At 29.5% G+C, this 57,671-nt stretch carries 53 protein-coding genes (1 of these 53 only partly in view); 46 read left to right on the forward strand and 7 right to left on the reverse strand.

Features of this window, described 5'->3' with window-relative positions; translation table 11 throughout:
• Positions 1 to 451 precede the first annotated feature (451 nt).
• The 3 genes from aroF to AYC61_RS00420 all read left to right on the forward strand — a co-directional run bounded on the left by aroF (position 452) and on the right by AYC61_RS00420 (position 3,031).
• Positions 452 to 1,468, forward strand: coding sequence for a 3-deoxy-7-phosphoheptulonate synthase (aroF, locus tag AYC61_RS00410; protein WP_066495099.1), 1,017 nt, complete (start codon positions 452 to 454; stop codon positions 1,466 to 1,468).
• 62 nt (positions 1,469 to 1,530) lie between these two features.
• The gene (gene pheA / locus AYC61_RS00415) at positions 1,531 to 2,358 is read left to right on the forward strand and encodes a prephenate dehydratase (RefSeq protein WP_066495101.1); all 828 of its coding nucleotides are present in this window, start codon (positions 1,531 to 1,533) and stop codon (positions 2,356 to 2,358) included.
• 118 nt (positions 2,359 to 2,476) lie between these two features.
• Positions 2,477 to 3,031, forward strand: a complete 555-nt coding sequence (locus AYC61_RS00420) for a hypothetical protein (RefSeq protein WP_066495109.1) — start codon at positions 2,477 to 2,479, stop codon at positions 3,029 to 3,031.
• A 481-nt stretch (positions 3,032 to 3,512) separates the two neighbouring features.
• Here the strand turns inward: AYC61_RS00420 and AYC61_RS00425 are convergent, their stop codons facing one another.
• Entirely contained in the window at positions 3,513 to 3,845 is a 333-nt protein-coding gene (locus AYC61_RS00425) for a winged helix-turn-helix transcriptional regulator (protein WP_066495121.1), read from the reverse strand.
• 216 nt (positions 3,846 to 4,061) lie between these two features.
• Here AYC61_RS00425 and lpdA point away from each other — a divergent pair, with 216 nt between their 5' ends.
• From lpdA to AYC61_RS00470, 9 genes are all read left to right on the forward strand, one after another.
• A complete protein-coding gene (lpdA, locus tag AYC61_RS00430; protein WP_066495123.1) occupies positions 4,062 to 5,471 on the forward strand; it encodes a dihydrolipoyl dehydrogenase in 1,410 nt (469 codons plus the stop codon).
• 324 nt (positions 5,472 to 5,795) lie between these two features.
• Positions 5,796 to 7,526 (forward strand): sigma-54 interaction domain-containing protein, encoded by a 1,731-nt coding sequence (locus AYC61_RS00435; protein WP_082759706.1) that lies wholly within the window; start codon positions 5,796 to 5,798, stop codon positions 7,524 to 7,526.
• A gap of 354 nt (positions 7,527 to 7,880) precedes the next feature.
• Positions 7,881 to 8,138: a hypothetical protein gene (locus AYC61_RS00440; protein WP_066495130.1), complete on the forward strand. Its 258-nt coding sequence runs from the start codon at positions 7,881 to 7,883 to the stop codon at positions 8,136 to 8,138.
• Positions 8,139 to 8,183: 45 nt separating this feature from the next.
• Positions 8,184 to 9,767, forward strand: coding sequence for an L-serine ammonia-lyase, iron-sulfur-dependent, subunit alpha (locus AYC61_RS00445; protein ID WP_066495135.1), 1,584 nt, complete (start codon positions 8,184 to 8,186; stop codon positions 9,765 to 9,767).
• 142 nt (positions 9,768 to 9,909) lie between these two features.
• Positions 9,910 to 10,251: a RidA family protein gene (locus AYC61_RS00450; protein ID WP_066495156.1), complete on the forward strand. Its 342-nt coding sequence runs from the start codon at positions 9,910 to 9,912 to the stop codon at positions 10,249 to 10,251.
• Positions 10,252 to 10,418: 167 nt separating this feature from the next.
• Positions 10,419 to 11,672 (forward strand): metal-dependent hydrolase family protein, encoded by a 1,254-nt coding sequence (locus AYC61_RS00455; RefSeq protein ID WP_066495163.1) that lies wholly within the window; start codon positions 10,419 to 10,421, stop codon positions 11,670 to 11,672.
• Between the two features lie 216 nt (positions 11,673 to 11,888).
• Positions 11,889 to 13,067 carry a hypothetical protein gene (locus AYC61_RS00460; protein WP_066495164.1) on the forward strand — a complete coding sequence of 393 codons (1,179 nt, stop codon included), beginning with the start codon at positions 11,889 to 11,891 and terminating at the stop codon, positions 13,065 to 13,067.
• Between the two features lie 38 nt (positions 13,068 to 13,105).
• Entirely contained in the window at positions 13,106 to 14,512 is a 1,407-nt protein-coding gene (locus AYC61_RS00465; RefSeq protein WP_066495165.1) for an MmgE/PrpD family protein, read from the forward strand.
• Between the two features lie 630 nt (positions 14,513 to 15,142).
• Entirely contained in the window at positions 15,143 to 16,114 is a 972-nt protein-coding gene (locus tag AYC61_RS00470) for an aromatic acid exporter family protein (protein WP_066495166.1), read from the forward strand.
• Positions 16,115 to 16,555: 441 nt separating this feature from the next.
• On the opposite strand, the gene pdxT is transcribed toward AYC61_RS00470, so the two are convergent.
• Both pdxT and pdxS read right to left on the reverse strand, forming a co-directional pair.
• Positions 16,556 to 17,125, reverse strand: a complete 570-nt coding sequence (pdxT, locus tag AYC61_RS00475; RefSeq protein ID WP_066495167.1) for a pyridoxal 5'-phosphate synthase glutaminase subunit PdxT — start codon at positions 17,123 to 17,125, stop codon at positions 16,556 to 16,558.
• A gap of 1 nt (position 17,126) precedes the next feature.
• On the reverse strand, positions 17,127 to 18,008 hold the full coding sequence (gene pdxS, locus AYC61_RS00480) for a pyridoxal 5'-phosphate synthase lyase subunit PdxS (RefSeq protein WP_202906773.1): 882 nt from the start codon (positions 18,006 to 18,008) through the stop codon (positions 17,127 to 17,129).
• Positions 18,009 to 18,331: 323 nt separating this feature from the next.
• Between pdxS and AYC61_RS00485 the strand changes: the two genes are divergently transcribed.
• The 16 genes from AYC61_RS00485 (at position 18,332) to AYC61_RS00560 (ending at position 33,979) form a co-directional block, all read left to right on the forward strand.
• Positions 18,332 to 19,153, forward strand: coding sequence for a VanW family protein (locus AYC61_RS00485; protein WP_066495171.1), 822 nt, complete (start codon positions 18,332 to 18,334; stop codon positions 19,151 to 19,153).
• Positions 19,154 to 19,260: 107 nt separating this feature from the next.
• Positions 19,261 to 19,794, forward strand: a complete 534-nt coding sequence (locus AYC61_RS00490) for a GNAT family N-acetyltransferase (RefSeq protein ID WP_066495180.1) — start codon at positions 19,261 to 19,263, stop codon at positions 19,792 to 19,794.
• 1,310 nt (positions 19,795 to 21,104) lie between these two features.
• Positions 21,105 to 22,403 carry an MFS transporter gene (locus tag AYC61_RS00495; protein ID WP_066495189.1) on the forward strand — a complete coding sequence of 433 codons (1,299 nt, stop codon included), beginning with the start codon at positions 21,105 to 21,107 and terminating at the stop codon, positions 22,401 to 22,403.
• Between the two features lie 153 nt (positions 22,404 to 22,556).
• Positions 22,557 to 23,873, forward strand: coding sequence for an alkaline phosphatase family protein (locus tag AYC61_RS00500; protein ID WP_066495190.1), 1,317 nt, complete (start codon positions 22,557 to 22,559; stop codon positions 23,871 to 23,873).
• 190 nt (positions 23,874 to 24,063) lie between these two features.
• Positions 24,064 to 24,828, forward strand: a complete 765-nt coding sequence (locus AYC61_RS00505; RefSeq protein ID WP_066495193.1) for a DeoR/GlpR family DNA-binding transcription regulator — start codon at positions 24,064 to 24,066, stop codon at positions 24,826 to 24,828.
• A gap of 303 nt (positions 24,829 to 25,131) precedes the next feature.
• Complete coding sequence (locus tag AYC61_RS00510; protein ID WP_066495196.1) at positions 25,132 to 26,490, forward strand: alanine/glycine:cation symporter family protein; 1,359 nt, start codon at positions 25,132 to 25,134, stop codon at positions 26,488 to 26,490.
• 68 nt (positions 26,491 to 26,558) lie between these two features.
• Positions 26,559 to 27,230 (forward strand): L-serine ammonia-lyase, iron-sulfur-dependent subunit beta, encoded by a 672-nt coding sequence (gene sdaAB / locus AYC61_RS00515; RefSeq protein ID WP_066495198.1) that lies wholly within the window; start codon positions 26,559 to 26,561, stop codon positions 27,228 to 27,230.
• A 17-nt stretch (positions 27,231 to 27,247) separates the two neighbouring features.
• Entirely contained in the window at positions 27,248 to 28,129 is an 882-nt protein-coding gene (gene sdaAA, locus AYC61_RS00520; protein WP_066495205.1) for an L-serine ammonia-lyase, iron-sulfur-dependent, subunit alpha, read from the forward strand.
• 261 nt (positions 28,130 to 28,390) lie between these two features.
• Entirely contained in the window at positions 28,391 to 28,765 is a 375-nt protein-coding gene (locus AYC61_RS00525) for a GntR family transcriptional regulator (protein ID WP_066495208.1), read from the forward strand.
• Positions 28,766 to 28,785: 20 nt separating this feature from the next.
• Positions 28,786 to 29,643, forward strand: a complete 858-nt coding sequence (locus AYC61_RS00530) for an ABC transporter ATP-binding protein (RefSeq protein ID WP_066495211.1) — start codon at positions 28,786 to 28,788, stop codon at positions 29,641 to 29,643.
• Positions 29,644 to 29,648: 5 nt separating this feature from the next.
• Positions 29,649 to 30,293, forward strand: coding sequence for an ABC-2 transporter permease (locus AYC61_RS00535; RefSeq protein ID WP_066495215.1), 645 nt, complete (start codon positions 29,649 to 29,651; stop codon positions 30,291 to 30,293).
• A 21-nt stretch (positions 30,294 to 30,314) separates the two neighbouring features.
• A complete protein-coding gene (locus tag AYC61_RS00540; RefSeq protein WP_066495218.1) occupies positions 30,315 to 30,986 on the forward strand; it encodes an ABC-2 transporter permease in 672 nt (223 codons plus the stop codon).
• A 246-nt stretch (positions 30,987 to 31,232) separates the two neighbouring features.
• Positions 31,233 to 32,063 (forward strand): 5'-methylthioadenosine/S-adenosylhomocysteine nucleosidase family protein, encoded by an 831-nt coding sequence (locus tag AYC61_RS00545; RefSeq protein ID WP_066495220.1) that lies wholly within the window; start codon positions 31,233 to 31,235, stop codon positions 32,061 to 32,063.
• Positions 32,011 to 33,048: an SPL family radical SAM protein gene (locus tag AYC61_RS00550; protein ID WP_242866717.1), complete on the forward strand. Its 1,038-nt coding sequence runs from the start codon at positions 32,011 to 32,013 to the stop codon at positions 33,046 to 33,048. Before AYC61_RS00545 ends, AYC61_RS00550 begins: the two co-directional genes overlap by 53 nt.
• Position 33,049: 1 nt before the next feature.
• Positions 33,050 to 33,742 carry an SDR family NAD(P)-dependent oxidoreductase gene (locus tag AYC61_RS00555; RefSeq protein ID WP_066495227.1) on the forward strand — a complete coding sequence of 231 codons (693 nt, stop codon included), beginning with the start codon at positions 33,050 to 33,052 and terminating at the stop codon, positions 33,740 to 33,742.
• Positions 33,743 to 33,796: 54 nt separating this feature from the next.
• Positions 33,797 to 33,979 carry a hypothetical protein gene (locus AYC61_RS00560; RefSeq protein ID WP_066495230.1) on the forward strand — a complete coding sequence of 61 codons (183 nt, stop codon included), beginning with the start codon at positions 33,797 to 33,799 and terminating at the stop codon, positions 33,977 to 33,979.
• Positions 33,980 to 34,052: 73 nt separating this feature from the next.
• Here the strand turns inward: AYC61_RS00560 and AYC61_RS00565 are convergent, their stop codons facing one another.
• The 3 genes from AYC61_RS00565 to AYC61_RS00575 all read right to left on the reverse strand — a co-directional run bounded on the left by AYC61_RS00565 (position 34,053) and on the right by AYC61_RS00575 (position 36,721).
• Positions 34,053 to 34,955 (reverse strand): phosphatidylserine decarboxylase, encoded by a 903-nt coding sequence (locus AYC61_RS00565; RefSeq protein ID WP_066495238.1) that lies wholly within the window; start codon positions 34,953 to 34,955, stop codon positions 34,053 to 34,055.
• 14 nt (positions 34,956 to 34,969) lie between these two features.
• On the reverse strand, positions 34,970 to 36,178 hold the full coding sequence (locus tag AYC61_RS00570; protein WP_066495239.1) for an alanyl-tRNA editing protein: 1,209 nt from the start codon (positions 36,176 to 36,178) through the stop codon (positions 34,970 to 34,972).
• A 78-nt stretch (positions 36,179 to 36,256) separates the two neighbouring features.
• A complete protein-coding gene (locus AYC61_RS00575) occupies positions 36,257 to 36,721 on the reverse strand; it encodes a hypothetical protein (protein ID WP_066495240.1) in 465 nt (154 codons plus the stop codon).
• A gap of 205 nt (positions 36,722 to 36,926) precedes the next feature.
• Here AYC61_RS00575 and AYC61_RS00580 point away from each other — a divergent pair, with 205 nt between their 5' ends.
• The 11 genes from AYC61_RS00580 (at position 36,927) to holA (ending at position 49,341) form a co-directional block, all read left to right on the forward strand.
• Entirely contained in the window at positions 36,927 to 37,109 is a 183-nt protein-coding gene (locus AYC61_RS00580; protein ID WP_066495241.1) for a DUF4177 domain-containing protein, read from the forward strand.
• 187 nt (positions 37,110 to 37,296) lie between these two features.
• Positions 37,297 to 38,082, forward strand: coding sequence for an ECF transporter S component (locus AYC61_RS00585; RefSeq protein ID WP_066495250.1), 786 nt, complete (start codon positions 37,297 to 37,299; stop codon positions 38,080 to 38,082).
• A 127-nt stretch (positions 38,083 to 38,209) separates the two neighbouring features.
• On the forward strand, positions 38,210 to 38,941 hold the full coding sequence (locus AYC61_RS00590) for an MBL fold metallo-hydrolase (RefSeq protein WP_066495253.1): 732 nt from the start codon (positions 38,210 to 38,212) through the stop codon (positions 38,939 to 38,941).
• 317 nt (positions 38,942 to 39,258) lie between these two features.
• Complete coding sequence (gene arcA, locus AYC61_RS00595) at positions 39,259 to 40,503, forward strand: arginine deiminase (protein WP_066495259.1); 1,245 nt, start codon at positions 39,259 to 39,261, stop codon at positions 40,501 to 40,503.
• 40 nt (positions 40,504 to 40,543) lie between these two features.
• The gene (gene argF, locus AYC61_RS00600) at positions 40,544 to 41,539 is read left to right on the forward strand and encodes an ornithine carbamoyltransferase (protein ID WP_066495265.1); all 996 of its coding nucleotides are present in this window, start codon (positions 40,544 to 40,546) and stop codon (positions 41,537 to 41,539) included.
• 138 nt (positions 41,540 to 41,677) lie between these two features.
• Entirely contained in the window at positions 41,678 to 42,616 is a 939-nt protein-coding gene (gene arcC, locus AYC61_RS00605; RefSeq protein WP_202906774.1) for a carbamate kinase, read from the forward strand.
• Positions 42,617 to 43,409: 793 nt separating this feature from the next.
• Positions 43,410 to 43,715 carry a hypothetical protein gene (locus tag AYC61_RS00610; RefSeq protein WP_066495274.1) on the forward strand — a complete coding sequence of 102 codons (306 nt, stop codon included), beginning with the start codon at positions 43,410 to 43,412 and terminating at the stop codon, positions 43,713 to 43,715.
• 44 nt (positions 43,716 to 43,759) lie between these two features.
• Entirely contained in the window at positions 43,760 to 44,521 is a 762-nt protein-coding gene (locus AYC61_RS00615) for a class I SAM-dependent methyltransferase (RefSeq protein WP_066495276.1), read from the forward strand.
• Positions 44,522 to 44,737: 216 nt separating this feature from the next.
• Complete coding sequence (locus tag AYC61_RS00620) at positions 44,738 to 45,421, forward strand: HAD family hydrolase (protein WP_066495278.1); 684 nt, start codon at positions 44,738 to 44,740, stop codon at positions 45,419 to 45,421.
• Positions 45,422 to 45,914: 493 nt separating this feature from the next.
• Positions 45,915 to 48,326, forward strand: a complete 2,412-nt coding sequence (locus tag AYC61_RS00625; RefSeq protein ID WP_066495280.1) for a DNA internalization-related competence protein ComEC/Rec2 — start codon at positions 45,915 to 45,917, stop codon at positions 48,324 to 48,326.
• Positions 48,316 to 49,341 carry a DNA polymerase III subunit delta gene (gene holA / locus AYC61_RS00630; protein WP_066495281.1) on the forward strand — a complete coding sequence of 342 codons (1,026 nt, stop codon included), beginning with the start codon at positions 48,316 to 48,318 and terminating at the stop codon, positions 49,339 to 49,341. Before AYC61_RS00625 ends, holA begins: the two co-directional genes overlap by 11 nt.
• Positions 49,342 to 49,514: 173 nt before the next feature.
• On the opposite strand, the gene rpsT is transcribed toward holA, so the two are convergent.
• The gene (gene rpsT / locus AYC61_RS00635; RefSeq protein ID WP_066495283.1) at positions 49,515 to 49,778 is read right to left on the reverse strand and encodes a 30S ribosomal protein S20; all 264 of its coding nucleotides are present in this window, start codon (positions 49,776 to 49,778) and stop codon (positions 49,515 to 49,517) included.
• 202 nt (positions 49,779 to 49,980) lie between these two features.
• On the opposite strand from rpsT, the gene gpr reads away from it, so the two are divergent.
• The 7 genes from gpr to hrcA form a co-directional block, all read left to right on the forward strand.
• On the forward strand, positions 49,981 to 50,955 hold the full coding sequence (gene gpr, locus AYC61_RS00640; RefSeq protein WP_066495285.1) for a GPR endopeptidase: 975 nt from the start codon (positions 49,981 to 49,983) through the stop codon (positions 50,953 to 50,955).
• A 93-nt stretch (positions 50,956 to 51,048) separates the two neighbouring features.
• Positions 51,049 to 52,329: a stage II sporulation protein P gene (gene spoIIP, locus AYC61_RS00645; RefSeq protein ID WP_066495287.1), complete on the forward strand. Its 1,281-nt coding sequence runs from the start codon at positions 51,049 to 51,051 to the stop codon at positions 52,327 to 52,329.
• A gap of 81 nt (positions 52,330 to 52,410) precedes the next feature.
• Entirely contained in the window at positions 52,411 to 52,947 is a 537-nt protein-coding gene (gene lepB / locus AYC61_RS00650) for a signal peptidase I (RefSeq protein WP_066495291.1), read from the forward strand.
• 65 nt (positions 52,948 to 53,012) lie between these two features.
• Positions 53,013 to 53,336 (forward strand): hypothetical protein, encoded by a 324-nt coding sequence (locus AYC61_RS00655; RefSeq protein WP_066495296.1) that lies wholly within the window; start codon positions 53,013 to 53,015, stop codon positions 53,334 to 53,336.
• Positions 53,337 to 53,550: 214 nt separating this feature from the next.
• Positions 53,551 to 55,359, forward strand: coding sequence for a translation elongation factor 4 (gene lepA / locus AYC61_RS00660; RefSeq protein ID WP_066495299.1), 1,809 nt, complete (start codon positions 53,551 to 53,553; stop codon positions 55,357 to 55,359).
• 103 nt (positions 55,360 to 55,462) lie between these two features.
• The gene (gene hemW, locus AYC61_RS00665; protein ID WP_066495302.1) at positions 55,463 to 56,596 is read left to right on the forward strand and encodes a radical SAM family heme chaperone HemW; all 1,134 of its coding nucleotides are present in this window, start codon (positions 55,463 to 55,465) and stop codon (positions 56,594 to 56,596) included.
• A 177-nt stretch (positions 56,597 to 56,773) separates the two neighbouring features.
• Positions 56,774 to 57,671, forward strand: the 5' portion of a protein-coding gene (hrcA, locus tag AYC61_RS00670) for a heat-inducible transcriptional repressor HrcA (protein WP_066495304.1). 146 nt of this gene lie beyond the right edge of the window; only the first 898 of its 1,044 coding nucleotides appear in the window; it begins with the start codon at positions 56,774 to 56,776; its stop codon lies beyond the right edge, outside the window.

The following is a 57,671-nucleotide window of genomic DNA, read 5'->3' on the forward strand; positions in this document are numbered from 1 at the left end:
TCAGACTAATCTATAAAAAATAAAAAAAATCTATTGACTTTAGTAGGGATTTTGTTATAATCATAAACAATATATTTATTAAGCAGGGAACTAAAATATTGATTGAAGTGTTTACTGCTATATATGTACAATAGGAGGAATAAGAATGTTAGACATTAGAAAGACAAATACAAAACAATTTGAATTTAACTTTTTCTTTAACTTTTTCTGGGGCTTTTTTAACTTTTTTAGCGCTAGCTATTTGTTTTGTAAAAAAATCAAACAATTTCTTTCTAATGACATTTATATATATCAATATATTTAATAACATAAAATAAATATATTAAAAATTGATTATATGAAGAAGCTCATTAGAGCTTCTTTTTAAATATCAAAAAACATAAGAAGAAGTACTATAGCAACCAAATTACTTTAACAATATAATGCATTAAAGCATAAGGAGGATGAAAAAATGTTAATAGTTATAAAAAGCGAAGAAAAACAAGAAAATGTGAACAAAATCAAGAGGAAAATGAAAGAATTAGGATGTGAAATATGTGAGTTTAAAGGGCAGACTTATTATTTAATTGGTCTTGTTGGAGATACAAGTAATATTGATCCAGATTTACTTAATGCTAATGAAAATGTGGAAAAAATAATACATGTTCAAGAGCCATACAAAAAGGTTAATAGATTATTTCATCCAGAGGATACAATAATAGATATTTGCGGGCGAAAAATTGGACAAGGTCATTTTACTGTTATGGCAGGTCCATGTTCTGTAGAAAGTGAGGAACAAATTGTTTCCATTGCTAAGGAAGTAAAAAGTGCAGGAGCATCAATATTAAGAGGTGGAGCATTTAAACCTAGAACATCACCTTACAGCTTTCAAGGTATGGAATTAGATGGTCTAGAGCTTCTAAAGCTTGCAAAGAAAGAGACAGGTTTACCGATTGTTACTGAGCTTATGTCTCCAAAATACTTGGATAAATTTATTGATGATGTTGATATTATACAAATAGGTGCTAGAAATATGCAAAATTTTGATTTACTAAAAGAAGTAGGTATGACCAAAAAGGCTATATTACTTAAAAGAGGTATGTCAGCAACAATACAGGAGTTATTAATGGCAGCAGAGTATATTATGTCAGAGGGAAATGAAAATATTATTTTGTGCGAAAGAGGTATAAGAACGTTTGAAAAATATACAAGAAATACTTTAGATTTAAGTGCTATACCAGTTATTAAGAAACATAGTCATTTACCTGTAATAGTTGACCCAAGTCATGCTGGTGGATTATGGTGGTTAGTTGAGCCTCTAGCAAAGGCAGCATTAGCTGTTGGAGCTGATGGTTTGATGGTAGAAGTTCATAATGATCCTGCTAATGCAAAATGTGACGGTCAGCAGTCATTGAAACCTGAAAAATTTAAAACATTAATGAATAAATTGAATAAGATGCTTGAAATTGAGGATAAAAAAATAGGGTAAATAATAAACCAAGATTATTCATGGGGAGTTATATGAATAATCTTGGTTAAAGGAGAAATAACATGAGAGAAGTTTATGATATAGCGTATCAAGGGGTAGCAGGTTCTTTTGGAAATATTGCTGCATTAAAGTATACTCATAATAGTAGTAATGCATTAGCTTGTAAACATTTTTGTGATGTTTTTGATTCCCTTGAACAAGGAAAAGCAATATGTGGTATCTTACCTATTGAAAACTCAACTACTGGTGGTGTAGCTACTGTATATGATTTATTGATAAAGTATGGGTATTATATAATAGATGAAGTTTGTATAAAAATCGAACATAATCTTTTGGGTGTGAAGGGGACTAAGCTTGAAGATATTAGGTATGTTTATTCTCATCCGCAGGCTATAATGCAGAGTGAAGAATATTTGCAATCTAACAATTGGGATTTAATACCATATACAAATACTGCTGCCAGTGCAAAGTATATAAGTGAATGTAATGATAAGACTAAGGCTGCTGTTGCTAGTATAAAAGCTTCTGAGATTTATGATTTGGCAGTACTTTCATCTAATATTAATAGTAATAATTCAAATTATACTAGATTTATTGTGATAGGAAGTAATTTGGTTAGGAAAGTAAGTAATGACAAGATTAGTATAGTTGTATCTGTACCCCATAAAGCGGGAGCATTGTGCAATATATTAAAGCATTTTTCAGAAAACAGTATCAACTTGTTAAAGATTGAATCTAGACCTATAAAAGATAAACCATGGGAATATTTATTTCATATAGATTTTGAGGGCAATTTAAATAATAGTGTAGTAATAGATGCATTAAAAAATATTAAAGAAAACAGTTGTCATTATAAATTATTAGGAAACTATAAATCATACAATGGATAATTGGTATTATAAAAGCGTTATTTTCAAAGATTACTTGTAAATACTGGTCAAAAGAGTATAATAATATGTAGAGACAATGAATAATTGGCATAATTTATAAAAGAAAGGACGAAGTAATTTGAAAATAACTGTAGATATGATTGTTTTTTTAGCTCTCATTATTAGTGTTATAAGTTTTAGATTTGTAATAAGTTTAAAAGAAAAAAGAGCGTTTGTTAAGTCAATTAGAAGATCTAATGGTTTCTTAATTTTTATATCTTTAATATTCTTTTTTATAGCCTATAAGTATTTTAGAGGATACTTAAATTACAGAGCTAATATAGAAGATATTAAAAATGGTTCTGCTTATTTAATGAACACTTTTTTATGGTTAAGTATAGGAGTTTTTTGGATTTTAAGAGCTTTGGACAGGGATCACATCAATGAAAGAGGAATTAGTACTCAAGAAGGTAGTTTTGTATGGGATAGAATAGAAGATTGTAAATGGGGTTCTAAACAATCAAAAGATAAGAGAAAAGGTGTTTTAAGATATTATAATTTGACATTTACTACTAAGGTTACACAAGGTAAATTTAAGTTTTTGGGTGGCAAAAGTAGAAAAATAGTTATACAAATAGATGCAAAAGATAGAAAACGAGCTGAAGCTTATATCAAAGAAAAATTAGGAAAATAAAATTAAGGACCTGAATTGATATGATACTTCCAAGGTAGACAGTCTAACTAATTAAAAATAGACTATCTACTTGGAGGTATTTTTTATGGGAAGAATAGCTGTAAGCAAGAGTGTTTTAGATAACGAAGGGTCTGAAGGAAGCTGATAAAAATCTTTCGGAAAGAAAAATATACATTAATTCAGTAGCTAGAGTGATGATGAGGAAAAGCAAGAAGCATTAAAATGCATGAAATGTGATAAAAACTCAAGAGAACCATTGTATTTAAGATGATTTTTAAGTATGATGAAATACTTGGGAAAAGGAATGAATTAATATTGTGATTATTAAGTAAACAATTAATTTTCAAAAAAGCAGTTACTAAAAAAGCTGAAATCTATTCAAAATAGGCTCCAATGTGAGAATTAATTAATAATTAGTATAACAAATGGATAGAAATTCAAGATTTTAGCTTGTTTCTATCCGTTTTGTTATGCTAAGTTATCATTTTTTTGATTCAAGTTCTATTAGTTGTTGATGTTGTTCTCCCCAATTATGAAGTGCTTGTAAAACTGGACATAAAGTGGCACCGTATTCAGTGATGGAATATTCCACCTTTGGTGGTACAATATTATGAACTTCACGGTGAACTATTTGATCATTTTCAAGTTGTCTTAGTTGCTGTACCAACATCTTTTTAGTGATATTTGGAATAGATCTTAATAGTTCGTTAAATCTTTTTGGATCTTCTCGTAAATGCCAAAGGATTGTAAATTTCCATTTACCACCAATAACGCTTAGGGCTAAGCTTACATAGTCCTGATTATATCTATGCATATGAGTCTCCTTCTATTAATTAATAAGTAGTTTGAAATGGTGAATATTTAAAAATAGTCTTTATGTTTATACGCACATTTTATAGAGTTACCACGGTTCCCAAAATGTTAGTAGGTAACAAATAGGTGACTAGGTGACAATAAAGTGCGTAGTTGCTTTGTTTTAAAATTATGTTATCATTTTATTAAAACTAAGTCAATATGGAGGGAAAATATAATGAAAAAGTTTGATGTTGTTGTTTTAGGGAGTGGTCCAGCTGGTATAGAAGTATGCACAATACTCTCACAGTCCAATAAAAGAGTATGTTTGATTGAAGAGAATCCTAATGCATTTGGTGGTGTCTGCGTTAACAAAGGGTGTATGCCAACAAAACACTTAGTAAAGGTAGCTGAGGTTATTGAATCAGGAAAAAAAGCCCATGAATTTGGTGTGAAAATTTCATCTATAGAGCCTAATATGGAACAAATTCATAATATGAAAGAAATGTTGGTGAACAAGCTAGGTAGTATGCATCAAAAACATACTTCTGCTGAGATTATATTCGGACATGGACGTTTTGTTAGTAATGATGAAGTTGAAGTAATGCATACTGATGGTTCTATAGAACGCGTTACTGGTAATCAATTCGTTATTGCGACAGGGTCTCGACCTAGATTAATACCAGGTATTGAAATTGATGGTCAATATGTTTGCACTAGTGATGAATTACTAGATAATAATGTCATCCCTGAAAAATTACTAGTCGTTGGTGGTGGTGTGATTGGTCTTGAGTTTGCATCAATTTATAAAAGCTATGGTTCTGATGTAACCTTGATAGAAGCAGCACCTAGAGTAATGCCAAATGAAGATGTTGACACAAGCATGATGGTCCAAGACTTGTTTAGCAAAAGAGGGATTGGTATATATCCTGCTACAAGTATAGAAAAGGCAGAGGTAGGAGATGGTAAAGTTATTTGTACATTTACTGGGAGTTATTCTGATGGAGCTTCATTTGATAAAGTTCTAATAGGCGTAGGAAGACAACCAAATACTGATGATCTTGGACTAGAAAATACAGACATCGAGGTTGATAAAGGTTTTATTAAAGTAAATGATTATTTACAAACGAATGTACCACATATTTATGCAGCCGGTGATGTGGTTCCTACTCTCATGCTTGCACATACAGCTGCCTATGAAAGCATGATTATTACAACTAATATGATGCAGCCTGGAAGTATACCATACAATAACAAAGTTGCACCAAGAGTTGTATATACTAAACCAGAAATTGCTTCTGTAGGGCTAACAGAAGCAGAGGCTCATAAAGCATATGAAAAAATCAAAGTCATCAACTTTCCTATGGCTATGAATGGTAAGACAGTTATTGAACATGCTACTGAAGGCCGTATTAAACTTATATATAAATCAGATGATGGAGTAGTTCTTGGTGCAAGTATTGTAGGAAAGGGTGCAACAGAATTAATTCACGAATTAACACTGGCTGTGACTCATGGATTGACTATTAATGATTTAAAAAATACAGTTCATGCACATCCAACTTTATCAGAGAGCGTTTGGTTTGCAGTACTTAAAGGACAACCATTTAGTTCTACTCAAGAGTTTATGGCTAGTATGCCAAAGTAGAAAATTTGTTTGACTAGACACAGGAATTGCACTTATTGATAGAAAATGAGAATTAAAAAAGACAATTTGTATTTGCTAAGAAAGGGGTCAGTTTTTTTGATCTCTTTTTTTATTGTAGGTCATTTTTCGGAGAGAAATCGGATCAAAGCGAAGGGATTCGATGTCCGTGAGCTTTTAATAGTGCATGTTTAGTGAGGGATGAGTTTAAAAAATTCAATTTACTCTACTGAGTTAACTGTAAAATAAATAAGAAAAAAGTTATAATAAGGTTATAAGACTTTAATTAATATAAAGATATTAAATTATACAAAATAAAGTAAAATTATGACAGATCAAATTAAATTATGTGAAAGGAATGGTATGAGGATGGAAGAAATGCTTATCCATTTTATTAATCAAATAGCAAATCCAGTTTTACTAGTAAATGAAACTGGGGAAATAGTTGTAACAAACAAATCAGCTGAGAAAATAATACAACTTTGCAGTATGCCTGATCAACTCAAAGTCAATCATATAGACCCTCTATTTTCTAACAACATGTTAGGAACATCAAAATTTCATAATAGGACTTTAATTATTAAGAATATATCCTTTTCAGTTAATGTCTATAAATTGAATATTAGTAATAATGATTTAGCATTTCTGTATATTTTTGATCAAACATCCATGACGTCTTCGGTGTTAGATGAAGTAATTGAAAATATCAGTGAAAAGGTAGCAATATATGATGGTAATGGTGTATTTTTGAAAGGCAATAAGGAAGTAGAAAAATTAGTTGGTAGAAAACTAGATTCATATGTTGGTCAAAAAGTTCAGTCTGTTATTAATAAATTGGGAATATACAATGCTGTAACGCCAGAAGCAATCAAACAAAAGAAGATGGTTGAGCAAAAAGTTGCTTTTTCAAATGGAACCGTTATACACTGTAAAACAACTCCAATATTTAATTCTGGAAATGAATTGATAAAAGTTATCGAAGCAGCTAAAGATGTAACAGATATTGTAAACCTTAGGGAAGAATTAAGAGAAGTAGAAATTGTAAAAAATGAATATCTCAAGAAATTAAATAAGCTACAAAAGATGAATCATACAAAGAAAATAATTTTTGCTAGCACCCAAATTGAAGATGTACTTTATCTAGCTTCGAGGGTAGCAAATACAGATTCGTCAGTATTTATAACGGGAGAATCTGGGGTAGGTAAAGAAGAAATTGCTAAATATATACATCAAAATAGTATGAGATCAGAAATGCCTTTTGTTGCAATAAACTGTGCTGCTATACCATCTGAATTATTAGAATCTGAATTGTTCGGTTATGAAGAAGGAGCTTTCTCGGGAGCAAAAAAAGGTGGTAAAAAAGGATTATTTGAAATAGCAAATAGTGGTACTATCTTTCTTGATGAAATCGGAGAATTGCCATTGAAGATGCAAGGAAAACTTCTAAGGGTTATTCAAGAGAATAATATAAAAAGATTAGGAGGAAATGATTTAATTCCCATTGATATACGGTACATTTGCGCTACTAATTTAACAAAATCGCAATTGAAAAATGAAAAATTTTTCAGACAAGATTTGTATTATAGATTAAGCATAGTTCCAATCTGCGTTCCTCCACTAAAAGATAGAAAAGATGACATTTTACCATTAATAAATCACTTTTTGACTCAATTCAACCAAAAATACAATCGTAAAGTAAAAATAAATTCAGAGGCAATGATAAAACTATATAATTATCCTTGGCCAGGGAATGTAAGAGAACTTAAAAATGTTGTTGAACGAATTGTAATTCTAGCAAAGAAAAATGAGATTGAGACAAAGGACTTAGAAATAATATTGCATCTTGAGGATCAATTTAAATTAGAAAATACTAATACTGAAATACAAGTAAATGAATTAATGCCATTAGCAAAAGCTTATAGAATAGTTGATCAACAGTTAATAAGTCGAGCTATTTTTGAGCATGGCACAATAGTGAATGCTGCGAAGGCATTGAATGTAAATCCATCTACTATACACAGAAAACTCAAAAGAGACCGTGCTGATATTGAAGAATAGTCTATCCTTGCAAGAATGCAATGATTTTGCTTTTCCTTAAAGTCAAGCTATTCATTAATACTACACAATAATAGAGCATGAAAGCATTGAATATAGAGCTATATAATATACAGAAAACTAAAAAAAGGATTCATTAATATTTTAAAAGAGCTAATCCTTGCACAAATGCAATAAATAGTATTGCATCTGTGCAAGGATTTTGTTTGCATTTGGTTCTGAACGTTGAAATATCTAGCAATTTGTTTTGGCATGGAATTTGCTAATTAATATTAATGACAGTATATGAAATACAAATATTGAATTGGACTAGTGAAAGGGGAGAAAGTTAAAACTTTGTGAGAAAACGGTTTTTAAATGAAGCAAAAAAAGATTCAACAAAAAGGTGTAGAATTTTGCAAACACCTGATAAGTAAATTACATGAGATGATAGATAATGATGTTTTTGGTCCTATTATGCTGACAGGTTCAAGTTTGCATACTGCTGTTCTATGTGGACTGGGCTATATGGCATTATCTTTTGCAAAATTATCAAATATCATTTACTCAACAACAGGGTATGCTAGTTCACTACTATTAGTTCTAGTGATTATTAAAGATATAAAAAAGCAATAAACAAAAAGTGAAAAAAATTATATAAAAAAATGGAAGAGAGTGCGAATGAAAATGAATAATGTAGAATTATATCCTAGTTTTTTTAATGATGTTTTTGGACCGGTTATGATAGCCGGATCCAGTTCGCATTTAGCAGGTCCTCAGAGATTAGGTTTAGCAACAAATGCGTTAACTGAGGGTAAAAAAATTACAAAAATAGAAGTTATAATGGACTCAGAAGGATCTTTTGCCGGAACATTTGGGATTATGAGTGAAGATATTGGGATGCTTGCAGGTGGTCTTGGGATGCCTGTAGACGATCTGAAAAGAAATGATTGTCACCACATCGCCAAAGAGCAAGAAGTTGAGGTAAAATTCACCAAAGGAGTGATGAAAGAATCTGATCACTTGAATTCAATGAAGTTTGAAATTACTACATCTGATGGAAAGGTTCATAGTGTTGTTGGTGATTCAATCGGTGGTGGTATGATTCAGACTAAAAAGATTATGGGCTTTGATTACATTTATAATGGGGAATCTAATTTATTGATCCTCGTAAAAGAGTCTCATGATTCTAATTTCATGGACAAAGTGAAAACTTACCTGGATGGAGTTTTGGAGTGTCGTTCAAGTTCTAATGAAAGTGGAACGGCTTATTTCTTTAAAGCTGAAATTATTCCACCAATAGAAGAAATAAAGAAGAATTATCCAGAGTGCAAGGTATATCTTATTCCTTATCTGTTACCTACGCCTCTTACCGTACGCGTTAAGCCTCAGCTGTTTAAAACGGGAACTGAATGGGTTAAGTTATGTAAAGAGACTAATAAACCTATGCATGAAGTAGCTATAGACTACCAAATTGCTGCATCTGGTATGAGCAGGGATGAAATAATTGAAAAGATGCGCTATTTATCTCGATTAATGATTCGTCAGGTTGAGTGTATGGCCCAGGAAGATTTTGGCAATTACTACCACTGTTATGGATTTAGTACTGATTTATATGATAGACTGACTAATTGGCAGAAGGAAAACTCTCATCTTCCTGAAATGATGAGAAACGCAGTTAAGCATTATTTTTCAGTATTGTCAATGGCTCCTGGAGTTCTGAATGTACCTGGTCCACATGGTGCTGGCGGTGGAGTGGTTATGTCTTCTCTTCGAGCAGCTCAGTTAGAGTACGGATTTAGTGAAGACAAACTCATTGAAGGTTTGCTAGTTGCAGCTGGATACGGTGTTATCGCCTATGATAGAACGGAACCGACTGGTGAAGTAATCGGTTGTGCTGGTGAACAAGGGTTAGCTCTCGTTTTTGCTACTGCTGCTTTAACACATATCTTAGGAGGCACTCCTGAAGCTGTAGAAAGTGCAGCTGCACAAGCTATGCAAGTTTCTATCGGTTGGCCTTGCGATCCTGCTACTGGAGCGAACGGAGAACCATGTTTAGCTCGAGGGATGACAGCGGTGACTACACCTTTTGTGTTCTCTGAATTGGCGAAAGCTGGTATTATTTCACCTTTCCCTTTCCATGAGATGTTAGATGTTGTGGTTGATGTTTCTAAGAATTATGGTCCAGAACTATTATGTACAAGCAGAGGGGGTTGTGCTGCTTGTCCTACAGCCATAAAGTTAAAAAAACAGATAGGTTTATAAAAGCAAATCAAAATACTAATCCTTTAAACAGGTGATAATAGGTGGAATATTAGTAAAGACTTAGAGATAGCATGTGAGTTAGGAAGAGAATGTATTGATAAGAAAAGAATTAATTAGATTACATTAATAGGAGGATAAGAATATGATTAAACATTACAAACCATCAGGAAGATATAGCGTTGCTACAATTCATAACGGAGTAGCTTATCTATGCGGACATTATGCTTCAGATTTAAGCAAAGATATCAAAGGACAAACAGAGGAGGCTCTGGATTCGATAGACAAGAGTTTATTGGAAATAGGTACAGACAAATCTAAGATGCTTTCAGTAATGATTCATCTAAAGACGATGGATGATTATGCTGAAATGAATTCAGTCTATGACAATTGGGTAGCTAAGTTGCCCCCAGCAAGGACTTGTGTCGTAGGCGAAATGTTTTCCAATGATTGTTTAATAGAGGTGACAGTTACTGCAGTGGTCTAGATGCTTCGGCTCTCGGTTTGAGGAGTCAATTTTTTAAAGTTTCATTTATTTTTGATGAAATGAATGAATTATATGCAAGTTATTGTAAACAATATTATCCAGCACTTTAGGTGTTGAGATAGATAAAATTGCAGTTATCAAATAACTTAAAATGGGAGGTAGTAAAAATGAAAAAAAGTGTCATTAAAGGTAGAGTGATTGATGCAACAGGAAGTGAGCCAATCGAAAATGGAGTTGTAGTAATTGAAGGAAATAAAATTATCCAAGTAGGTTCAGAAGAATCTATAGAGTTTCCTAAAGATGCTGAGATTATTGAAATTGAAGAAGGCACTATAATGCCGGGTCTTATTGATGCTCATGTTCACATAGGTTTAGGTACTGATGATGTAAGAAGAATGTATGATAAATCTATGCCAGAAAAAACATGTATTGCAATAAAAGAATTAGAGGCGTGCATAGATGCTGGCTTTACTTCTGTTAGAGAAGTTGGTGGTTTTCTTAATACCATAAAAACTTCTTTAGAAATGCTTGAGTATAAGGCACCACGTATAGCTTCAAGTGGACGTTTTATAACTCAAACTAATGGTCATGCTGATATGTATAAACGTTTCCCGTTAGAAATGCAAGAGTCAACAGGTATAGGTATTATTGCAGATGGTGTAGATGAATGTATAAAAGCTGCAAGGCTTCAGTTTAGAGAAGGAGCAGATTTTCTGAAAATTGGTACAACTGGTGGAGGAACATCACAGGGTGACAAACTTAGTAGTTGTGAATATACAATGGAAGAAATTAAAGCACTTGTTCAAGAAGCTAAAAACAATGGTACTTATGTTGCCAGCCATGCTCATACTATTACTGGAATAAAAAATGCAATTAGAGGTGGTGTGAAAAGTATTGAGCACTGCACAATGGTAGATGATGAAGCTATCCAAATGCTTTTAGATAATGATTGCTATTTTGTACCTACGTTGTCAGTTGGACAGTCTTACTTAGATGGACTGGATTCTATGCCATTATTTGTACAAGAAAAAGTGGCACAATTAGGTGATCCAGAAAGAGGGTTAAACATGTGTGAATTTGCAGGTGAAAGATATGCTAAAGCTTTTAGAGCAGGAGTAAAGATGGGTCTAGGCAGTGATTTGCTAGGGGATCCAAAACTTCCATATGGTAAAAACGCTAGAGAGTTTGAACTTTTGGTACAATATCTCGGTATTACTCCTATGGAAGCAATTATAGTAGGAACAAAAAATAACTCAGAGCTTATGATGATGGAAGATAAAATCGGAACTCTTGAAGAAGGTAAGCTAGCAGATGTGATTGTTGTTAAAGGTAATCCACTAGAAGATATTAGTCTTTTAACTAATTCTGACAATATCAAAATTGTAATAAAAGACGGAAAAATCCAAAAGAATATAGCATAAGATTAACAGCAGTAGGGATGATTTGGGTAGGACTTTAGTAATTGGTGATAATTCTACCCAAATTTTAATTACAATGATAAATATCCATACTTATATATCGCGATAGATTAAAAAATAGAGTAATTGATAACTGGAATTATATTTATATTAGCATATTTAAACTTAAATTTACGTAAGAAGAAAACGTTTATTCAAAAATTTAAAGGAGGAATTTTTATGACAAATATGTTTATTGCATTACTAATACTTGCGGGAGTATGGGGTTTTGCAGAATTTATATCAATTAAAACAAAAGCATTTTTATCACTTACTTTTGTAGCTTTTGCACTGCTTTTAATAGGTTCATGGACTGGATTAATACCTGCAGATATTGTTGATAAAGCTGGATTGTCTACATTAGCAGTTCTAGCAATTCCATTAGTAGTAGTGCATATGGGAAGTACAATGAGTGCAGAACAAATGAAAAAAGAATGGAAGACTATAGCAATATGTGCAGGAGGACTAGTAACACTACTTTTATTCATGTTAACAATTGGAACGTTTGTTTTAGGAAAAGCAACGGCTATAACTGCAACGCCTGTTATCTATGGTGGAGGTCTGGCAGCAATAATTTTATCTTCAGTACTGAAACCACTAGGACTTGATCAGTTAATAGGCTTTGCTTGGTTAATGGCATCAGTACAACTTTTTGTAGGAATACCTTTATCTTTGTTTTTCTTGAAAAAATTTGCTAAGAAAATCACAAATAATGATACAGTAAGTGAATTGGCAGTTTCAATTACTGCTGGGGGTGTGAAAGAGAAGGAAAACAAAACATGTTTCTTACCTTCAAAGTACCAAACTACCTTTATACTTTTAGCTCTTGCTACAGCTATAGCAGCATTGGGAATGTATTTAGGAGAGTATACAAATAAATTTGGTATACATCCATATATAGTATGCCTGATACTTGCATTTCTGGCTGTGAGATTTAGATTAATACCATCTAATATAATGACAAAAGCAAATTCTTATGGTTTTTTAGTATTCGGAATGTTTGTATATATTGGAGTTCAGATAACATCTAGTATTACATTAGATGTATTTATTCAACTGTTAAAGCCAGCAACGATATCATTTTTGATAGCTGTACCTGGATTAGCATTAGGTGCTGTTATTGTAGCAAAGCTTATTAAAGTGGATACCTACCTTGCATTGGCATTAGTATATACTTGTATGATTGGATTCCCAACTACTATAATAATGGCTGAAGAGGTTTCTACAGTTTTCGGAAGAACAGAAGAAGAAGTGAATATATTAAAAGGTTATTTAGTACCAAAGATGCTTATTGGTGGTTTAGCCACCGTTAGTGTATTTTCAGGTTTTCTTGCTTCAATATTGGTTAAATTTTTATAATCTATAATTTATATTATAAATATGAGAGGTGCTCTTAATTGTGTGAGAATTTAAAAAATAAAGAATTGGAAGCTACAAGATTAATCAGTGAATATGCTTCAAATGTAAAATATGAGGATATTCCTGCACAGGTTATTGAGTTTACAAAACTATTAATTCTTGATTCAGTAGGGAATTCTATTGGTGGTCAACTGCTTGAACCAGGTAAAAAAATAAATGAATATTACTCTGAAATGGGCGGAAGACCTGAAGCGACTGTTCTATCAACTGGTGAAATGTTACCATTAAATAATGCGGTTTATATTAATTCTTATTTATCCAATGTACTGGATTATGATGATGCATATAAAGCAGTAGGACATCCAGGTTGTACCATTATTCCTCCTGCCATTGCTGTTGCTGAACACCGTGAAAAGAGTGGTAAAGAATTATTAACTGCTATTATAACTGGGTATGAAACCAGTATTAGAATTGCACAAGGAATTTCACCATCAGCTGAAAGAATACTAAAGGTTTGGGGTACAACGCAGCATCAAATCTTTGGGACTGTTATTGCGGCAAGTTCTTTACTCAATCTAGATGTTGATCAGATGAGAAATGCCATTGGAATCGCTGGTTATCATGCTGTTCAACCATTTGGTAATAAAGTTGGTATGAATCCAGCAGATAGACCTGTATCATGGATGAAGAACAATTACGGATGGGCAGCTATGGGAGGTGTAATGGCTGCAATACTTACAGAGAAAGGCTTCATTGGGAATAAAGCTTTCTTAGATGGAGAAACAGGTTTATGGATTATGGCTGCTTCTGACCAATGTGATTTTGAATTAATGGTAAGTGGTCTTGGTGAAGAGTATAAGACAATGACAACTGAATTTAAGCCATATGCATGTTGCAGGTGGGCTCATTCAGCTGTAGAAGCAGGTGAAATCTTAATTAAAAATAATGAAATTGATTTAAGACAGATTCAAAAAGTAGATGTGGAAGCATATACGATGGCTGCTACTTACTTACCCGAGAAGAAACCAATAAATGCTTTTGAAGCTCAATTTAGTTTACCATATCTTTTAAGTATTACATTACATGGTAAATCACCAGCATTAGGGCTTAAAGAAGAAGATATTACAAGTGAAGATATTTTAACTCTTTCTCAAAAGGTAAACATAACGGTTAACGAAGAGCTCAATAATCTATTCTTTACTAAGGGACAGATGCCTTCTAGTGTAAAAATCACTATGAAAGATGGTACTACTTTTGAAGAGGTAATTTATGAACCTAAAGGTTCAGAATCAAATCCGATTACCAATGATGAATTAGTAACAAAATTCTTCAACATTACAATACCAATAGTTGGAGAAGAAAAGGCTAAAAAGCTATATAATTCAATTATGTCTATGGAAAATGTTACGAATATCAAAGAAATGATTAAAAATATTTATCATTAATAAAATGTGATAAAGAAAACAGCTGATTCTTATAGTGAATAGGAGTCAGCTTGTTAATTAGATCATTATTTTTATAATAATATTTCCTAAACTCTGCAACAGTTCTATTAGCAGTTTTAGTATATAAGAAATGTATGATTTTAGAGCTTTGGAGTATGCTTGATTACAGGTGTTTCCAGAGCTACTATTTTTACTTTAGTAAACATTGATTTTTCATAATATTCATAAAGTAAAAAATTATTATAGGAAAAAGATTGAAATTTGAATAAAATCATATATAATATACGATATATAAATTTATCTTTGAAATTTAGGAAAGATATATTTTTATATGCATGTTAAATTAGCAATAGTGCAAGCCAATAGCTGAGATTAAACAGTTATTTTATCTTAGGAGAATAAATTGATATTTTTTTAAAAAAGCATTACAGTAAATTTAGAAACAGTTGTAAAAATAATAATTAGTATACCAAGAGTTATATCTAAAAAATGGGTTAATAATTTGGTTAATCAGGAGCAATTGTGTTAAATATGCATGAATAAGTTATATACTGAAGAGGAGTGTTACTTAATGAGAAATATTGTTAATATTATTTTAAAAGATTTCAAAAGAAAAATGAGAAAAAATGTATGAAATTTGTTGGTTATAGAACATTAAAAACAGGGCTTGGTGCTTCAGTTGCAATCATTGTTGCAAAACAGTTAGGAGTAGGATATGCTGTATCTGCAGGCATTATTACTATTTTAAGTATTCAAAATACTAAAAAGCATTCTGTTAAAATAGCACTTCAGCGAATAGGTGCTTGTATTTTAGCTTTACTTATTTCTTCTATTCTTTTTAAAATCTTTGGATATACTGAGATAATCTTTGGTATCTTTTTATTGATTTTTATCCCCTCAGCAGTAAAATTTAATTTAAGAGAAGGAATCGTTGTAAACTCTGTGCTTGTAACACATCTACTATCCCAAAAATCTGTTGATATATTTTGGCTTAGAAATGAACTAATACTTATGTTAATTGGTGTGGGTGTGGCTTTGTTGTTAAATATCCACATGCCGAGTATAGAAGGAGATATTAAACAAGATCAAATTTACATTGAAGAAAAGATGAAGGAGATTTTAATTTGTATGGCGGTGGCATTGAAGAAAGATCAAGTTTCATTGCAACAAGATGGTTTGTTTAATAGCCTTGAAACTAGGTTGTATAAGGCGCGAAAGCGTGCTTATATTAATTTAAATAATTATTTTCTTCTAGATGATAGTTATTACGTACAGTATATGGAGATGAGAATAAAGCAGTATGAAACTATGAAGCGAATGAAAGAACATTTTCAACATTTTTCAATAACTTATGAGCAGACTATTATGATAGCTGAGTTTACAGAAAAGGTTGCTGATTCATTATATGAAGATAATACAGCCATGCAATTAATTTATGATTTACAGCTATTAAGAGAGGAATTTAGAAAAATGTCTCTTCCTTCATCACGAGAAGAATTTGAAAATAGAGCAATGCTTTTTCAGTTTTTAAATGATATGGAGCAGTTTTTAAAAGTTAAGTATGATTTCAAAAAACACTTAATAACAAAAGATAGCTACTAGTATCAAAACAGTGTAAAAGGGATTTTTTGATTGACACCTGGCAAAAAATAAAATAGTAAGAATAAAAATAATATGGTTTAGTTCAATCAGGATACACTACCATTTTGGGTAGCAGATATGGATTTCTCATGTCCCAAATCAGTTATAGAATCAATGAAAAGGCGTGTAGATAGACTTATATTTGGTTAGGTAACTATGGAGATCTCCTGCTGTTTTCAAATTTCTTTGTGTAATCATATTTCTTAATACTTCTTTTGGCACTGTACTCATAAAAAACGCTCCCTTCTGGTTATATTTGGATTATTGCCAGAATAGAACGTTTTTTTCACAAAAGCACAGATTAAATTATATTACCAGAATAAAAGGATGATGGCAAACAAAACGTCCCTATGACTCCTATGACACATTTTTCATTCAAACTAATTTATGTTATTCCTTTATTTACTTTATCATATTTATAAAGTATTCGTGAAAAGTAGTATCATCTGTTAGCTCTGGATGAAAAGAAGTAGCAATCATATTCTTCTGGCGTACAGCTACAATGTTGCCATTTACCTTATGAAGTATTTCCACCTTTTCATCCAAGTCAACAACGTATGGAGCTCTAATAAACACCATAGGAATTTCCTTTTTGGATACTCCTTCAATTACTTCTTTTGTGACAAAACTATCTAGTTGAGTACCATATGCATTTCGTCTTACTTTTATATCCATAACTTGCAGGTGAGCCTCTTCATCACCATATAGTTTTTTAGCAAGAAGAATCATTCCAGCACAGGTTCCCCATACAGGTAAACCATTTTCAATTTTATCTTTCAAGATTTCCTTTATTCCAAAGTCCTTTAGTAATTTTTCTATTGCTGTACTTTCACCACCAGGTAAAATAATTCCATCCAGATGATCAATTTGTTTAGCTTTTCTTATCTCAATTCCGTTATGGCCTAACGATTTAATTATATCTATATGTTCCTTAAATGCACCCTGAAGTGCTAAAACACCAATATTTTTCATCTTAGTATCCTCTGTTAGCCATTCTTTCTTCTTTATCTATTGAGTATACATTTATCCCTACCATTGCTTCTCCAAGGTTTTCTGATATCTCTGCTAATATCTTTGGATCATTATAATGCGTAACAGCTTTAACTATAGCAGCAGCTCTTTTTCTTGGATCTCCAGATTTGAAGATTCCAGAACCAACGAATACTCCATCGCAACCAAGCTGCATCATCATCGCAGCATCCGCAGGGGTAGCAACTCCACCAGCAGCAAAGTTTACAACAGGAAGCTTTCCATGCTCATGTACATATTCAACCAAATGAATAGGTGCTTGTAATTCTTTTGCAGCATTCATTAATTCTTCCTTTGATAAACCTTGAATTCTTCTAATTTCAGAATTCATCATTCTCATATGTTTAACAGCTTCGATAACATCACCTGTTCCAGGCTCACCTTTTGTTCTGATCATTGAAGCACCTTCTCCAATTCTTCTTAAAGCTTCACCTAGATTTTTGGCTCCACAAACAAAAGGGACTTTAAAATCTTTTTTGTCAATATGCAGCATTGGGTCAGCAGGTGTTAATACTTCACTTTCATCAATATAATCAACTTTAAGTGCTTCTAAAATTTGAGCTTCAACGAAATGCCCGATTCTTACTTTCGCCATAACTGGAATAGAAACAGCATTTTGAATACCTTTAATCATTTGAGGATCTGAAGCTCTTGCAACTCCACCATCTTTTCTTATATCAGCTGGAACTCTTTCAAGAGCCATAACAGCACAAGCACCCGCTTCTTCAGCAATTTTTGCTTCTTCAGGTGTGGTTACATCCATAATCACTCCACCCTTTAACATTTGAGCAAGATTTTTATTCAATTTATATCTATTATCCATCATAAATTCCCCCTATTTTTAAATTATATAGATACAATATGTATTGTACCCCAACTAACTACATACATTATTACATATTCACACCGATAAATCAATACGATTTTGGAAAAATGTATGTATAAATTTAAATTGTATGGGTATATTTTATTAATATTTGCTCAAATGGCAGTACAATTTCTATATAAATCATATTAAACTGTTACTACGGTATGTTAATATGAAAAATAAAATATATTAACTTGAATAGCAATATATTGAATATTAAATACAAATTGTATGTAAATGTGATAAAATATATATAATATCAAACAAGTGAGGTGTAAAAATTGAAAGAAAATCTTAAGCCTATTAAAAGAAGCAGGTTAAGAATTTTTTTAGGTAAAAATTATTATACATATAAAAGATATTTTGAATGGAAATTTGATAGTAAAAAATACGCTAAGACTAAATCTAATGAATTGTTAAAATACAAGTATTATAATCATCAAACTCCACTATATAGAAAGCTCAAAGATGTTGACATGTGGTTACAAGAAAACAAAATTATAAATTTAAAGATAGCGGTAAAGTGCTTAAATAAAATAGTAATATTTCCTGGGGAAACGTTCTCTTATTGGCAGCTTATAGGTAAACCAACTAAAGGAAAAGGGTACGTTGATGGTATGTTCTTAAATCATGGTAAATATATAACTGGCATAGGAGGAGGTTTATGTCAATTATCTAATTTAATTTATTATATGACTTTACATACTCCGTTGAAAGTTGTTGAAAGGTATAGACATAGTTATGATGTTTTTCCAGATAGTAATAGAACTCAACCATTTGGTTCAGGTGCTACATGTGTTTACAATTATCGAGATTTACAAATATACAATGATACTCAAGTTCCGTTTCAATTGTATTTAGAAGTAACTGATGAATTTCTTAAAGGTCAATGGGTAAGCACACACGAACCAATCTACAAATATGAGGTTTATGAAAAAGAACATAAAATAACTCATGAAGTATGGGGTGGATATGTAAGACATAATGCTATATATAGAAAAGTTTTTGATTTTAATGGAAATGTTATAGATGATGAATTCATTACAGAAAATCATGCATTAATGATGTACGAGCCTTTGTTAACAGATGCTTCTTTAGACTGATAAACAAAATTCATGAAGAATACATATAGTTTAGTTTTTTATTCTTGACTTTTATATTTTTATTAAATAAAATAGCACATAAATACAAATTGTTAGGGGGAGATAATTTGAAGGATATAAGGCTTAAGAATGGTGAGGTACTACATATCAGAAAAGCTGAAGTTTCAGATGCTGAAGCAATGCTTAAATATCTCAATACAATTGCAGGAGAATCGGATTTTTTAACATTTGGTGTTGGTGAATTCAATATGCCTGTTGAAAGAGAAAAAGAAATAATTCAAAGTTGTAGAGATAGCGATAATAGAATATTTATAATCGGAGAAATTGATGGCAGAATAGTTGCTAATTTGAATTTTGCAGCAGGAGGCAGACCAAGAACTAAGCATGTTGGTGAATTTGGTATTAGTGTTTTAAAAGAATACTGGGGGATGTCTATAGGTAAGAATATATTAAGCTGTTTGATCGATTGGGCTAAAAACAATGGAATAAGAAAGATAAATTTAAGAACTAGAGAAGACAATCATAGAGCAATAAAATTGTATCAAGATTTAGGGTTTGAACAAGAAGGAATATTGAAAAGAGATTTTCTTACAAATGGTGAATTTTATAGTTCAGTATGTATGGGATTAATAATAGACTAGGTGGGGTTTCCCATCTTTTTTATATAATAAGAAATAACTTAAATAGCGAGCTAAAAAAGTCAAAGAACTTTTTGGGTAGGAAAAAACTCTGTGTAGGAAACTGATTATAGTAATCTATTGGACCAAATAATGTGTCTAGAGCACGTGTCGGAAAATTTGAATTAATCAATGGTTACTATAAAGCTCGTTAAATTAACGATGGTGTGGATATACAGTAGCAAAAACAGAGCTGTAGCAGGTGTTAGTTAACTTGTCTTTCAATTATTTATGATTGAAAGTTTTATAATACTAATGTTTTTTCAAATCCACTTATATAGACACAAAATAAATACAATAAACTACTATAAATGCCCTCAATATCTTTTTCTTAACTCTGGATATTGCTCTTGCAGTAATCTAGATCTTTTCAAATACTGCTCCATTTTACTCGGTGATACTTGGAGGAAATGATATTAACATATGAACATGTTCTTTTCCTACACTTCCTTTTATTATCTTCCTTGCTTCTCATACTTGTGTTACTAAGTCTCTTGGTCTTATGGATATTGGTTTTACTAATATACTTCATATCTATATTTTGTAACTCATTAAAGACGATGGATTTAGACCACGTACTTATAATAAAAAATGTTTACATTAGTAAATATTTTATTTACTAGAAGCAACACAACAAAAAACAACATAAAAACACAAAACATCATAAAAACAGTTGACAATGCACAAATTTGATGGTAATCTTAAATTAAGGTAATATTTCATCGATGGAATAGGAAAAATTCAAAAAATGAAAACGTTTCATGATTATAGGTAGATGAAAAATGAAAATTCATAAAATGTGATAACTTTTGATGTCACAACTTCTAGAATGTAGGTAATTTTACAGTTTTTTAAAGTTGGGGTAGATGTATTTGATTCTATTTAAACGACCTATTTTACAGGTGATACTATCATAAATCATAGGTAAAGAATTGTAAAAAGGGTAAAGAGGTATAATTAGTTTATTAAAATTGTGTTTTGAGAGATTGATGAATTTCTAGGTTTTAGTTGATGATAGGTATAATGTGTTTTTGTTTAAATAAGTATAAATTATTATTTGCATCAAAGCCAAAATCATCTAGATAGTATTTATATGAAAAATGGATGAAACCAAAAAAGCTTATAAAGAAGGTTTAAAGTTTAAGAAACTTGGTACTGCATATATACCACAAAATGGGGGGAATAAGCTATTATAATAAATTTTAGTGCAGTTTTTATGAGGAATATAGATTTTGTAATTAACTAAAAAATAACTAGATATGGAGGAAAATTGAATGAATAAAAGTAATTTAAAAAAATGGTTTACTCTTTTTGTGTTGATCCTTGGAGGGGGAACAATATATAAGCTTGCTAGTATTAAAGATGCTTTTTATATTCCGATGCAAGAACAATTTGGATTAAGTCACACACAAATAGGTGTCGCAATGGGATTATATGGTACAATAGGTACTTTTGGTTATTTCATATCAATGTATCTATCCGATCGGTTTTCAAAGAAAATATTGCTTCCTGTTGGTTTAATAGGAGTTGGATGTGTAGGTTTGTATTTATCAACATTTCCAAATTATAATGGCCTTTTAGTAACATTTGCATTGTTAGCTGTTTTTGATACTGTAATCTATTGGCCTGTTTTACTAAAAGCTGTTAGATTATTAGGGAATAAAGATGAACAAGGCAGAATGTTTGGTTTTCTAGAAGCAGGTAGAGGGGTAATAGATACAATAGTTGCCTTTAGTGCTCTAGGATTATTTGCATTATTAGGTAAAGGTGCAGCTGGATTAAGAGGGGCGATATATCTTTACTCAATTGCTCCAATTGTAATTGGTATTATTTCTTATTTCTTATTAGAAGATGATAAAATTCCAGGAATTGAAGAAGGTAATAAAAAAGTTAATAAAGACAAAATAGTTTTAAGTGGTGTTATAAAAGCACTTAAAATGCCTGAAATTTGGATAGTTTCTATGAATATATTTTCAGTATATGCTGTATATATAGGATTAACATATTTCATACCGTTTCTTAAAGACATTTATGGATTGCCTGTAACTTTGGTAGGTGCGTATGGAATTATAAATCAATATGGACTTAAAATGATAGGTGGACCTGTAGGTGGTTTTCTAGCAGATAAGAAATTTAAATCTGCATCCAAATTTTTAAGAGTTGCTTTTGCAGTAGCAGCAATTGCTATGACAGTAATTCTTTTCTTACCACATAAATCAATGAATATTTATTCTGGAATGACTGTTACTTTAGGATTTGGAGCTATAATTTTTGCCATGAGAGCAGTGTTCTTTGCTCCTGTTGAGGAAGTACAAGTTCCAAGAGAAATAAGTGGTGCAGCTATGTCAATAGCATCATTTATTGGTTATGCTCCTTATATGTTTATGTACACAGTATATGGAAGCATTTTAGATAAAAATCCTGGGATGTCAGGATATAATAAGGTATTTATGACAATGATAGGTTTTTCAGTATTAGGTATTATTATTAGTTCTTTACTTGTTAGAACAGTAAATAAGAATAATAATAAATCAAGTGCTATGATAAATAAAAAAAATAAGAGTATAAATTAGATAAATGTAAATATTTAAGTATATTAAAGAAATACATTCTATGATCTTTTTATTAAAAAGATCATAGAAATTTTCTTTGTAGAAATTTAGTATTAAATGTTTGAAAAATTATGATTACATATTGTAGTAATAATATAAAGGGGCTGAATAATTATGATAAAGCAAGACAATAAAACAAACGTATTGTATATATCAATAGATGCTTGTAGACCTGATTTTATTATGGAATCTGATAAACTTGGACTCAAATTACCAAATCTTCATAAATATTTTGTGAGAAATGGTACTTATGCTTCTAAGGGTGTAAAAGGAGTATTTCCTACATTTACATATCCTAGCCATTTTTCTATGATTACAGGGACAAATCCAGCAACACATGGTGTTTATAATAATACATATTTTGATCCAGAAGGAAAGCTTAATGGTGCATGGTATTGGTATGCAAATGAAAAAGAAATTCCAACTTTATGGGATGTTGCTCATGAACATGGATATCTTACAGCAAATGTTGGTTGGTCTACATCAATAGGTGCTAAAATTGATTATGACATTCCTCAAGTTTGGTTAACTTCTACACCATTTGATTCTAAATTTATTAATGGTTTTAGCAGACCACAGGGAATTGTTTATGAAATGGAAAATGAAATTGGTCATTATTCTGGATATAAATGGGATATAACTGGGGATGCAGATAGAGCTAAAGCTGCATTATGGATGTTAGAAAAAAAGATAAGACCGCAAATTTCTCAAAAGCCTTTCTTTATGACAGTATATTTTGCATCTTATGATGATATAGCACACAATAATGGTAGTATATCTGATATATCAAAAACCGCTTTGGAAGAAATAGACAAACACGTTGGAGAATTAGTGAAAAAAGCTCATGAAATTACAAATGATAATATAGTTGTATGTGTTGTTTCAGACCATGGTATGATGGATAATATTGCAAGCATTAGACCAAATACAGAATTTAACAAAGCAGGATTAATCAAAACTGATGAAAATGGAAAATTAAAAGAGTGGGATGTGTTTATGCAACGTTCAGGTGGTGTAGGTCAAATAAAGTTAAAAGATCCTAACAATAAAGAAATAAGATGCAAAGTTGAATCTATAATTAATAAGCTTAAGGAAAATCCATCTAGTGGTGTGTTAGAAGTTTTAACGAGAGATGAGTGTATCAGAAAAGAAAAAGGATTTGCTGATGCAGACTATGTTATTGTTTCAAAAGGTGGATACGAATTAAGAGAAGACATTCTTGGAGATTATTTAACTGATGAATTAAGTAATATTGCACAGCATGGTTATTCAAAAACTTTCCAAGAAATGAGAGCTATATTTTTGATAGAAGGTTTAAATATAAAGAAGAATAATGATATTGGTGAAACAGAATTAATTAATTATGCACCAATACTAGCAAAAATTATGGGTTTTGATCTTTCAAATGCTGAAGGTAAAAATATACTGTAATGTAATAATTAATATTATTAAAAAATTTAATAGACTAGTGGTTAATTTTTATAATTCATTAAATTTAAATATCATTATCATAAGTTATTGATGGCTACTGTTGAAATTATTTGGCAAATAGGCTATAATACACTAGAGTACAGAATAATATATTTATTTAAAGATTTGTGTTTTAAAAGGAGGTCTAGCTTTGCTAGCACAAGAGAGATATGAGAAAATTCTAAATATTATTGAAGAAGATGGATCTGTCAAAGTTTCAATGCTTACAAAATTATTCAATGTATCCATAGAGACTATTCGAAGAGATTTAGATTATTTAGAGAAGGAAGGATATCTAAAAAAAGTCTATGGAGGAGCTGTTCTTGAAAAAGTTAGCATGAAACAACTTGCAAGACAGACACGAGAAAAAGAGAATATAGAAGAGAAGAAGGAAATTGCTGATATTGCAGTACGCTTTATTAGCGAAGGCCAATCTATTGCTATGAATGCAAGCACAACGAATTTAGAAATAGCAAAAGTATTAAAGTTAAAATGTAAAAAATTAACTGTAATAACCAATTCATTATTGATTGCCAGCGAATTAGCGGATATGGATAAATATACTATAATTCTCACAGGCGGTATTTTTAGGAAAGAAGAATTTTCCTTAGTTGGTGGTTTAGCAAAAAATAATATTAGTGAATTTAATGTAGATACAGCATTTATTAGTGTAAGTGGAGTGTCTCTTTATGCTGGTATAACAGATTATGATATAGATGAACTTCAAATACAAAAACAAATGATAAATATTTCTCAGCAAGTTATAGTATTAGCAGATAGTAGTAAGATTGATACTAGATCTTTGTTAAAAGTTGAAGATTTGAATAAGATTAATATGATTATAACTGACTCTACTCTTAAGAAGAATATTTTGCAAAAATATAATCAAAATGGAATAGAGATTATCAATAAATAGTTCAAATTTTACTTATTCATTAATTTAATAATAAGACGATTAACGCTATTTATATACTAAATTTAGTGTATGAATAGCGTTTTATATTATGAAGAAATTGATTAAAATCAACCAAATCAACAAAAAAACAAATAATAAAACAAAAATACTTTAAAATACACATAATTTATGTTACTATATTAGTACCACCTAATATTAAATGGAGAGGGGCTTAGCTAAAACTTTTTAGTTAATTAACATGGAAAACGTTATTGATATAATTGTTGAAATAGTTATGGTTAATAATAGAAGGGAGAGGGATGGATGCTAGTACTAGAAAGCTTTTTCAAAAACTTATCAATGTTTATTTGGGGTAATTGGTTTATAGTTATATTTTTAGGAATAGGACTTTATTTTACGATATTAACAAAAGTTATTCAGATTAGAAAACTGCCATTTGCTCTTTATGAAACTCTCATAAAACCTTACAAAAAGGAGAATAAGTTAAAGGGAGAAGGAACTATTACTCCATTTCAAGCTATGTGTACTGGTTTAGCAGGTTGCGTAGGGAATGGGAATATTGTAGGTGTTACTACAGCTATAATTGGTGGCGGTCCAGGTGCAATATTTTGGATGTGGATTGCTGGGATTCTGGGTATGGCTACTAAATATGCTGAGATTATTATTGGTATTATATATAGAGAAAAAGATGATAATGGGAATTTTGTAGGAGGACCTATATATTATATATCAAAGGGATTGAAGCTTCCATGGCTTGCTAGTGTTTTTAGTGTACTACTAGTAATTCAGTGTACTGGTGGAAATTTAATTCAGTCTAACGCTGTTGCTGGTATTGTTGAAAACATGTTTGGTATTTCACCTATTGTTACTGGTATTAGCCTTGTAATTGTAATTGGTCTTGTAATTGTTGGTGGAATCAAGAGACTTGGTAGGTTTGCTGAGATTTTTGTACCTATTATGGCATGTTTTTATATTGTAGGAGGTTTAGTAGTTATAGCTTTTAATATAGATAAAATGCCAAGTGTTATAAAACTTATTTTCACAAGTGCATTTTCTTTAAAGGCAGGTATTTCTGGTACTGTTGGTTATACAATACGAGAAGCCATGAAATTTGGAGTAGCTCGTGGGCTATATTCTAATGAAGCTGGAGAGGGAGCGGCACCTGTTGTTCATGCAACAGCAATTACAGACCACCCTGCGAGACAAGCTTTATTTGGGATAACTGAGGTCTTAATGGATACTGTAATACTTTGTAGTATTACTTCATTTGTTTTGCTTTCTTCAGGGGTTCTTGATTTGAACGAATCCCCTGCTGCGTTAGTTAGTCTTGCTTTTGGACAAGTGCATCCGATATTAAGATATCTTGTAGGGATAAGTATGATATTTTTTGCATATTCTACTATACCAACACAATGGTATTTTGGTGATATAGGTTTAGCCTATATTATTGGTACAAAAAAGGCTGCAATATACAAGTATATTTTTTTAAGCTTCACTATTATTGGGTCAATCAGTAGTTTGAGATTAGTTTGGAGTGTTATGGATTGTATATTAGGTGTATTAATTATACCTAATTTAATAGCAATTATGTATCTTAGTCCAAAAGTTTATAAGTATACAAAGGAATTTTATGATCCTGCTAATTGCTATATTGAACATTAGTTTATGCACTTTTTGGTAATTAATATATTATTATTTTAAGATTATATTTAGTAATTGTGGAGGTAGATATGAAAAATTATAGTGCTTTTGATATTATAGGACCTAAAATGGTAGGACCATCAAGTTCACATACTGCTGGAGCTAATAGGCTAGGTAGAGTTGCAAGAAAGATTGTCAAGGAGGATATAAGGAGAGTAAAGTTCTTGTTACACGGTTCATTTAGCAAAACTTATAAAGGACATGGTACTGATAGAGCTCTATTAGCAGGTATAATGGGTATGATAGAGAGTGATGAAGAACTAAAAAAATCTTTTGAAATTGCAAAAAAACAGGGTATTAAATATGAGTTTGTTGAAACTAATCTAGGAGATGTTCATCCAAATACGGTTAAATTTATTATAGAAAAGTCAAATGAAGAACAAGTAGAAATTATGGGTACTTCAATAGGTGGAGGAAATATTATAATAACTGAAATTAATGGCATGAGATTAGAATTTACAGGGAAGTATCCTACAGTTATAACAAGACATAAAGATTATCCTGGTGTTATAGCAAAAGTTGCTAAAATCTTTTCTGATTATCATATGAATATAGCTTTTATGAGTGTATATAGACAAGATAAGGGACAGGATGCTTTTATGGTTATTGAATTAGACAATGAACTTAAAGATGATTTAACAAGAAATATAAAAAGTGAAGCAGAAGAAGTTCGGGATGTATATATTATTGAATCTATATAAGATAAAGGAGTAGAACTATGACATTTAATTTTAATTGCGGAAACGAATTAGTTAAACTATGCAACGTACATAATAAAGCGATTTGGGAAATTATGCTAGCAAGAGAATCTGAAAATTCTGGTAAAAATTCAGATGAAATACTAGAGATGATGAAAGAAAATTTAATAGTTATGAAAAATGCGGTTATAAAAGGTCTTAATGAAGATACAAAATCTATAAGTGGATTAGTTGGTGGTGATGCAAAGCTATTAAATAATAGGTACAAAAAAAATAAAACTGTTTCAGGAACTAAAATGGTAAAAGCAGTTGCAAGTGCTATGGCAGTTGTAGAAGTAAATGCTTCAATGGGACAGGTTGTTGCAGCACCCACAGCAGGATCATGTGGAATTTTACCAGGAGTTCTTATTAGTGTTGGTGAAGATTTCAATTTTAGTGAAGATGAATTAGTAAAAGGGTTACTTACAGCTTCAGCTGTAGGTTTAATAATAGCTAAAAATGCTACAGTATCAGGAGCTGAAGGAGGATGCCAAGCAGAAACAGGAGCTGCATCTGCTATGGCTGCTGCAGCTGTAGTAGAGTTATTGCAAGGAACTCCAGAAGAGGCATTACATGGTGCAGCTATGACTATTAAGAATATTTTAGGATTAGTTTGTGATCCTATAGCAGGATTGGTAGAATGTCCTTGTGTTAAGAGAAATGCTATAGGTACTGCAAATGCTTTAATATCAGCAGATATGGCATTAGCTGGCATTAAAAGTGTGATTCCTTTTGATGAGGTAGTAGAAGCTATGTATATAGTTGGGAAAACTTTACCTGCTACATTAAGGGAAACTGCTATGGGAGGGTTAGCAGATACACCTACGGGAAGAAAACTTGCAAAAATAATTTTTGGTAATTAAAATTAAATAAAGTTAAATGGACAATACTTAATTTAAAAAATAATTTGTTTTATAAAAGCAGGTGTTATTGCAATCCTGCTTTTATTTTTTTAGTCCTTATTCTTAAATAGAGTAAGATTTAACAATAAAAAAATATTGACAAACAAAATATTAATGTATATACTGTATATATAATATATACACAATATATACTGTATATACACTCGAGATGATTACCATCAAAATTCTAGATATTGATATTTCATGAAATGGGGTAAGTAAATGAAAATAATTATTTCAAATTCTTCTAATCAACCAATATATGAGCAGATAGTTGATCAGATTAAAGGGCTTATATTAAAAAATGATTTAGAAGAAGGAGATGGGTTACCATCTATAAGAAATCTTGCAAAAGAGTTGCAAATAAGTGTTATTACTACAAAAAGAGCATACGAAATATTAGAAAGAGAAGGTTTTATAGAAACAGTTAGAGGAAAAGGATCATTTGTTGCTGCTCAAAATAAAGAACTATTGAAAGAAAAAAAGATGAAAGTAATAGAGGATAAGCTGGTTGAGGTTGTAAATGAAGGCAAAATGTTAGGTCTTAGCTTAGAAGAATTACTGGAAATGTTAAGTGTTCTATATGAAGAAGATTAAAGAAGTTGGAGGTAATTAGTATGAACAATAATATATTAGAAGTTAAAAATTTAACAAAAGAATATGATAAGTTTACATTGAAAAATATTAATTTTTCATTAGAAAAAGGCTATATAATGGGTTTTATTGGTCCAAATGGTGCTGGGAAAAGTACAACTATAAAGCTTATTATGAATCTAGTTAGAAGAAATAGCGGACAGGTGAAGATATTTGGACTTGATAATATCAAGTATGAGAGAGAAGTGAAGAATAGGATAGGGTTTGTTTATGATGAAAATCATTATTATGAAGAATTATCTGTAAATCAAATGAAAAAAATAATTGCTCCATTTTATGATAGATGGGATGAGAAAATTTTTCAAAAATATATTAAAGAATTCGATTTAAATCCTAAGAAAAAAATAAAACAACTTTCAAAGGGTATGAAGATGAAATTTTCACTAGCTATTGCTTTATCACATAATGCTGAATTAATAATTATGGATGAACCGACATCAGGATTAGATCCAGTTTTTAGAAGTGAAATATTAGACATATTATATAATTTGATACAAGATGAAAACAAGGGTATATTCTTTTCTACACATATCACTACTGATTTAGATAAAATAGCAGATTACATAACTTTTATTAATAATGGAGAAATTGTATTTTCTAAAGCTAAAGATGATTTATTAGATAAATACGCTGTGGTAAAAGGTGGGTTAGAAATTTTAAATGATGAAACTAAAAAGAATTTCATAGGATTTAGGAAGAATTCATTTGGATTTGAAGCATTAACAGATGATGTGGCAAAAGTACAAAGGTTACATAAAGATGATGTAATATTGGAAAAAGCGACTTTAGAGGATATAATGGTTTATACAGTTAGGGGGTAATATTTATGATTAATTTATTAAAGAAAGATTTAAGAGTTACATTTACTAAATTGAATATAGGAATAATTGCTTTCTTATTTATATTTATGGGATACATATTTATAGATTCTAATGACAATAGCCAAAATATAGCAGTTATATCATTCATTATTGCATCTGTATTTACATCAACTTCGTTTGCATATGAAGAAAAAAGTAATACTGATCTTATAATAAATTCTCTGCCTGTAACTAGAACAGATATTGTAAAAGCAAAATATGTGGGTATTTTATTTTTTACTGTATTAGCATTAATGTTTACATTGCTATTGACAACTGTTGCAAATTTAACAGGATTGATGATTAATGATATTTATAAAATAGATTTAGTTTCATTATTGTTAGTTTGTGTTCTTACTATAATTTTGAATTGTATATTATATCCTATATTTTTCAAAATGGGATACAGAAAAGCTAAAATTATTTGGATTATTATATATATGCTATTTTTTACGATAATAAATTTAAGTGTTGGATTACAATGCAAAATTTCTGAATTTGTTAGTAATAATAGTATCCAAATTTATGGAATAACAGCTTTGATTGTATTTATAATATATATTTTATCCTATAAAATTTCATATAAATTATATAATTATAAAGACCTATAAAATAAAAAAGGGTTGGTGTAGATGTTAAAGTTAGTAGTAAAAGATTTATATTTATTAAGAAAATCAAATATTTATATAATATTATATTCATTATTTATGTCAATAATAGGTATGTTTCAAAATGATGTAGCATATTTTTTATTTCCTATGTGTATATTTATGATGGTATATGTAACATCATTTTATATTAATTCCTATGATGACAAAAATGATTCTGAAGTATATTTTGTTAGTTTACCTATAAATAAAAAGGATATAGTAAGAGCTAAATATTTAAGTTTGATATTATATATAATTTTGTTTGGTATATCAACAATAATATTTACTAATGCAATAAAAGCTTTAGATAGTTATTTGGTTTTAAATATTTTGAATGGAAAGCCTGCAAACATATGGAATATAATTGGTGCTTTAATTAGTATATTGTTTTTCTATTCTTTTTACTATCCGTTTTACTTTAAATTTGGAGGTAACAAGTTAAGAATGGCTAACTCATTAATATTTATGATAATTGTACTATTACCAGCAGCTTTGTCAAAGCTAAGTGGAGGTATTACGGATAATGTTGTTTTTAAATGGGTAACTAGTTTAAAATATGAGCAAGGTCTGTTGTTATTTTCAGGAGTATTTTTAGCATTATATATTGTATCAATGCTTTTATCTCAGTGTTTATATTACAGAAGAGACATTTAAGCCTACTATTGTGGGCTTTTTATAATATTGCTAATAGTACAGATGCAATACGATTTTAAACATTTTTTTATGATATAATATAACAAGGCGCAAGATGTCCCACACCTCTATAGGTGGCGGGTACCGATTAGATTTAATAGGCGGTGTGCATAACTTGCGCCTCGTTGAAACGATGTGTTACAATTACTACGTAATTACGTCCGTTGTTATAATAATGAAAAAAAGGAAGGTAACTAGGAGGAATTTATGATATATATTACTGCTGCAATGTACTATGAATTAAAACCATTTATAGATAAGTTGAACTTAAAAAGAGATCTTAGTGTTAATAGATTTCAAATATTTAGAAATGAAGAAGTGACCTGCGTAGTTAGTGGAGTTGGAAAGCTTTCAGCGGCTATTGCTACTACATTTTTGTTATCAAGATATGAAATAAATGAGTATGACATATTTGTAAACATAGGGGTATGCGGTTGTGCTAATGAAGCTTTGGATAGTGGAGATATAGTTTTATGTAACAAAATAATTGATAATGACAATCAAAACACATATTTTCCTGATATGATGTTTAAACATGATTTTTTAGAAGGGACACTTGAGACATTTTCGAAGGTTGTAACAAAAGACTATTTAGGCATCACAAAAGGAGATATTGTAGATATGGAAGGTGTAGGAGCTTATAAAGCTGCATCTTTATTTATGCATACACATCAGATTATAATTTTAAAGATTGTTTCTGATAAATTAGCTGATTTAGATTTAAATACAAAGGACATTGAGCTTTTGATAAGTAAAAAGGTTGATGTTATTAATAATTGGATAAAAACTATTCATGAAGTTACATTAGAGAATGATGGTGTGTTATCTGACGAGGATGAATATTACATAGAGAAAATTAATGACAATTTAAAGTTGACAGAATATATGAAAAACTTATTATTACAATTAAGCAAAAATTATAAGCTGTATCATAGTAATTTAGATTTGTTAAGAGAATATTCGCAGGTGATTTGTAATAATAAGAATGAAGGGAAGATTAATTTTGCGAAACTTAAAGATAGACTTATGGAGTTCTAAATTTTCACATATATACATTGAAGAAGAGGCTTATAATTATGATTTAACTAAAGATATTTTAAAAAGATTTAGGGAATCTGATGTAATAAACATTAAACATTATAAGGATGTATTTAATAGAAGTCATCAAAGTTACTCTATTCAGAAAAAAAGTCCTAAATTGATTTTAGCTGTAAAGAAAGATAAATTTTTATATAATGGCTCAAATATGTGTGAAAGCTTTGGAAGAAAAAATTTTTACTATACATCAACTATTATGAATTGTATATATGATTGTGAATATTGCTATCTACAAGGAATGTATACTTCTTCAAATATAGTTATTTTTGTTAATATTGAAGATGTTTTCAAGGAAATAACACAGCTTCTACAAGAAAAATCAATATATTTATGCATATCTTATGAAACTGATTTGTTAGCCCTTGATGGCATAACAGGTTATTTTAAGAAATGGATGGAGTTTGCCAAAGCAAATAGTAATCTAGAGTTAGAAGTCAGGACAAAGAGTGCTAATATAAGTTCTATTCAAAAAGTTGATGCTTTGAGTAATGTAATACTAGCATGGACGCTCTCTCCTCAATCAATAATAGAAAGCTATGAACTAAGGACTCCATCACTAAAGACAAGACTTAAAGCAATAGATACTGCAATCAAGAGAGGATGGAAGGTTAGATTATGTTTTGATCCTTTGATTTATGTTAAAAATTGGGACATGAAATACACAAAGATGATAGATGAAGTTTTTAGTTCTATAAATAGTGAATTAGTGTATGATATAGAAATAGGCTTGTTTAGAATTTCTAAAGAATTTCTTAAAAGATTTAGAAAACTAAAAGATAATAGTGAGATATTTTCATACCCTTACGATTGTAGCAAAGGTATATGTACATATTCACCAGAACATACAAAAAAACTCTTGGAACTTGTATATAATAATGTAAGGATATATATTGATGAGAATAGGGTATATGTTAAGGAGTGGTAAAATGAATACAGCAATAGTGACAGGTGCATCATCAGGAATAGGACTTTCAATAGCTGTTAAATTAATAGATTTAGGATATAAAGTATATGGTATAGCAAGAGATTTTAGTAAGATTGACTATGAAAATAGTAATTTTATAAAAGTATGTTGTGATATAACTGATACACCAAATTTGACAAAAGAAATAAAAAGAATTAGAAAAGAAGAGGATATATATATACTTGTTAATAATGCCGGTATAGGTTATTTTGGTATGCATGAGGAAATAAACCCTGCTAAGCTTTCTAAGATGGTTGCTACGAATTTTCAAGCACCTTTAGTTATAACTCATCTTTTACTTAGAAGTATAAAAAAATCGCAAGGATATATAATAAATATATCATCTATAACAGCAACTAAACCTAGTAGATTTGGTTGTGCTTATGCAGCTACAAAAGCAGGAATAAGTCATTTCTCTATTAGTTTATACGAAGAAGTTAGAAAATATGGAGTAAAAGTTGTTACTATTCAGCCAGATATGACTAAAACTAATTTTTACGATAATAGTAATTTTAGAGAAGGAGATGACGAGGAGAGTTACATAACACCTGATTGTGTTGCTAAAGCTGTTGAAACTATCTTAACACAAAGAGATGGTACAATAATCACTAATATAACAATACAGCCGCAAAAGCACATGATTAAGAGGAAATAAAGCTCTCTAAGGCATAACTGTTCTTGCTTAAAAAATTTAGCAGGGAGGTATATTATGCAGTTAACGCAAAGAGATATTGTAATCAAAAAGCTTCTTGATGCACAAGAAATGGTTAGAGATTATGAACAGTTTTCAAAGGAGATAAAAGATGAGGAAATAGCAAATACGTTCAAGAGTTTTGCAGAGGAAAGCGGTATGCAAGCTCAAAAGCTTCAAGGGATGTTAGATAGGATATAGTATTGTTTAAAAACGAGGCTACTCAAAAATGTTGTTTTGAGTCAGCCTCGTTTTGTTGTTAATAGTACCTTACTTAAAGCGTATCGTATTTTCTACCTATTTTTTCACCCATATAAACTTGTGTCTCTATACCTTCTAGGGAATTTTTTATTATGTCATCATCTATTTTAACTGTATTTTCTTTTAGTAATAAAATTACTGTAGAACCACCAAATTTAAAATATCCTTTTTCATCACCTCTATTAATTTTTGTATGAGGTTTATATGTCTGTATAATAGTACCTACACAAGTTGCTCCGACTTCTATGATGCTTATATTTCCAAAATTATCTGATTTAAGGGTAGCTATATGTCGTTTATTTCTACAATAAACTTTTGGAACATTTGATAAAATAATAGGATTAACTGAAAAATATTCACCTTTGATTTTATTTACATCGCCAATTTCCCCGCTATCAGGAAAATGAAAACGATGATAGTCTGTCGGACAAAGCCTAAATATTAGACAACAGCCATTGTTGTAATTTTTAGCTTGATCTTTATCATCTAACAATTCTGATAAACTATAATAAGACCCTTTTACTTGTATCATATTGTCTGTATTAATATTTTCATATGCCATCAGTTTACTATCCGCTGGTGAAATTAATACACTATTATCAAATATTATTTCTCTGCTTTCTTTTTTTAGTTTTCTAGTAAAAAAATCGTTAAAGTTAGTATAATCACTTATATTTTCTCTTTGAGCTTCTGACATATCAATGTTAAAATTGTTCACAAAGTCTTTGATTTTACTTTTACTAAGATTTGTGTCTTGAAATTTTCCATATAATATAGAAAACAATTTCTTTTTAACAATATATTTCAATGTAAGCTTTCCAGAGTAAGATTCAGTTAACCACTTTAGATATTTGATACCTGCTATGTTTTCTTCATGTATTGTATCATTGTTTCTATTCTTATAATAAATAGTCATACTATCATCCTTTTTTATAATATTTCTTTAAGCTTTAATTCAGCTAAGGCAATGCATTCATCAAGTTTACTTACATCAGTACCCCCACCTTGTGCAATAGTATCGTTACCTCCGCCTTTTCCATTGATCAATCCAACTATACTGTTGAATACATTCTTTGCATTTATTGATACATTTTTAGATTTACCTATAATTAATTGGCATTTATCAGGGGATTTTATAGCAAATATTATAACATAGTTTTCGTTATTATTAATAATATCTGAGCTTATTTTTCTTAAAGTATTAAAATCCATTTCTGTATAGTCGAAGATATGTTTTACTATTTTAATATCATTATGCTTTTGGTAAGATTTTAATAAATACTCCTTTTTATATTCTGCAAGTTCCTTTTTTAATGAAGTTATTTCTTTAGAAGCAGTATTAAGTGATGACAGAAGCTTTTCAACTCCCTGTTGACATTCTGTATCTTTTACAGACAAAATAGAAGAAATATTGTTTGTTTGATGGTTTTTTTGGCCGTAATCAAGTAATGCTCTATGTCCGCATACAAATTCAATTCTTGTATTGCCTTTATAATTTTCCCATTTTCTGATTTTTATAATTCCAATCTCCCCGGTATTTCTAACATGAGTTCCTGCGCATGGAGTACAATCAACACCATCTATTTCAATAATTCTGATGTTTTTATCAACAATAGGTTTTTTTCTTATAGGTATGTTTTTGAGCTCATCTTTTTGAACTATATAATTTTTTACTTGAATGTTAGAATATATTATTTCATTAGCTAGTTGTTCAATTTTAAATACTGCATCTTCAGTTAGATTATGCATAGATATATCTATATATGAATAGTTATTGCCTAAATGGAAACCTATATTATTTTCATTAAATAATTTTTTGAAGCATGCAGATAATATATGTTCTCCCGTATGCTGCTGCATATGGTCAAATCTAGTATGCCAATCAATAGATAGATTTACTTTTTTGTTATAAATTTTATTCTCTAAGACATGAATGATTTTATCACCTTGTTTAATAACATCTAAAACTTTTACACCGTCAATAGTACCTATATCTCTAGGTTGTCCGCCGCACATATGTGGGTAAAAAATTGTTTTATCAAGCTGAACCATGTATTTACCATTTTCAAATTTTGCATCAACAATAGTAGCGTTGATTTGTTTTAAGTATGGATTGTCCAGATATATTTTTACTGTCATAAAAAAACCTCCTTTAACGCTTGGTATTCATATGATTTTGAATAATCAGCGTTTAATTATATGCTAAACACATAATATTTAATATCTGTCCTTTAATTCATTTATATTTTCATTGAAGTTTTCCATATATTTCTTAGACTCCTTTAGTAATTCTTCAGCATAATATATGGTATCTGTATCATTATTAGATAATCCATCTCTAAGTGTAATAAAAACCTCTAGTTGTTTTTTTGCACCAGTAACAAGTATTTTATGAACTTTATTTACTTCTTTAGCTTCAGATGAAATACCTTCTAATTTAGTAACAAATTTTTCATATTGTGGAATTATTTTTTCATCTAATGAATCTTGCATTTTTTTTGCATTTAAATCCTTTGTCTGTAATAGATTTTCATAGATAATTAAAACTTCATTTTGCATACCTATGAGAGGTTTTAAATCTGTATTTAAATATTTATCGAAAGCTTTTTTTGTATTATCATAACAACCTGATAACATTGTTATAGTTAGTATAACAAGTAATAAACTAATTTTTTTATTCATATGTTCACCTCTTTACAATAGTTTTTTAAATATATATATTTATGTAGATGCTAAGAATATATATATGTATTTTAGCATTTAATGAGGCTCTTTTAAAGTAAAATTAAGTATTAGTAGTTGTATAGGTATATTCTTGATAAAATAAAAAAAATAACATACTATAAATATAAGGTTATAAATAAATTAGTAATAAGGGGTGAATGTTTTGAGAAAATTTGAATATAAGATAGAGAATTTAAGAACATATGGAATGGTTTCCATGGTTCTTACCAAAGAACATGAGGAAAAGCTTAATCAATTAGGTAAAGAAGGCTGGGAGCTTGTAGGTATAAATGGAAATACAAAAGGTAGAAGTATAGTAGCTATATTTAAAAGAGAGAAAGAATAATCTAATAGTAGGTATATAAAACACTAGTAATATATAAATTCATAATGATTCTAGATGTATTTTGACAATGTACCCATACAAATGAAAAAAACATTAAAATTTGTATCGAATTTATTTCTAGATATATAGTATTGTAGTATAATACTAATATAATTTAACGATACAATTTTAAGGAGTGGTTGATTCAATGACAAGAGAAAAAATTAGATTTATTGTATTTGGTGGATTGTTTATAACATTAGTTTTTGTTACAACAGCAATTGTACCGCATATTCCAGTTCCATTTACAGAGGGATATATACATACTGGAGATAGTATGATTTTTATTGCTGCAGTATTATTTGGCTGGAAATATGGTGCTATAGCAGGAGGACTTGGTTCGGCTCTTGCAGATTTATATTTAGAATATGCACATTGGGCTTTGCCTACGTTAATAATAAAAGGTTTAATGGGAGTTATTGTTGGTATTATAGCCCATAATTCACATAAAAGAAGTAAAGGTGTTAGTGTTGGAATTAGTTCTGCGGTATTAGGAATATGGATTATATTAGCTTTTTGGTTAAAAAATCTACTATCAACTATACTTCAAAATCCTGATGTAACAACGTTTCTTATACAGAAATTTGAATTAACAGATGTCAATGAATTATCAAATATGATTTCAAGAGTACAATTAGTTCTTACAGTAGCTGCAATATTGATACCTTTGATTATAATAATAGTTTCAAAGATAGCAAATAAAAATAGTAAATATTTAAATGCAAATAATATGCTGGGCATGATGTTAGCAGGTGTTTGGATGGTAATAGGGTATTATTTTGCAGGAGGTATATTAAAGGGTAATATGATTGTACCGATATTTAGTATTCCTGCAAATATACTTCAATTTGTAGGCGGAGGGGTAATCGCTTACTTTATAATTTCTGCTCTTGATAAAACTAAATTTATTAATAAATTATCACAAAAAAACTAAGCTAATAAAGGCTTAGTTTTTTTATGTTTAAAAACATTTGATTTAATAACATTAAGTGTTATATTATAAGGTATATATAAAATACTAATAAGTATGATACAAAGCAATACTAAGGGAGTGGTTAGATTTGAAACTTACAGTTTTAGGTAATAATGGACCATATCCAAGAGCTGGAGGTGCATGTTCAGGATACCTTATTGAAACTGACGATACTAAAATATTATTAGATTGTGGAAATGGAGTTTTGTCTAGATTACAAAAGATTTGCAAAATTGACGAATTAGATGCTATAATTATTTCTCATTTACATAGTGACCATATTAGTGATATTTTTATATTGAAATATGCTATAGGATTAAATTTAGAAAAGATGCAAAAGGCACCTATACCATTATATATGCCAATGGATAATGAATGTTTTATACAACAAATGAATTATAATAATGCGTTTAATATTATTCAGATAGATGAAGAGACAACTATCGATATAAATAATTTAGAAATTTCATTTAAGAAAATGACACATCCTGTAGAAAGTTATGCAATAAAAATTTTAACTAATAATAGAAGTTTTGTATATTCTGGAGATACTTCATATAATGATCAATTACCTGAATTTATAAAGAATATAGATTTCTTTTTGTGTGAAGCGTCAGTTTTAGAAAAAGATAGAAAGATTGATACACCACATTTATCAGTAAAACAAGCTGCTCAAATGGCTCAGAATTCAATTGTAAAAAGATTGCTTTTAACACACTTTTGGCCAGAGTATAAGTTAGAAGACATAATGGCTGAAGCAAGTACAGAATATAATTCTATATTGCAGCTTAGTGAAGAAATGAGAGCGTATTATATTTAAATTTTGTTTATGTTTCTTTTCTATAATAAATATACATAATAAGATTAAGAATATTTAATAAAAGAAGAATGAAATAAAATTTTTTTATTTGTATAAATATAACATAAATGGCACAAGTAAAGTAGGTTATTTTCTTACGATGTGTATATAATAAGTTATGCTATTTATTGTGAAAAATAATTTTGTATAAATATACGGTTATTTCATATTTACACATTAATACTTATCTTGACATAACATTAAGCAGTTAATATAATCAAAAAAAAGACTATACTTTACATATACATAATTATAATTATATATAGGAGGTTGGTGCCTTGACTTGTTATAATAAAACCGGTTTAAATGTTAGATCTGAAATAGGCAAATTAAGAACAGTACTCCTTCACAGACCAGGTCGAGAAATCGAAAATATAACACCTGATTTAATGGAAAGACTTTTGTTTGATGATATTCCATTTTTAGAAGTTGCTGCTAGGGAACATGACGCATTTGCAGATGTTTTGCGTAATAATGGTGTAGAAGTTTTATATCTTGAAAAATTAGCAGCTGAAGCTATATCAGATAAATTAATAAGAGATAAGTTTGTTGACGAATTTTTAAATGAAGCAAAAATAAGAGGATTAGGTGTAAAACAGCAGTTAAAAATATATCTAGAGCAATTAGATAATCAAGCTTTAATAGATAAGCTGATGGCTGGTATAAGAACTAAAGAACTTAAATCACATAAAATTATTTCATTAGCTGAAATGGTTAAGTCAAATTATCCATTTGTAATAGATCCAATGCCAAATTTATATTTTACTAGAGACCCATTTGCTACAATAGGTTCAGGTATTACATTAAACCACATGAGAACAGAAACAAGAAATAGAGAAACAATTTTTGCAAAATATATATTTGAATATCATCCAAGATTTAAAGACTGTAATATTCCAATATGGTTTAATAGAAATGAAGAATTATCATTAGAAGGTGGAGACGAACTTATATTAAATGACAAGGTACTAGCTATAGGCATATCGCAAAGAACGGATGCAGGAGCTATAGAAAAATTTGCTAGAAATTTATTTAGTAGTGAAGAAGGCTTTGATACAATACTTGCTTTTGATATACCTAAAAAGAGAGCGTTTATGCATCTTGATACAGTATTTACGATGATTGATTATGATAAATTCACTATACATCCGGGTATAGAAGGCCCATTAACTGTATTTTCTATAACAAAGGATGCTAATAATATAAATGGTTTTAAAATAGTTAAAGAAGAAGCTGAATTAAATGAGATATTGAAAAAATATCTGAACTTAGATTCAGTTACTTTAATAAGGTGTGCTGGTGGAGATCCGATAGATTCAGCTAGAGAGCAATGGAATGACGGTTCTAATACACTAGCTATTTCGCCTGGAGAAGTTGTAGTATATTCTAGAAATCATGTAACAAACAAACTTTTACAAGAGCATGGAATTAAAACTCATATTATACCTAGTTCAGAATTATCAAGAGGTAGAGGTGGTCCTAGATGTATGAGTATGCCTTTAATTAGAGATGATTTAAAATAAATAAAAATAAATTTATAAGACTATTAAGGAGGAATATAAAATGCCAGTTAATTTAAGAGGAAGAAGTTTTTTGACATTATTAGATTATTCAACAAAGGAAATAAATTTTTTATTAGACCTAGCTAGAGATTTAAAAAGAGCAAAATATACTGGAAATGAACAAAAGACAATGGAAGGTAAGAACGTTGCATTAATATTTGAAAAAGCATCTACTAGAACTAGATGTGCATTTGAAGTAGGAGCTATGGATCAAGGTGCTGGAGTTACATACTTAGGACCTACTGGTAGTCAAATGGGCAAAAAAGAGTCGATAGCTGATACTGCAAGAGTTTTAGGAAGAATGTATGATGGTATTGAGTATAGAGGTTTCTCTCAAGAAAAAGTAGAAGCATTAGCTAAATACTCAGGAGTACCTGTATGGAATGGATTAACTGATGAATTTCATCCAACTCAAATATTAGCAGACTTTTTAACAGTAATAGAGCATAAAGGGCATTTAAAAGGAATTAAATTTGCTTATCTTGGAGATGGCAGAAATAATATGGGTAACTCATTAATGGTTGGAGCAGCTAAAATGGGTATGGATTTCAGAATAGTATCTCCAAAAGAGTTATTCCCAGAAGAAGAATTAGTAGCTAAAGCTAGAGAAATAGCTAAAGAAACAGGAGCTAAAATTACTTTGACAGATTCTGTTGAAGAAGGAACAAAAGGTGTAGATGTATTATACACTGATGTTTGGGTATCAATGGGAGAACCAGAAGAAGTTTGGGCAAAGAGAATTGAAATGCTTAAACCATACCAAATAAATATGGATATGATTAATAATGCTGATGATGAAGTTATTTTCATGCATTGTTTGCCAGCATTCCATGATTTAAATACTACAATTGGAAAAGAAATATATGAAAAATACAATTTGGAATCAATGGAAGTGACTGATGAAGTATTTGAAAGTAAGTATTCAGTAGTATTTGATGAAGCAGAAAACAGAATGCATACTATTAAGGCAGTTATGGTTGCAACGTTAGGAAAATAATACTAATTTAAACATAAAAGTTAAAAATCAATCTTTAAAAATTAAAAATTTTGGACAAGTATGTCTTAACATAGTATTTTTTAATAGTACTATGTTAAGACAATAATAACTTTAAGCCATAGTTTGGGAGGGATTATCTTGAAAAAAGTTGTTGTTGCATTAGGTGGGAATGCCCTTCAAGAGAGTGGAAAACCTGCTACAGCTAACTCACAGCTAAATGTTATTAAAAAAACAGTGGTTTATTTAGCTGATTTGATAGAAGAAGGTTATGAACTTATAATTGCTCATGGTAATGGTCCGCAGGTTGGGAGAATAGTACTTCAAAATGAGGCAGCTAATGATGTAACTCCTGCAATGCCTTTTGATATATGTGGAGCTATGAGTCAAGGAATGATAGGTTATCATATACAACAATCTTTAGGTGATGAATTAAAAAGAAGAGGTAATCATGCAGCAGTAGCAACAGTAGTTACACAAGTAGTAGTAGATAAAGGAGATAAAGCTTTTGAAAATCCAACAAAACCTATAGGTCCTTTTTATAGCAAGGAAGAAGCTGAGAGAATAGTAAAAGAAAAAGGCTATAATATCGTTGAAGATTCAGGTAGAGGCTATAGAAGAGTAGTTGCGTCTCCTATGCCAAAGAGAATAGTTGAAATAGATACTGTTAAAGCATTAATACAGGCAGGTCAAGTAGTAATTACAGTTGGTGGTGGTGGAATTCCAGTAATAGAGACAGACAAAGGATTGGAAGGAACAGCAGCTGTAATAGATAAAGATTTAGCATCTGAGAGATTAGCAGAAGATTTAGATGCTGATATGTTAGTTATATTAACAGCAGTAGATAGAGTTTCTATTAATTTTGGAAAACCAGATCAAAAAGATTTAGCGAGAATGAGTGTAGAAGAAGCAAAACAATACATCCAAGAAGGTCATTTTGCACCTGGTAGCATGTTACCAAAGGTTAAAGCTACTATAATGTTTGCTGAGTCAAAGGCTGGCAGAAAATCAATAATAGCTTCACTAGATAAAGCTAAAGATGCATTGAAGGGGTTAAGTGGTACAATAATTGAAATGTGATGGATTGTCCAAAATGGCAAATTTCTGCGTTATTGAAATATTTCATGACTAATCGTGAGTAGAGAACAGAAATCTGTGATTTCTTGTGAATCACTTACTCCTAGGAACGAAGTGAGTAGTGAGCTACATCATAGTACGCTCATATCCGTGAAAATTTCAATGCCTTGAACTTTACTCATTTTGGAACAATCCAAGTGGAATATACCAAAATGACAAATTTCTGCGTTATTGAAATGTTTCACGACTAATCGTGAGTAGAGAACAGAAATCTGTGATTTCTTGTGAATCACTTACTCCTAGGAACGAAGTGAGTAGTGAGCTACATCATAGTACGCTCATATCCGTGAAAATTTCAATGCCTTGAACTTTACTCATTTTGGAACAATCCAAGTGGAATATGCCAAAATGGCAAATTTCTGCGTTATTGAAATGTTTCATGACTAATCATGAGTAGAGAACAGAAATCTATGATTTCTTGTGAATCACTTACTCCTAGGAACGAAGTGAGTAGTGAGCTACATCATAGTACGCTCATATCTATAAGCAGAGAACCTAAATCTTTGATTTAGTGTGAATCGCTTACTCAGAGGAAGAATGAGTCTGAGTTTCATTTAATATAAAAATGCCTTGAACTTTACTCATTTTGAAAAAAACAAAGGGGCTACTCAAATATTTTGAGTAGCCCCTTTGGACTATATAGAATTGTTTTAAATAGAATATAAACATTTTAAATAATATAAAACAAATATTGTTTATTGGGTAAAATGTAATATAATGTAATGGGGGTGATGAAATGTACGATTTTAATAAATACAAAAATATGGATGTTGAAAAATTTCATAATGAATCAAAGTTTATAAAAGATATAGCGAATGATTATGGATACTATGGAGAATATGGATGTTGTGAAAATGAAGAGGTAAGTATTGGAAAATGGGTATTGATACTTATTTTATATGCAATTCCTATAGTTGATATTATAGTTGTTATTTGCTTAATATTTTCTAGTAATAAAACGTTAAAAAACTTTGGTAAAGCAACATTGATACTTATGGTTATAGGTTTAATATTATTTTTTATGCGTTCTTGCGTTGGATAATAAATTAATAAAATCACATAAGTATTTATAAGGGGGTTTTTTGTATGGCAGAATTTTATTCAAAACCAAATATATATGATATTACTTTTACACCTAGATTTAATGAAGCACTAAAAAAACATTATAAAAGGGTATTAGATAAAAAGTCTATTAAAACGATTCATGATTGCAGCTTTGGAACAGGAAATCTAACATTAGTTCTTAAAGAAATGGGTTATGAAATCTCAGGCTCAGATATTAGTCAAGAAATGTTAAAAGAAGCTAGTACGAAAATCAATAAGAATGGTTGGGATATTAATTTGACACAATGTGATTTTAGGGATCTAGATTCTAAAATAAATGATAAATTCGATTGTGTTATGAGTACAGGAAATTCACTTGGACATGTACCAAATGATGATGTAATAGTGACATTAAGAGCTATGAACAAATTAGTAAAAGATGATGGATACATATACATAGATACCAGAAATTGGGACAACATACTAGAAAACAAGCAAAGATTTTATTTCTATCCTCCTTATTTTAAGGATGATAAAAGGATAAATTTAATTCAAGTTTGGGATTATAACGAAGATAATAGTGTTGATTTTAATATACTATATAGCTTTGAAAAGGATAACAAGATTATCAAAAGAGAGGAATTCAAGCTTAAATATTATCCTTTAAAAAGAGATTTTATATATGATGAACTTACTAAGTTAGGTTATAAAGAAATAACTATATATAATTTTTTGGATCATAAAATAACAAAGTTTGAAGAAATGGAGTGGTATTGTATAATAGCAAAAAAAGAAGTTAAATAATAGAAAAGCCTCTTATTCAAGGATACTTTAATTAAATTGCATATAATGAGTTTGCTATGTAGTATATATTTGTATAGAATTAAAACAAGGCTCAAGATATTCTCTACCTTTATAGGTGGTGGGTACCGATTAGATTTGAAAAGACAGGCGATGTGTTGCAATTACTACGTAATTGCTTCCGTTGTTATAAGGTGATGATGAGAGGGGGGCAGTAACATGCAAATTTCTGCTGTATTATTTGATATGGATGGTTTGATACTAGATACTGAAAGATTATCAAAAGTATATTGGGAAAAAGTTGGTAAAGAATATGGTTATGATATTTCACTTGATTTTATGATAAGTATAATTGGCAGTGGAATCGAGGAAGCTAAAGAGCTATTTTGTGAACAGTTTGGTGCTGACTTTCCATTTCATGAAATTAGGAATAAGAAAAATTCAATGATAAAAGATTATTTGATTAAAAATGGAGTACCCAAGAAAAAGGGTATAGTAGAGTTGTTAGAATACCTACAAAAGAATGCAATACCTAGAGTTGTTGCAACTACAACTTATAGAAAAGATGCTGTTGCATTGTTAAAAGGAGCAGGTATATATGAATATTTTAATGAAGTAGTCTGTGGAGATGAAGTAACAAAAGTAAAGCCTGATCCTGAAATATACATAAAAGCAAGTTCAAAAATTGGTGTTGATCCTATTAATTGTTTAATACTTGAAGATTCACATAGAGGAATAAAAGCAGCTTATAAAGCAGGAGCAAATCCGGTTTTTATACCTGATATGTTAGGAGAAAATGAAGAGATTAAAGGGCTTATAAAATTCAAATGTGATTCTTTACTTGATGTAATAGATATATTAGAAAATGATGTACAAAAGGTTGTTTATGAGGAGAGTTATTAGTATGAAAGCACACTTAGTTTAAAATAAGTGTGCTTTTTAAGCAGAGAACCCAAATCTTAGATTTGGTGTGAATCGCTTACTCCTAGGAACGAAGAGAGTAGGAGTTACAAATTGAAAGATAAATAAAGAAAAAATAAAAAAGTAAAATTTACGAAATAAATGATGCAAAAATCAAGTAAGCAAAAGATTAAGATAAGCAGAGAACCCAAATCTTTGATTTTGAGCAGGAAACTAAAATCTATGATTTTATGTTAATCGCCTACTCATGAGTAGAGAACAGAAATCAATGATTTCTTGTGAATCACTTACTCCTAGGAACGAAGAGAGTAGGAGTTACATTAATATGAAATTTCATACTACTATTTTAGCAAATGTAAAATTATATATTTAATTATACAATATATGAATAATGTGGAACAAAATTATATACAAAGAAAATTCTTTATTATAAAATATAGCTAGACTAAAATAAAAAAGAAAGGTATGTTTTATAATGAAAAGACCTTTTGTTGTGCTAACTATTTTTTTAATGATTGGTTTAGTAATAGGATATTACGTAAATATTAATATAATTTATGCCATTATGTTATTAAGCTTATTAATTGCTGTTATAGTATTCCTGAAAAAGGGTTGTAGCTATATCCTTTTTGTAGCTATAGTTGTATTTGGTATTATTATAATGCAAGTAAGTTTAAATAGAAGTGAATTAACTAAATATGTTAATCAAAATGTTGTAGTTGGCGGTGTTATAATAGATAAATTTTCACAAAATGAATATAGTACAAGCTGGATTATGAAAGCAGATAAACTTTATGTTGATGATATAGTGTATGAGATGAATGAAAAAATGTTAGTAAAAGCTATAGGTGAAAGTAAAACAATAAAAAAAGGCGATTATATTGAAATAAATAGTACTATACAGTTGCCTAATACCAATACAAATCCAAAGCTATTTGATTATAGATTATATCTAATGATGGATGATATATATGTTAATACTAAATGCAAGCCTGATAATTTAAAAATTGTTGAAAGTGATAGATTGAGTATTGTTGAAAAATTTTTTACTGCTACACGGGACAAGCTATATGGAATTTTTGATAGTACACTATCAGAAGAATGTTCTAAGATTGCCAAGGCAGTTGTTTTTAGTGACAAACATTCATTAGATGAACGAGATGAAGAAGTAATACGTGATATAGGGATAGCACATATTATAGCGGTTTCTGGATTTCATGTATGGATCTTGAGTGCTTTGATATTTTTTATATTGAAATTATTTATAACAAAAAAGAGAACTAGAATTATTTTTTGTTTAATAATACTATGGAGTTATGGTGCTATTATATGTTTTCCGCCATCTGTGTTAAGAGCGTTAATTATGTTATCGTGCGGTGTGATTGCAGATGTGTTGTATAGAAAAAATGACTCTTTTAACAGTTTAGGACTTGCTGGGTTTATTATACTTGTTTATAAACCTTTATGGATATTTAGTGTTGGTTTTCAACTTTCCTTTAGTGCAGCTCTGTCATTATTATTGCTTACACCAATTTTGCAAAGTAAATTTAAAAAATCCTCAATAAGTGCAATTATTGCTGTGCAGATAGGTATAATGCCAGTTATAGTATATCATTTTAACAAAATTCCTGTTTTTGCTATCCTAGTTAATGCGTTAATATTACCTTTAATATCGTTAATAATTGTGATATTATTTATTTTATTATTTGTTTCTTTGATAAATATACAGCTTGGATTTGTAGTAGGATTTGTGTGTAATGGAATGATATTAAGTTTTAAATACTTAAGTAACGCTTTATTTGAAATTATAGGTTTAAATATATTGCTGCCTTCTTTTACTTTATTTGAAATTATAGTTTATTATATAATTATATTAATTATTTTTGGTTATGTAAAGCTAGTTGATTTTAATATAGGTATTAAAAAAGTTATATTTGTATATGGTGTTTTAGCAGTTATCTTCTTGTCTGTTTTAAACATGCTTTTTAAGGACTATAAAATAGAGTTTATTGACGTAGGACAGGGTGATTGCATACATACAAAGCTAGGAAATAAAAACTTCTTAATCGATACAGGAGGCGTTTTATATGGAAGTTTTAATACTGGTGAAAAAATAGTACTTCCTTATTTATTAAAGAACCAAATAAATCATCTTGAAGGCATGTTTATTTCTCATTTTGATATTGATCATTGTGGTGGTGCTACTGTTATCCTAGACAGTATAGAGGTGGATAAATTGTTTGTATCTTATATAGATTACGATAATGAATTAGCAAATGAAATAATAAAAAAAGCTCAAGATGAAGGAACTGAAATTGAAGTATTAAAGAAAAATGATGATTTAATTATAGATGAAAATACAAATATTAAAGTTATCTATCCTCATGAAGGTATCAATTCTAATGCAAGCGATAATAATAAATCATTAATTATGCTTATGAATATTTATAATACCAAAATACTATTTACAGGTGATATAGAAAACGAAGCTGAAGAGGAAGTTGCTTTTTATATTAAAGATGATATAGATATTTTAAAAGTAGCCCATCATGGTAGCAACACTTCTTCTAGTACAAATTTCTTAGAGAAATGTAAGCCTGAATATGGTATAATTTCTGTTGGAAACAATAATTATGGTCATCCACATAAATTAGTAATCAATAGGTTGAATTCTTTAGGCATAAGAGTTTTAAGAACTGATAAAGATGGATTAATAACTGCAAAAATTGATGAAGAAAGTTATAGTGTTGAAAATTATAATAAAATAAAATATGAACTTACAGAAATATTAAAGCTGTGGAATGAAATAGTAATATTTAGTAGTTTTGTTTTAGTGTTAGCATTTTTCATAACAATTTTATCAAAGGAGTGGAATGATGAGCTATAAGATTATTTTAAACGATATAAAGCAAAATAGCTTGAAACCAATATATTTATGTTATGGTGTTGAAAACTATTTGAAGTCAGTTATTTTAGATAAATTAGTAGAAAAATATATTGATAAAGCTTTTTATGATTTAAATTATATACATATACAAGAAGAAGTTAAAGCTAAGGATATTATAAATGCATGTGAGACACTTCCTTTTATGTCTGAAAAAAAGATTGTTGTAATTGAAGATTGTAGTGTTTTTTCATCTAAATCTAGTGAAGATACTGATGAGGATATAATTAATTACATAAAAGCTCCTAATCAAAGTACATGTTTAATATTCTATCAAAATGTTGATAAGGTTGATAATAGACGTAAGATTGTTAAATTAATAAAAAAACATGGTACTGTTATTGAATTGAATAAAATTAATGAAAGAGAGCTTTATTCTTGGATTAACAAAGAATTTAAAGAAAAAGGGAAAAAAATAAACTTAGCTACAATTGAGCATTTTGTGTCTATTATAAGTTACTATGATAAAAACTTAGACAAATCTATGTTTGATATTAAAAACGAAATTACGAAGATTTGTGATTATTATTCAGATAAAATCAATATTGGACGGGACGATGTAGAAAAAGTTATAACAAAATCAATTAGTAATAATATATTTAAGCTAGTAGATGCTATAGGACAAAAAAATACAGTTGGGTGTTTAGAGGAATTAAACAATATTATTATTAATCAAGAACCTATTCCTAAGATAATGTATATGATAATAAGACAATTTCGATTATTAGCTGAGGTAAAATTATTAACTACTCAAGGCTATAATTCTAATGATATAGCTAAAAAAATGAAAACTCATGTATTTATAGTAAAGAAACTAATAGTGCAGAGTAGAAATTTTACATATCAAGAGATTAAAAGAGCATTAGTTAGGTGTTTACAGACAGATAAAGATATCAAAACAAGTTCAAAAGATAATAGATTAGCTGTAGAAATGTTAATAATAGATTTTGCTTCTTAAGCAGAGAACTAAAATCTGTGATTTTATGTGAGTCGCTTACTCATTCGTAGAATATGAGCTTCATTAAAAAAAGTATTTGATTTTCTATGAATAATCTGGGATTATATATAATAACAAAAAAACTTCGGTGTTTTTCCCGAAGTTTTGAAAATTCACGTGAGTTTTCAAGGTAATTACATAGCAGCGTTTATATGTTTTGTAAGTCTGCTTATTTTTCTTGCAACAGTTTTTTTGTGATAAGTACCTTTTGCAGCAGCTTTATCAAGCTTCTTCTCAATTGTTTTCAATAATATTTTTGCTTCTTCAAAGTTTTTACCTTCTATAGCTTTATCAAGCTTTTTAATATAAGTCTTGATTTCAGATTTTCTTTGTCTATTTTGAGCTGTTTTAGTATTTATAACACTAATTCTTTTCTTAGCTGATTTAATATTAGCCAATTAGTACACCTCCTTTACAGATTAACAAACAGTATTTTACCATGAATAGCACTATAATGCAAGGGTTAAATTTATATATGTGTTTTATTTGATGTTTTCTAATTAGTAATAGTAGAGTTTAGGAGAATTTTAGTATAAATTTTATAATTAGAGTAAATATAAAAATAATGAGTTAAATATATATACTGTAGGAGGTGGACTTATGCTACAAATTAGAACAGATTTAGCTATAGAAACTAGAGAAATGTATAGAGAAAAAAATAATGTTGAGATATCAGGAGTTGAAGTAAATGTAGAAGAAGAAAAAGAGTATAAAATTACAAGAGTAAAGATATTAAATAAAGATGGAGAAGAAAAATTAGGCAAAAAAATGGGAAGTTACATAACGATAGAAGCAGCAGGTCTAAAACAAGCTGATCAGGATTTAAAAGATGAGATAAGTCAAGTATTAGCGAAAGAGCTAAAAACATTAATAAATACTAATAAACACACAAAAAGCTTGATAGTAGGGTTAGGCAATTGGAATGTAACGCCAGATGCATTAGGTCCAAGAGTAATAGGTAAAGTATTTGTTACTAGGCATTTTTTCAAAGCATATAACAAATCAGAAGATGAAACTATGACGGATGTATCAGCTATTGCACCAGGTGTAATGGGTATTACAGGTATAGAAACAGGAGAAATCATAAAAGGAATAGTTGAAAAAACAAAGCCAGATATTGTCGTAGCAATTGATGCATTAGCATCTAGAAAAATGGAAAGAGTAAGTACTACTATACAAATAAGTGATACTGGTATAAATCCAGGTGCTGGAGTTGGTAATAATAGAAAATCTCTAAATAAAGAATATTTAGGAGTTCCGGTTTATGCAATAGGAGTGCCTACAGTAGTTGATGCCGCTACAATGGTTAATGATACTATTGATCTTATAGTTAAAGAAATGAAAACACATACAGAAAAAGGTGGAGAGTTTTATGATTTATTAGGAGAAATGAGCCAACAGGATAAGCATCAATTAATTTCTGAGGTTCTAATGCCATATATGGGTAATGTAATGGTAACTCCTAAAGAGATAGATACAGTAATAGATGATATTTCTCTAGTAATTGCAAATGGACTGAACATTTCGCTTCATCACGGTATAGACTTAAAAGACGTAAATAGGTATGTAAATTAGTACTCATAAATATAACTTCTCTGGAATATAAATTTTATATACTAAAATAATGATAACTAAATCGGATAAGGTATATTTCAGAGGAGTGTTTATATGTCTAAGAGAATACTTGTTAAGGATAAAGGCTTTCAATATGTAATAATTGCTAGTGTATGTTTAATTATTTTTGTTACAGGTTTTTTTTATGTTAATAATAATATATCTAATAAATGCTCTGTACAAGCTATAACTCCAAAGTATAAGGAAGTTGTAATTAAAGACAAATTAGATGCAAAAGGTTGCGATTTTTTTTTGAATTTAATAATGTCAAACAATTCATTTATGCAAATTACTTATTCGGATGTTAGTCATGAAAAAAATGAACAAAGTCTTATTAAAAGTGGTTTTGTATATTTATTGAATCTAGAAAAAGTTCAAAATTATATAGCTAACAATTTATTTATATTTAATGATATAGTAAAAAAATATAAAATCGATAATAACGAAGCTATAAAGAGTATTGAAAATAGTAATGATTCTTTAGTTGCTACTGTATGTAAAATAGATTCTACACCACTTTTAGAAGAGATAAAAGACGCTCAGGAGATTAATCCAGATGTAGCTAAAGATATATTGCTTGATGATATAATAATAATAGATGATACTACGGATGGATTAAGTTCTGTAAGTGGGAAACTGACTGCTGATGAAATAAAGAAAATAAAGAACGAATTGAATTTTAATGGGGACCTTTGTATAAATAAAGAAAAGCCTTATATATTAATATATCACACACATGCAACAGAAGTGTATTTACCAATAAAAGATGATAATTTTCACTCTAAAAAGAAAGAATATAGTGTTATGGAAGTGGGTGAAATTATAAATAATACATTAAATAAAAAAGGACATAATACAAAGCAGGTACAAATTTATCACGACTTGCCATCGTATAATAAATCTTATAGTAGATCATTGGCAACTATAAAGAAAGAAATTAAAAAAGAAAAAAATATAAAAGTTTTAATTGACATACATAGAGATGGAGTGCCTTCAAATGCAGCATATATTAGCAAATCAATAGACGAAAGTAAAGTATGTGTAAATAACAAACAAGCAGCAACATTTAAGTTTGTTATTGGAGCTGATTGTCCTAATAAAGAAGAACTAATTAAATTTGCAAAATATATAATGGCTATATCGGAAAGGATGTATCCAGGGTTATGCAAAGGGTTGGTAATCAAACCTTATGGTAAATACAATTTGTTTTTGAGCGATTTCTCAATGTTATTAGAAGTTGGAAGTAATTTAAATACAATAGAAGAAGCAAAAAACACCTCTGTTTTATTAGCTAATGTATTAGATATGGCACTAAAAAATATTATTGAACCCTGATAATTCAAGTTAAAAAGTGAACTTTTCATTTGTCTATAAAAGTGTTATAATTGTTTTAGCCATGTTTTGGAGGTGTAGGCAATGAGTAAAGAAACAAATATAAAAAAAGAGGTTATGGAATGGGTTAAGAGTATAGCCTTAGCGGTAGTTATAGCTTTTGTAATAAAGATGTTTTTGTTTGATACAACATATGTAGTTGGGAGTTCGATGTTTCCAACATTACATAATAAAGATAGACTTTTCACAAATAAAATAGGATATCTTTTAAAAACTCCTCAAAGAGGAGATATAGTTGTTATAGAAGCTCCAGATGATCCTGATAAAGATTATATTAAACGAATAGCTGGAGTAGAAGGAGACCTTGTTGAAATTAAAAATGGTCATGTGTATGTCAATGGAGAACTTTATGAAGAGGATTATATTAAACAAGATATAGATACACAAGGCGATATCAGTATTCAAGTACCACAAGGTGAAATTTTTGTACTAGGAGATAATAGGGAATTAGGAGCTAGTAAAGATAGTAGATATTTTGGAACAGTAAAAGAAGAAGCTGTAAAGGGTAGAGCAGTATTTAGATATTTTCCATTTGGAGAGAGATTTGGTGTTTTGCATTAGCTTAAAAGCTAGTTAAAGTATACCAAAGTAATAATATGTCTATAATAATTAAGTGGTGATTTATTATGGATAGTAGGATGAATAGGTATGAACAAAAAAGAAAATATAGACGGATTAGAAGAAAGAAGTCTGTGGTTATTATAGGTATTATATGTCTTTTAATAGTAGGGATAATAATTGTAGATAATAGTTTTGCAGAGCTTATGTGTATAAATAAAAAAAAGGTTGTAGATATCAGCTGTTTTAATAATAAATATATTATTGAACTATTTGGTAAGGTTCACATAATAGAAAAAGAAGACATTTTGCAATGCAAAGAGCTTATAGTGCAAAAATCGATCAATGTTATTGATTATTTTAAAAAAGCATTAGACAGCATTATAAATTAATTATTATTGAGATTTGTAAGAGAAGAACAATATGTTTTTCTCTTTTATAGTTCTAGAATATTCATAAGCAGTGGACCTGATTATACAACGGTATATGAAAAATCAGGGTTAAAAAAAGTATTACTTTAAAAGTATCTATTTCAACTAAAAAAATCTTATGATATAATTGATAAAGATTACTTCCATATTAATAGTGAGAGTAAGGAGGAATTACATGAACAGACAAAGTAGAATAAGAAATTTTTCAATTGTTGCACATATAGATCATGGTAAATCTACATTGGCGGATAGATTGATTGAAGAAACGGGATTATTAACCAAAAGAGAGATGACAGATCAAGTATTAGATAATATGGATTTGGAAAAAGAACGCGGCATAACTATAAAATTGCAGTCTATAAGACTTATATATAAAGCTAAGGATGGAGAAGAATATATATTAAATCTAATAGACACTCCAGGTCATGTTGATTTTAATTATGAAGTTTCTAGAAGTCTTGCTGCATGTGAAGGTGCAGTTTTAGTTGTAGATGCAGCTCAAGGTATAGAGGCTCAAACACTTGCAAATGTTTATCTTGCGTTAGATCAGGATTTAGAGATAGTTCCAGTTATTAACAAAATTGATTTACCAAGTGCTAGACCAGATGAAATAAAAAAAGAAATAGAAGATATAATAGGACTAGATGCTTCACAGGCACCTTTAATATCTGCAAAAGAAGGTATTAATATAAAAGATGTGCTAGAAAACATAGTAAACCTTATACCACCACCTGAGGGAGATAAGAATGCATCATTAAAGGCGTTAATATTTGATTCATATTATGATTCATATAGAGGTGTTATTGCTTATTCAAGAGTTGTTGAAGGTACAGTTAAGAAAGGTACAAAAATAAAAATGATGGCAACGAAGACTGAATTTGAAGTTACTGAAGTAGGTGTATGTTGTCCCAAGATGATGCCAGTAGATAAATTGGAAGCAGGTGATGTTGGATATATTGCAGCTAGTATAAAAAATGTCAGAGATGCTAGAGTAGGTGATACTATTACTGAAGCAAATAATCCAACAGACGAGCCTTTACCAGGCTATAAAAAAGTTACTCCTATGGTTTTTTGCGGGGTATATCCTGCTGAAGGTGAAGATTACAATAATGTCAGAGATGCACTTGAAAAATTACAAGTTAACGATGCAGCATTGATATTTGAGCCAGAAAATTCTGTAGCTTTAGGATTTGGATTTAGATGTGGTTTTTTAGGATTATTACATTTGGAAATTATTCAAGAACGTTTAGAAAGAGAATTTGATTTAAATATCATAACTACAGCACCAAGTGTTTTATATAATGTAATGAAGACTGACGGAGAAATGTTAGCGATACAAAATCCAACAAATTTACCACCTGTGCAAGAAATAGAATATATGGAAGAGCCTGTAGTTAATGCTACTATAATGTCTCCAACAGATTTTGTTGGACAAATTATGGAGCTATGTCAAAATAGAAGAGCTATCTTTAAAGATATGGAGTATCTTGAAGAAACAAGAGTGTCGATGAAATATGAAATTCCTTTAAATGAAGTTATTTATGATTTCTTTGATGCTTTAAAATCAAAGACAAAAGGGTACGCTTCTTTAGATTATGAACTAAAAGGTTATAAGAGATCAGAACTTGTTAAATTGGATATTTTGATAAATAAAGAGATGGTAGATGCTTTTTCAATAATTGCTCATGAAGAGAAAGCTTACGAAAGAGCTAGAATGATTTGTGAAAGGCTAAAAGATGTAATACCAAGACATTTATTTGCAGTTCCAATACAAGCGTCGATAGGAACTAAAGTTATAGCTAGAGAAACTATAAAAGCTTTAAGAAAAGATGTACTAGCTAAATGCTATGGTGGGGATATATCAAGAAAGAAAAAGCTACTTGCTAAACAAAAAGAAGGTAAGAAAAGAATGAGACAAATCGGAAGTGTTGAAGTTCCACAAGATGCCTTTTTAGCTGTTTTAAAATTTGATGAAAAAAAATAATGCCTTTAAATAAATTAAGGAGCTGTCTCTAGATGATTTAGAGGCAGTTTCCTTCATAAAAAATAAAAAAGTAGTTTATAAAGAGGATAGAGGAGTTGGAGATATGAAACAGATTGGTTTATATTTTCATATACCATTTTGTAAAAGTAAATGCTACTATTGTGACTTTATATCATTTCCTCGTATGGAACATATAATAGAAACGTATATTAAGTATGTAATGAGTGAGATAAAGTTGTATACTTCTCAGTTAGCAGACTATAAAGTGACAAGTATTTTTATTGGTGGAGGGACTCCATCGTCCATAGATAGTAAATATATCTATCAGATATTGGATAAAACAAATAAAGTATTTAATTTAGATAATGATATAGAAATATCTATAGAAGCAAATCCTAGTTCTATTGATAAAGATAAGCTTAGAGTGTATAAAAGTTGTGGAATAAACAGGATTAGTATGGGAGTACAATCTCTTAATGATAGATTACTAAAGAGTATTGGTAGAATACATGATCAAAAAACTGTCTTAAAGGCTTACCACGATATTAGAGAAAGTGGTTTTGATAATGTAAACTTCGATATAATGTTCAATTTACCTTTGCAAAGTATAGATGATGTAATGAATACACTACAAAAAACTGTTGAGTTAGATGTAGAACATATTTCATTATATAGTTTAAAGCTTGAAGAAAACACACCATTTTATAGGAAATATGAAAAAGGAGAGCTTATACTGCCTAATGAAGATGTTGAAAGAGAAATGTATCATGAATCAATAGATTTTCTAGAGGCTAATGGTTATCATCATTATGAAATATCAAATTTCAGTAAAAAAAATTATGAATGTAAACATAATTTAATATATTGGAAACTTAAGCCTTATTTAGGTTTTGGATTAGCTGCACATTCAAATATAGGCAATAATCGATGGAGTAATAATGAAAACTTTGAAGATTATTTTAAAAATCTAGATCAAGGTATAAAGCCTATAAATGATATTTGTAATATTGAAAAGGATAAAATGGCCGAATATACAATATTAGGTTTAAGACTTATAGAAGGTATAGATATAGATGATTTTAGAAATAAATTTGAAGTAAGTATATTTGATGTTTATAGAGAAGTTATAGAAAAATATCACAAAAATGGTTTGTTGAGTACAGAAAAAAATAGAATTAAATTAACTAGACGTGGACTTGATTTATCAAATCAGATATTTTGCGAGCTAATGCCATAAAATTTTAAAAAAAATGTATAAAAGGTATTGACAAATATTAAATTCAATGATAATTTAAAAACAGAAAGTATTAGCACTCAATAAGAGAGAGTGCTAATAATTGAAAAATATTATGAAATAGATAAGGTTAACTATCAAATAACACTAAGATTGGTATTAGATTGGTAGGCGATGTGTATGAAAAATGATAGAAAGATGAAAATCCTTCAGGCTATAATACATAGTTATATAACTAATGGTGAACCTGTAGGATCGAGAACTATTTCCAAGAAATATTCTTTAGGAATTAGTCCTGCTACGATTAGAAATGAAATGTCAGATTTAGAAGAATTAGGATATTTATTTCAACCTTATACTTCAGCTGGTAGAATTCCATCTGATAAGGCCTATAGATTGTATGTAGATAGTTTAATTGAGTTTAAGAATATTGAAAATGTGAAAAAGCAAAATATTAAAAAGAACCTCTTAAATAGTATAAGTGAAATAGAGCAGTTAGTACAGTCAAGCTTAAATATATTATCTGATTTAACCCGATATACTACATTAGCTGTAGCTCCAAATTTAAAAGCTAGCAAGTTAAAGCATATACAGCTAGTGTTATTAGATGAGTATAGAATATTAGTTGTTTTTGTTACTAGTACTGGTATTGTTAAAAATACAATAATTAGACTTAGTCATAGTGCAAATGAGGAACAATTAAGTATAATTACAAATTTATTAAATACTAAGTTAAAGAACAAAAACATAGGAGACTTACCTATAATAATAAATAGGGAAGTAATTAATACAATAGTTAAAGAAGTTAATGATTTACACAACATAGTATCAGATATAATACCTACACTCTATAATACAATTGATGAATTAGATAATATAAAATACTATACTGATGGAGTAAATAAAATATTCGATTATGCTGAGTATAATGATATTTGTAAAGCAAAAGAAATCATTTCATTTTTGGAAGATAAAGAAACAATTACTGAAATGTTGTTAAGAGACAATAAGAATGATATTGAGGTTATAATAGGTAATGAAAATGAATATGATGAAATCAAAAACTGTAGTTTAATAA

It is taken from the genome of Abyssisolibacter fermentans, from assembly GCF_001559865.1.
In the GTDB taxonomy this organism is placed as follows: Bacteria; Bacillota; Clostridia; order Tissierellales; family MCWD3; genus Abyssisolibacter; species Abyssisolibacter fermentans.

Bases quoted from the DNA above. Each gene is read 5' to 3' on its own strand.
- aroF (WP_066495099.1), top strand. From the start codon at position 452: ATGTTAATAGTTATAAAAAGCGAAGAAAAACAAGAAAATGTGAACAAA.
- pheA (WP_066495101.1), top strand. From the start codon at position 1,531: ATGAGAGAAGTTTATGATATAGCGTATCAAGGGGTAGCAGGTTCTTTT.
- AYC61_RS00425 (WP_066495121.1), bottom strand. From the start codon at position 3,845: ATGCATAGATATAATCAGGACTATGTAAGCTTAGCCCTAAGCGTTATT.
- lpdA (WP_066495123.1), top strand. From the start codon at position 4,062: ATGAAAAAGTTTGATGTTGTTGTTTTAGGGAGTGGTCCAGCTGGTATA.
- AYC61_RS00435 (WP_082759706.1), top strand. From the start codon at position 5,796: ATGACAGATCAAATTAAATTATGTGAAAGGAATGGTATGAGGATGGAA.
- AYC61_RS00440 (WP_066495130.1), top strand. From the start codon at position 7,881: ATGAAGCAAAAAAAGATTCAACAAAAAGGTGTAGAATTTTGCAAACAC.
- AYC61_RS00445 (WP_066495135.1), top strand. From the start codon at position 8,184: ATGAAAATGAATAATGTAGAATTATATCCTAGTTTTTTTAATGATGTT.
- AYC61_RS00450 (WP_066495156.1), top strand. From the start codon at position 9,910: ATGATTAAACATTACAAACCATCAGGAAGATATAGCGTTGCTACAATT.
- AYC61_RS00455 (WP_066495163.1), top strand. From the start codon at position 10,419: ATGAAAAAAAGTGTCATTAAAGGTAGAGTGATTGATGCAACAGGAAGT.
- AYC61_RS00460 (WP_066495164.1), top strand. From the start codon at position 11,889: ATGACAAATATGTTTATTGCATTACTAATACTTGCGGGAGTATGGGGT.
- AYC61_RS00470 (WP_066495166.1), top strand. From the start codon at position 15,143: ATGAAATTTGTTGGTTATAGAACATTAAAAACAGGGCTTGGTGCTTCA.
- pdxT (WP_066495167.1), bottom strand. From the start codon at position 17,125: ATGAAAAATATTGGTGTTTTAGCACTTCAGGGTGCATTTAAGGAACAT.
- pdxS (WP_202906773.1), bottom strand. From the start codon at position 18,008: ATGATGGATAATAGATATAAATTGAATAAAAATCTTGCTCAAATGTTA.
- AYC61_RS00495 (WP_066495189.1), top strand. From the start codon at position 21,105: ATGAATAAAAGTAATTTAAAAAAATGGTTTACTCTTTTTGTGTTGATC.
- AYC61_RS00500 (WP_066495190.1), top strand. From the start codon at position 22,557: ATGATAAAGCAAGACAATAAAACAAACGTATTGTATATATCAATAGAT.
- AYC61_RS00510 (WP_066495196.1), top strand. From the start codon at position 25,132: ATGCTAGTACTAGAAAGCTTTTTCAAAAACTTATCAATGTTTATTTGG.
- sdaAB (WP_066495198.1), top strand. From the start codon at position 26,559: ATGAAAAATTATAGTGCTTTTGATATTATAGGACCTAAAATGGTAGGA.
- sdaAA (WP_066495205.1), top strand. From the start codon at position 27,248: ATGACATTTAATTTTAATTGCGGAAACGAATTAGTTAAACTATGCAAC.
- AYC61_RS00525 (WP_066495208.1), top strand. From the start codon at position 28,391: ATGAAAATAATTATTTCAAATTCTTCTAATCAACCAATATATGAGCAG.
- AYC61_RS00530 (WP_066495211.1), top strand. From the start codon at position 28,786: ATGAACAATAATATATTAGAAGTTAAAAATTTAACAAAAGAATATGAT.
- AYC61_RS00535 (WP_066495215.1), top strand. From the start codon at position 29,649: ATGATTAATTTATTAAAGAAAGATTTAAGAGTTACATTTACTAAATTG.
- AYC61_RS00540 (WP_066495218.1), top strand. From the start codon at position 30,315: ATGTTAAAGTTAGTAGTAAAAGATTTATATTTATTAAGAAAATCAAAT.
- AYC61_RS00545 (WP_066495220.1), top strand. From the start codon at position 31,233: ATGATATATATTACTGCTGCAATGTACTATGAATTAAAACCATTTATA.
- AYC61_RS00550 (WP_242866717.1), top strand. From the start codon at position 32,011: ATGAAGGGAAGATTAATTTTGCGAAACTTAAAGATAGACTTATGGAGT.
- AYC61_RS00555 (WP_066495227.1), top strand. From the start codon at position 33,050: ATGAATACAGCAATAGTGACAGGTGCATCATCAGGAATAGGACTTTCA.
- AYC61_RS00560 (WP_066495230.1), top strand. From the start codon at position 33,797: ATGCAGTTAACGCAAAGAGATATTGTAATCAAAAAGCTTCTTGATGCA.
- AYC61_RS00565 (WP_066495238.1), bottom strand. From the start codon at position 34,955: ATGACTATTTATTATAAGAATAGAAACAATGATACAATACATGAAGAA.
- AYC61_RS00570 (WP_066495239.1), bottom strand. From the start codon at position 36,178: ATGACAGTAAAAATATATCTGGACAATCCATACTTAAAACAAATCAAC.
- AYC61_RS00575 (WP_066495240.1), bottom strand. From the start codon at position 36,721: ATGAATAAAAAAATTAGTTTATTACTTGTTATACTAACTATAACAATG.
- AYC61_RS00585 (WP_066495250.1), top strand. From the start codon at position 37,297: ATGACAAGAGAAAAAATTAGATTTATTGTATTTGGTGGATTGTTTATA.
- argF (WP_066495265.1), top strand. From the start codon at position 40,544: ATGCCAGTTAATTTAAGAGGAAGAAGTTTTTTGACATTATTAGATTAT.
- AYC61_RS00610 (WP_066495274.1), top strand. From the start codon at position 43,410: ATGTACGATTTTAATAAATACAAAAATATGGATGTTGAAAAATTTCAT.
- AYC61_RS00615 (WP_066495276.1), top strand. From the start codon at position 43,760: ATGGCAGAATTTTATTCAAAACCAAATATATATGATATTACTTTTACA.
- AYC61_RS00620 (WP_066495278.1), top strand. From the start codon at position 44,738: ATGCAAATTTCTGCTGTATTATTTGATATGGATGGTTTGATACTAGAT.
- AYC61_RS00625 (WP_066495280.1), top strand. From the start codon at position 45,915: ATGAAAAGACCTTTTGTTGTGCTAACTATTTTTTTAATGATTGGTTTA.
- holA (WP_066495281.1), top strand. From the start codon at position 48,316: ATGAGCTATAAGATTATTTTAAACGATATAAAGCAAAATAGCTTGAAA.
- gpr (WP_066495285.1), top strand. From the start codon at position 49,981: ATGCTACAAATTAGAACAGATTTAGCTATAGAAACTAGAGAAATGTAT.
- spoIIP (WP_066495287.1), top strand. From the start codon at position 51,049: ATGTCTAAGAGAATACTTGTTAAGGATAAAGGCTTTCAATATGTAATA.
- lepB (WP_066495291.1), top strand. From the start codon at position 52,411: ATGAGTAAAGAAACAAATATAAAAAAAGAGGTTATGGAATGGGTTAAG.
- AYC61_RS00655 (WP_066495296.1), top strand. From the start codon at position 53,013: ATGGATAGTAGGATGAATAGGTATGAACAAAAAAGAAAATATAGACGG.
- lepA (WP_066495299.1), top strand. From the start codon at position 53,551: ATGAACAGACAAAGTAGAATAAGAAATTTTTCAATTGTTGCACATATA.
- hemW (WP_066495302.1), top strand. From the start codon at position 55,463: ATGAAACAGATTGGTTTATATTTTCATATACCATTTTGTAAAAGTAAA.